The organism is Brachybacterium sp. SW0106-09, from assembly GCF_001293905.1.
Taxonomy (GTDB): Bacteria; Actinomycetota; Actinomycetes; order Actinomycetales; family Dermabacteraceae; genus Brachybacterium; species Brachybacterium conglomeratum.
Map to the genome: position 1 here is coordinate 1 of NZ_BCAK01000055.1, position 56910 is coordinate 56910.

The 56910-nt window shown below is 72.8% G+C and carries 52 protein-coding genes and 1 pseudogene (1 of these 53 only partly in view); 30 read left to right on the forward strand and 23 right to left on the reverse strand.

The window, feature by feature from the left end:
- The 7 genes from Y09_RS14455 to Y09_RS14480 all read right to left on the reverse strand — a co-directional run.
- Positions 1-857: SseB family protein (locus Y09_RS14455; protein ID WP_053918457.1), on the reverse strand; the 857-nt coding region annotated here is incomplete at its 3' end.
- Positions 854-1588 carry a bifunctional 1-(5-phosphoribosyl)-5-((5-phosphoribosylamino)methylideneamino)imidazole-4-carboxamide isomerase/phosphoribosylanthranilate isomerase PriA gene (priA, locus tag Y09_RS14460; protein WP_053918460.1) on the reverse strand — a complete coding sequence of 245 codons (735 nt, stop codon included), beginning with the start codon at positions 1586-1588 and terminating at the stop codon, positions 854-856. The genes Y09_RS14455 and priA, both read right to left, overlap by 4 nt.
- A 70-nt stretch (positions 1589-1658) precedes the next feature.
- Positions 1659-1817: a hypothetical protein gene (locus tag Y09_RS17695; RefSeq protein WP_010550150.1), complete on the reverse strand. Its 159-nt coding sequence runs from the start codon at positions 1815-1817 to the stop codon at positions 1659-1661.
- On the reverse strand, positions 1814-2461 hold the full coding sequence (gene hisH, locus Y09_RS14465; protein ID WP_053918655.1) for an imidazole glycerol phosphate synthase subunit HisH: 648 nt from the start codon (positions 2459-2461) through the stop codon (positions 1814-1816). Before hisH ends, Y09_RS17695 begins: the two co-directional genes overlap by 4 nt.
- Positions 2462-2544: 83 nt before the next feature.
- Positions 2545-3150, reverse strand: a complete 606-nt coding sequence (locus tag Y09_RS14470; protein WP_053918462.1) for a hypothetical protein — start codon at positions 3148-3150, stop codon at positions 2545-2547.
- A complete protein-coding gene (gene hisB / locus Y09_RS14475; protein WP_053918464.1) occupies positions 3147-3764 on the reverse strand; it encodes an imidazoleglycerol-phosphate dehydratase HisB in 618 nt (205 codons plus the stop codon). Before hisB ends, Y09_RS14470 begins: the two co-directional genes overlap by 4 nt.
- Positions 3761-4894 (reverse strand): histidinol-phosphate transaminase, encoded by a 1134-nt coding sequence (locus Y09_RS14480; protein WP_010550154.1) that lies wholly within the window; start codon positions 4892-4894, stop codon positions 3761-3763. The genes hisB and Y09_RS14480 overlap by 4 nt, the downstream gene beginning before the upstream one ends.
- Before the next feature lie 172 nt (positions 4895-5066).
- Between Y09_RS14480 and Y09_RS14485 the strand changes: the two genes are divergently transcribed.
- A complete protein-coding gene (locus tag Y09_RS14485; RefSeq protein WP_053918657.1) occupies positions 5067-5510 on the forward strand; it encodes a DUF3054 domain-containing protein in 444 nt (147 codons plus the stop codon).
- Between the two features lie 2 nt (positions 5511-5512).
- On the opposite strand, the gene hisD is transcribed toward Y09_RS14485, so the two are convergent.
- Positions 5513-6850, reverse strand: coding sequence for a histidinol dehydrogenase (gene hisD, locus Y09_RS14490; RefSeq protein WP_053918466.1), 1338 nt, complete (start codon positions 6848-6850; stop codon positions 5513-5515).
- A gap of 102 nt (positions 6851-6952) precedes the next feature.
- Here hisD and zupT point away from each other — a divergent pair, with 102 nt between their 5' ends.
- The 4 genes from zupT (at position 6953) to Y09_RS14510 (ending at position 12442) form a co-directional block, all read left to right on the forward strand.
- A complete protein-coding gene (zupT, locus tag Y09_RS14495) occupies positions 6953-7783 on the forward strand; it encodes a zinc transporter ZupT (RefSeq protein WP_053918468.1) in 831 nt (276 codons plus the stop codon).
- 44 nt (positions 7784-7827) lie between these two features.
- A complete protein-coding gene (locus Y09_RS14500) occupies positions 7828-9015 on the forward strand; it encodes a hypothetical protein (RefSeq protein ID WP_053918470.1) in 1188 nt (395 codons plus the stop codon).
- A 251-nt stretch (positions 9016-9266) separates the two neighbouring features.
- Complete coding sequence (locus tag Y09_RS14505) at positions 9267-11507, forward strand: NADP-dependent isocitrate dehydrogenase (RefSeq protein WP_053918471.1); 2241 nt, start codon at positions 9267-9269, stop codon at positions 11505-11507.
- A gap of 146 nt (positions 11508-11653) precedes the next feature.
- Positions 11654-12442, forward strand: a complete 789-nt coding sequence (locus tag Y09_RS14510; RefSeq protein WP_053918474.1) for an alpha/beta fold hydrolase — start codon at positions 11654-11656, stop codon at positions 12440-12442.
- 10 nt (positions 12443-12452) lie between these two features.
- Here the strand turns inward: Y09_RS14510 and Y09_RS14515 are convergent, their stop codons facing one another.
- From Y09_RS14515 to Y09_RS14540, 6 genes are all read right to left on the reverse strand, one after another.
- Entirely contained in the window at positions 12453-13301 is an 849-nt protein-coding gene (locus Y09_RS14515; RefSeq protein WP_053918478.1) for a sulfite exporter TauE/SafE family protein, read from the reverse strand.
- Between the two features lie 52 nt (positions 13302-13353).
- A complete protein-coding gene (locus tag Y09_RS14520; protein WP_053918480.1) occupies positions 13354-14643 on the reverse strand; it encodes a globin domain-containing protein in 1290 nt (429 codons plus the stop codon).
- Between the two features lie 151 nt (positions 14644-14794).
- The gene (locus Y09_RS14525) at positions 14795-15175 is read right to left on the reverse strand and encodes a DUF488 domain-containing protein (protein ID WP_053918482.1); all 381 of its coding nucleotides are present in this window, start codon (positions 15173-15175) and stop codon (positions 14795-14797) included.
- Positions 15176-15312: 137 nt separating this feature from the next.
- Positions 15313-15810, reverse strand: coding sequence for a thiol peroxidase (gene tpx / locus Y09_RS14530; protein WP_053918484.1), 498 nt, complete (start codon positions 15808-15810; stop codon positions 15313-15315).
- 60 nt (positions 15811-15870) lie between these two features.
- Complete coding sequence (locus tag Y09_RS14535; protein WP_053918486.1) at positions 15871-16779, reverse strand: PPK2 family polyphosphate kinase; 909 nt, start codon at positions 16777-16779, stop codon at positions 15871-15873.
- Between the two features lie 55 nt (positions 16780-16834).
- Entirely contained in the window at positions 16835-17527 is a 693-nt protein-coding gene (locus Y09_RS14540; protein ID WP_053918489.1) for a PepSY domain-containing protein, read from the reverse strand.
- A gap of 620 nt (positions 17528-18147) precedes the next feature.
- On the opposite strand from Y09_RS14540, the gene Y09_RS14545 reads away from it, so the two are divergent.
- The 3 genes from Y09_RS14545 (at position 18148) to Y09_RS14555 (ending at position 22227) form a co-directional block, all read left to right on the forward strand.
- Positions 18148-19020 (forward strand): DUF2382 domain-containing protein, encoded by an 873-nt coding sequence (locus tag Y09_RS14545; RefSeq protein WP_053918492.1) that lies wholly within the window; start codon positions 18148-18150, stop codon positions 19018-19020.
- 191 nt (positions 19021-19211) lie between these two features.
- Positions 19212-21680 carry a phosphoketolase gene (locus Y09_RS14550; RefSeq protein ID WP_053918494.1) on the forward strand — a complete coding sequence of 823 codons (2469 nt, stop codon included), beginning with the start codon at positions 19212-19214 and terminating at the stop codon, positions 21678-21680.
- Positions 21681-21897: 217 nt separating this feature from the next.
- Positions 21898-22227 carry an acylphosphatase gene (locus Y09_RS14555; RefSeq protein WP_053918497.1) on the forward strand — a complete coding sequence of 110 codons (330 nt, stop codon included), beginning with the start codon at positions 21898-21900 and terminating at the stop codon, positions 22225-22227.
- Here Y09_RS14555 and Y09_RS14560 read toward each other — a convergent pair.
- Positions 22217-22867, reverse strand: coding sequence for an SDR family oxidoreductase (locus tag Y09_RS14560; protein WP_053918498.1), 651 nt, complete (start codon positions 22865-22867; stop codon positions 22217-22219). The genes Y09_RS14555 and Y09_RS14560 overlap by 11 nt on opposite strands.
- A 227-nt stretch (positions 22868-23094) precedes the next feature.
- Between Y09_RS14560 and Y09_RS14565 the strand changes: the two genes are divergently transcribed.
- Positions 23095-24159 carry a DUF808 domain-containing protein gene (locus Y09_RS14565; RefSeq protein WP_053918499.1) on the forward strand — a complete coding sequence of 355 codons (1065 nt, stop codon included), beginning with the start codon at positions 23095-23097 and terminating at the stop codon, positions 24157-24159.
- Between the two features lie 161 nt (positions 24160-24320).
- On the forward strand, positions 24321-24452 hold the full coding sequence (locus Y09_RS18150; protein ID WP_255351703.1) for a hypothetical protein: 132 nt from the start codon (positions 24321-24323) through the stop codon (positions 24450-24452).
- A gap of 91 nt (positions 24453-24543) precedes the next feature.
- Here the strand turns inward: Y09_RS18150 and Y09_RS14570 are convergent, their stop codons facing one another.
- Entirely contained in the window at positions 24544-25056 is a 513-nt protein-coding gene (locus tag Y09_RS14570) for a phosphoribosyltransferase (protein ID WP_053918501.1), read from the reverse strand.
- A gap of 167 nt (positions 25057-25223) precedes the next feature.
- Positions 25224-27383 (reverse strand): BCCT family transporter, encoded by a 2160-nt coding sequence (locus Y09_RS14575; RefSeq protein ID WP_053918502.1) that lies wholly within the window; start codon positions 27381-27383, stop codon positions 25224-25226.
- A 177-nt stretch (positions 27384-27560) separates the two neighbouring features.
- On the opposite strand from Y09_RS14575, the gene Y09_RS14580 reads away from it, so the two are divergent.
- The 4 genes from Y09_RS14580 (at position 27561) to Y09_RS14595 (ending at position 32483) form a co-directional block, all read left to right on the forward strand.
- Entirely contained in the window at positions 27561-28322 is a 762-nt protein-coding gene (locus Y09_RS14580; RefSeq protein WP_010550176.1) for a DeoR/GlpR family DNA-binding transcription regulator, read from the forward strand.
- The gene (locus tag Y09_RS14585; protein WP_053918504.1) at positions 28319-29275 is read left to right on the forward strand and encodes a 1-phosphofructokinase family hexose kinase; all 957 of its coding nucleotides are present in this window, start codon (positions 28319-28321) and stop codon (positions 29273-29275) included. Before Y09_RS14580 ends, Y09_RS14585 begins: the two co-directional genes overlap by 4 nt.
- 50 nt (positions 29276-29325) lie before the next feature.
- Positions 29326-31446, forward strand: a complete 2121-nt coding sequence (locus Y09_RS14590; protein ID WP_053918506.1) for a fructose-specific PTS transporter subunit EIIC — start codon at positions 29326-29328, stop codon at positions 31444-31446.
- Between the two features lie 188 nt (positions 31447-31634).
- Positions 31635-32483 (forward strand): TIGR02206 family membrane protein, encoded by an 849-nt coding sequence (locus tag Y09_RS14595; protein WP_053918508.1) that lies wholly within the window; start codon positions 31635-31637, stop codon positions 32481-32483.
- Here Y09_RS14595 and Y09_RS14600 read toward each other — a convergent pair.
- Entirely contained in the window at positions 32417-35656 is a 3240-nt protein-coding gene (locus Y09_RS14600) for a GH92 family glycosyl hydrolase (RefSeq protein ID WP_053918510.1), read from the reverse strand. The two genes, Y09_RS14595 and Y09_RS14600, sit on opposite strands and share 67 nt — an antisense overlap.
- 470 nt (positions 35657-36126) lie before the next feature.
- Between Y09_RS14600 and Y09_RS14605 the strand changes: the two genes are divergently transcribed.
- The gene (locus tag Y09_RS14605; RefSeq protein WP_053918511.1) at positions 36127-36399 is read left to right on the forward strand and encodes a hypothetical protein; all 273 of its coding nucleotides are present in this window, start codon (positions 36127-36129) and stop codon (positions 36397-36399) included.
- Here Y09_RS14605 and Y09_RS14610 read toward each other — a convergent pair.
- Positions 36392-37003 (reverse strand): thymidine kinase, encoded by a 612-nt coding sequence (locus tag Y09_RS14610; protein WP_053918514.1) that lies wholly within the window; start codon positions 37001-37003, stop codon positions 36392-36394. The genes Y09_RS14605 and Y09_RS14610 overlap by 8 nt on opposite strands.
- Positions 37004-37043: 40 nt before the next feature.
- Between Y09_RS14610 and Y09_RS14615 the strand changes: the two genes are divergently transcribed.
- The 6 genes from Y09_RS14615 (at position 37044) to Y09_RS14635 (ending at position 42575) form a co-directional block, all read left to right on the forward strand.
- Positions 37044-37694, forward strand: coding sequence for a mismatch-specific DNA-glycosylase (locus Y09_RS14615; RefSeq protein ID WP_053918516.1), 651 nt, complete (start codon positions 37044-37046; stop codon positions 37692-37694).
- A 131-nt stretch (positions 37695-37825) separates the two neighbouring features.
- Positions 37826-37966 carry a hypothetical protein gene (locus Y09_RS17700; protein ID WP_200716828.1) on the forward strand — a complete coding sequence of 47 codons (141 nt, stop codon included), beginning with the start codon at positions 37826-37828 and terminating at the stop codon, positions 37964-37966.
- Positions 37963-39144: a YeiH family protein gene (locus Y09_RS14620; RefSeq protein ID WP_053918518.1), complete on the forward strand. Its 1182-nt coding sequence runs from the start codon at positions 37963-37965 to the stop codon at positions 39142-39144. Before Y09_RS17700 ends, Y09_RS14620 begins: the two co-directional genes overlap by 4 nt.
- A 173-nt stretch (positions 39145-39317) precedes the next feature.
- Entirely contained in the window at positions 39318-40424 is a 1107-nt protein-coding gene (locus tag Y09_RS14625; RefSeq protein ID WP_053918520.1) for a Vms1/Ankzf1 family peptidyl-tRNA hydrolase, read from the forward strand.
- A gap of 226 nt (positions 40425-40650) precedes the next feature.
- Positions 40651-40977, forward strand: a complete 327-nt coding sequence (locus Y09_RS14630) for a hypothetical protein (protein WP_053918522.1) — start codon at positions 40651-40653, stop codon at positions 40975-40977.
- A 209-nt stretch (positions 40978-41186) separates the two neighbouring features.
- Positions 41187-42575 (forward strand): TerC family protein, encoded by a 1389-nt coding sequence (locus Y09_RS14635; protein ID WP_053918524.1) that lies wholly within the window; start codon positions 41187-41189, stop codon positions 42573-42575.
- A 169-nt stretch (positions 42576-42744) separates the two neighbouring features.
- Here Y09_RS14635 and Y09_RS14640 read toward each other — a convergent pair whose 3' ends face one another.
- Positions 42745-43590 (reverse strand): lysoplasmalogenase, encoded by an 846-nt coding sequence (locus tag Y09_RS14640; RefSeq protein WP_200716829.1) that lies wholly within the window; start codon positions 43588-43590, stop codon positions 42745-42747.
- Between the two features lie 107 nt (positions 43591-43697).
- Between Y09_RS14640 and mphO the strand changes: the two genes are divergently transcribed.
- The 7 genes and pseudogenes from mphO (at position 43698) to rdfA (ending at position 51498) form a co-directional block, all read left to right on the forward strand.
- On the forward strand, positions 43698-44651 hold the full coding sequence (mphO, locus tag Y09_RS14645) for a macrolide 2'-phosphotransferase MphO (RefSeq protein ID WP_053918527.1): 954 nt from the start codon (positions 43698-43700) through the stop codon (positions 44649-44651).
- A gap of 373 nt (positions 44652-45024) precedes the next feature.
- Entirely contained in the window at positions 45025-46026 is a 1002-nt protein-coding gene (locus tag Y09_RS14650; RefSeq protein WP_053918528.1) for a transglycosylase family protein, read from the forward strand.
- A gap of 576 nt (positions 46027-46602) precedes the next feature.
- Positions 46603-46902: pseudogene (locus Y09_RS14655) on the forward strand (MFS transporter); the annotation flags it as partial.
- Positions 46903-47066: 164 nt separating this feature from the next.
- Positions 47067-48239: a Gfo/Idh/MocA family protein gene (locus Y09_RS14660; protein ID WP_053918533.1), complete on the forward strand. Its 1173-nt coding sequence runs from the start codon at positions 47067-47069 to the stop codon at positions 48237-48239.
- A gap of 91 nt (positions 48240-48330) precedes the next feature.
- Complete coding sequence (locus Y09_RS14665) at positions 48331-49179, forward strand: sugar phosphate isomerase/epimerase (RefSeq protein ID WP_053918535.1); 849 nt, start codon at positions 48331-48333, stop codon at positions 49177-49179.
- 431 nt (positions 49180-49610) lie between these two features.
- Positions 49611-50387, forward strand: a complete 777-nt coding sequence (locus tag Y09_RS14670) for a MerR family transcriptional regulator (protein WP_053918537.1) — start codon at positions 49611-49613, stop codon at positions 50385-50387.
- A 304-nt stretch (positions 50388-50691) separates the two neighbouring features.
- Complete coding sequence (gene rdfA, locus Y09_RS14675) at positions 50692-51498, forward strand: rod-determining factor RdfA (protein WP_053918539.1); 807 nt, start codon at positions 50692-50694, stop codon at positions 51496-51498.
- A gap of 287 nt (positions 51499-51785) precedes the next feature.
- Here rdfA and Y09_RS14680 read toward each other — a convergent pair whose 3' ends face one another.
- The 3 genes from Y09_RS14680 to Y09_RS14690 form a co-directional block, all read right to left on the reverse strand.
- The gene (locus Y09_RS14680; RefSeq protein WP_053918541.1) at positions 51786-53351 is read right to left on the reverse strand and encodes a GMC family oxidoreductase; all 1566 of its coding nucleotides are present in this window, start codon (positions 53349-53351) and stop codon (positions 51786-51788) included.
- A complete protein-coding gene (locus Y09_RS14685; protein ID WP_053918543.1) occupies positions 53348-53938 on the reverse strand; it encodes a hypothetical protein in 591 nt (196 codons plus the stop codon). The genes Y09_RS14680 and Y09_RS14685 overlap by 4 nt, the downstream gene beginning before the upstream one ends.
- A gap of 114 nt (positions 53939-54052) precedes the next feature.
- Positions 54053-54844 (reverse strand): IclR family transcriptional regulator, encoded by a 792-nt coding sequence (locus Y09_RS14690; protein WP_053918545.1) that lies wholly within the window; start codon positions 54842-54844, stop codon positions 54053-54055.
- Between the two features lie 123 nt (positions 54845-54967).
- On the opposite strand from Y09_RS14690, the gene Y09_RS14695 reads away from it, so the two are divergent.
- Complete coding sequence (locus Y09_RS14695) at positions 54968-55288, forward strand: putative quinol monooxygenase (protein ID WP_053918546.1); 321 nt, start codon at positions 54968-54970, stop codon at positions 55286-55288.
- A 426-nt stretch (positions 55289-55714) separates the two neighbouring features.
- Positions 55715-56910: the 5' portion of an MDR family MFS transporter gene (locus Y09_RS14700; protein ID WP_234695755.1), read on the forward strand. The gene runs 250 nt beyond the window's last position; 1196 of the gene's 1446 nt are visible here — the first part of the coding sequence; its start codon is at positions 55715-55717; its stop codon lies beyond the right edge, outside the window.

Here is a 56910-nt window from a genome sequence, read left to right on the forward strand (position 1 = left end):
CAGGAGCCGAGCACGAGCCGCATCGAGCTGATCCGCTCGGCGACCAGCTGCGATCCCCCGAGCGCCTGCGTCACCAGCTGGACCACCGCGGAGACCTGCTCCGCGGTCAGGCCCGGGCGCAGCCGCAGGTGGAGGTCCACCTCGGCGCGCTCGCCGGCGCGGGCCGCGAGGCCCAGCACGGCGGGCGAGGCGGAGGTCCCGACCCGCTCGAGCTCCGCGGCGAGCTCGCCGTCCTCATGCGGCGGAATCCACTCGCGCCCCTGCGCGAGCGCCCACAGCACCGAGCGCGGCAGCAGCACGGGGCCGCCCTCGGCCTCGGGCGTCGCGGCGTCCAGCAGCAGCGCAGTGCAGCCCTCCTGGACCGCGGCCTGCGCCGCCTGCGGCGCGACCACGGGCACGGGCCGGGCATCTCCGCGCCAGGCGGAGAGCTGGTGGACCGAGGTGAACAGCGGCAGCACCGTCGTCCCGTCGGGCGCGGTGATCGAGACCATCGCCATGTCGGCGCCGTTGTCGCCGGTGAGGCCGTAGGCGGTGGTGTCCGTCTCGGTCGCGACCGCCATGATCGGCACCAGCACCCGGGAGGTCGTCAGCGCGGCGACGAGCGCGCGCCGGTGCGGGTCCCGGCCCGCCCGGTGCGCCTGCAGCGCCTCGGCGAGGTGCGCCGGGGTCGCGCCGTCGTCGCCGGGGAACGGGCTGACGGTGTAGTCGCGGCCCTCCCAGGAGACGCCCGCGGTGTCGGTCAGCGGGGACTTCTCGCGGAAGTGGGAGGGCAGGGCCCGACGGGCCCGTCCGCCGGGGTCGGCGTCCGGGCCCGTCGGTCCGTGGTCCTCGTTCTGCGAGGTGTTCTCGGAGGTCACGGGCGTCCCGCGACGTCGAGCGCCTCGCCCATCGTGAAGGCCTGCGCGTACAGGGCCTTGCCCACGATCGCGCCCTCGACCCCGACGGGGACCAGCTCGCGCAGCGCGCGCAGGTCGTCGAGGGAGGAGATGCCGCCGGAGGCGACGACCTTCGCGTCGGTACGCTCGCAGACCTGGGCGAGCAGGTCCACGTTCGGGCCCTGGAGCGTGCCGTCCTTGGTGACGTCGGTGACGACGTAGCGCTGGCAGCCGGCGGCGTCGAGGCGCTCGAGGGTCTCCCACAGGTCGCCGCCCTCGCGGGTCCAGCCGCGCGCGGCGAGGGTGGTGCCGCGCACGTCGAGGCCGACGGCGATGCGGTCGCCGTGCTCGGCGATGATGTCGGCCGTCCACTCGGGGTTCTCGAGGGCGGCGGTGCCGAGGTTCACGCGGCGGCAGCCGGTGGCGAGCGCCGCGGCGAGGGACTCGTCGTCGCGGATCCCGCCGGAGAGCTCGACGTTCATGTCCACGGCGGCGACGACCTCGGCGAGCAGGGAGGCGTTGGAGCCGCGGCCGAAGGCGGCGTCGAGGTCGACCAGGTGCAGCCAGCTCGCGCCGCCCTCCTGGAAGGCGAGCGCGGCGTCCAGCGGCGCGCCGTAGCCGGTCTCGGTGCCGGCCTCGCCCTGGACGAGGCGGACGGCCTGGCCTCCCTGCACGTCGACAGCGGGGAGCAGCTCGAGCACGGGAGCGGTCATGGGGGTCCTCCTGGGACTGAGGGGATGGTGCCCGGTCGGGCACAGGGACGGACGGGGTGGGGAGGCGGACTCAGCCGCTCTGGATGCGCCAGAAGGAGATGCCCAGGCACACGAGGCCGAGCACGGCCAGTCCCGCGATCGCCCACCAGGGCTTCTTCGAGCGGTAGAAGGACCAGGCGCCGCCGAGGAGCATGCCGCCGGCGAAGAGCATCAGGAACGCGAGGATCATGCGTCCTGCTCCCGGTCGCGGCGCGGCAGGGTGCCCAGCCAGTTCGCGAGCAGGCGGGCGCCGGCCGCGCCGGACTTCTCGGGATGGAACTGGGTGGCGCTGAGCGCCCCGTTCTCGACGGCGGCGACGAAGCGGTCCTGCTCGTGCTGGGCCCAGGTCACCTGCGGCGCCTTGAGCGGGCCGGTGTCCTCCAGCTCCCAGCTGCGGGCGGCGTAGGAGTGGACGAAGTAGAAGCGCTCCTGCTCGATCCCGGCGAACAGCGCGCTGCCCGCAGCGGGTTCGACGGTGTTCCAGCCCATGTGGGGCACGACCTCGGCCTGGAGGTGGGTGACCTCGCCCGGCCACTGGCCGAGCCCGCGGGTGCGCTCGCCGTGCTCGGTGCCGGCCTCGAACATCGCCTGCAGGCCCACGCAGATGCCGAGCACCGGCAGGCCGCCGGCCAGTCGGCGCTCGATGATCCGGTCGCCGCCGACGGCGAGGATCTGCGCGAGGGTCGCGGAGTAGGCGCCGACCCCGGGGACGACGAGCCCGTCGGCCGCGAGGGCGCGCTCGCGGTCCGCGGTGAGCTCGACCTCCGCCCCCGCGGCCTCGAGGGCGCGGACGACGGAGCGGACGTTGCCGGAGCCGTGGTCGAGGACGACCACGCGCGGGGCGGGACCCGGCGCTCCCGCGGTGGCCGGTGCGTCCGCGGGGCCCGCGGCGGCCGACGACCCGGGCTCGGTCGTGCTCACGGGCGCTTCCTCCCGCCGGAGGAGATCCACTCCAGCGCCTCGGCCCGGGTGAGCGAGGCGGGGCCGAGGCCCTCGCCGAGCTCGTCGAGCGAGGTCGTGCCCAGCAGCAGCTCCTCGACGAGGTCGTCGACGGCGCCGAGCACGATCGCGGGCGAGATGTCCTCGCCGCGCTCGCCGTTCTTGTACCGGGTCGCGGTCATGCGGTCGCCGCGGCGCCAGAACACCACGATGCCGTTGCGCTGCAGGGCGGTGGAGGTGATCGCGGCGAGGTCGTGCGCCGCCGCCTCGGACAGCGGGCCGACGGCGACCGCGCCGGTGGCGGTGTCGAAGGTGCGGGAGTCGGTGGGGATGTCGATCCCGTCGGTGCGCGCCTCGCGGCCCAGCCGGATCACGCCGGCGAGCGCCTTCGCGGTCGCGACGGAGGTGGCGACCACGGCGATCGTGGGGACCTCGTCCTCCTCGGGCGCGGCCGAGGCGTCGGACAGGACGTCCTCGACGGTCAGCGGCGCGTCGTCGAGGGAGAGCCCCTCGGTGAGGCGGGCGAACTCGGCGTCGATGTCCTCGGGCTCGGGCCCGCGGCCGGTGGTGTCGTCGGTGCTCACAGTGCTCCCTTGGTGGACGGCACCCCGAGGACCCTGTCGTCGGGGGCGCAGGCGGCGCGCAGCGCCCGGGCGAGCGCCTTGAACTGCGCCTCGACGGTGTGGTGCGGGTCGCGGCCCTCGATCACCCGGATGTGCAGGCAGATCGCGGCGTGGTGGGCGAGGGACTCGAAGACGTGACGGGTCAGGGAGCCGGTGAAGTGCCCGCCGATGAGGTGGGTGGCCTGGGCCTCGCTCTCCCCGGAGTGGACGCAGTAGGGGCGGCCGGAGAGGTCCACGACGGCCTGGGCGAGCGCCTCGTCCAGCGGGACCAGCGCGTCGCCGAAGCGGGTGATGCCGTGCTTGTCGCCGAGCGCCTCGCGCAGCGCCTGGCCGAGCACGATCGCGGTGTCCTCGACGGTGTGGTGGGCGTCGATGTGGGTATCGCCCGTCGCCCGCACGGTGAGATCGAAGCGGGCGTGGGTGCCCAGCGCCGTGAGCATGTGGTCGAAGAAGGGCACGGAGGTGGAGATGTCCACCTGGCCGGTGCCGTCGATGTCGAGGCTGACCTCGACGGAGGACTCGCGGGTGGTGCGGGAGAGGGTCGCGGTGCGCGACGGGCGGGCGGTCTCGGTCATCGGGGGTCGGCCTCCTCGAGGGCGGTGCGGAATGCGGTGTTGTCCTCAGGGGTGCCCACGCTGACGCGGAGCCAGCCGGCCGGTCCGACGGCGCGGATCAGCACGTCGCGCTCCAGGAGGGCCTGGAACACGTCGTCGCGGCCTCGGAAGGCGCGGAAGAGGACGAAGTTGGCGTCGGACGGCGCGACCTCGTGGCCGCGACCGGCGAGATGGGCGGCGAGCGCGTCGCGCTCGGTGCGCAGCAGCGCGACCTTCCCCAGCAGCTCCTCGCGGTGCGCGAGGGCGGTGCGGGCCACCGCCTGGGTGACGGCGGAGAGGTGGTAGGGCAGGCGCACCACGCGCACGGTGTCGACGATCGCGGGATCGGCGACGAGATAGCCGAGGCGGGCGCCGGCGAGCGCGAAGGCCTTGGACATGGTGCGGGCCACGACGAGGTTCGGGTGCTCGGCCAGGAGGGTGAGGGCGCTGGGCACCCCGTCGCGGCGGAACTCGCCGTAGGCCTCGTCGACCACGAGCAGCCCGCGGGCGGGCTCGAGCGCGCGGGCGGCGGCGCGGGCGACGTCGAGGTCGAGCGCCGTGCCGGTGGGGTTGTTCGGCGAGGTGAGCACCACGATCGAGGGCCGGTGCTCGGCGATCGCGGCGGTGACCGTCTCCGCGGTGAGCGCGAAGTCGGGAGCGGGGCCCCGCTCGGCGGTGACCCAGGCGGTATAGGTGTCGCGCGCGTACTCGGGGTACATCGAGTAGTGCGGCGTGAAGCCGAGCGCCGTGCGGCCGGGGCCGCCGTAGGCGAGCATCAGCTGGTGCATGACCTCGTTGGAGCCGTTCGCCGCCCAGACCGCCTCGGCCGGCGGGGCGGGCACGCCCGACTCCTCGGCGAGGTACTCCCCCAGCTCCCGGCGCAGGTCCAGCGCCTCCCGGTCCGGGTAGCGGTTCAGGCCCGCCGCGGCCTGCGCGGCGGCGGCACCGATCGCGGCGGTGAGCTCCTCCGAGGGGCCGTAGGGGTTCTCGTTCACGTTCAGCGCATGCGCGACCGGTAGCTGCGGCGCGCCGTAGGGGGCGGCGCCGGCGATGCCGTCACGGGGGACGGGCAGGACCGAGGGCTCACGGGTCGGGACGGGCGAGGCGGACATGGCACTCATCGTAGTTGGCGTCGCGGGGGCAGGTCCCCCCGGTCCGCGTCGCGGCCCCGGGGCCGGCGCCGACGTGACGTGGCTCATCGTCATCTCGTCCCGCATCCCCGCGTCGGTCCTCCCGGGGCCCTCCCTCGGTGAGCTCCCCGCCGCGTCCCAGTACCCTGGCGGGATGTTCCGTTCCCTGGGTGCCCTCGTCGGCGACCTGCTGGTCGTCATCCTCTTCGTCGCCGTCGGCTTCTTGCAGCACGGCACGCCCCTGACCACCGAGAACATCTTCCTGGTGGGGTGGCCCTTCGCCGTCGGCGCGCTGCTGGGCCATCTTGCGATCCGCGCCTGGCGCGCCCCGTTCCGGATCTGGCCGCACGGACTCTTCGTGTGGGCGATCACCCTCGCGACAGGGATGGCGGTCCGCACCCTGTTCGGGGCGGGCACCGAGGTGTCCTTCCTCATCGTCACCGCGATCGTGCTGGCGGTCGGGATGCTGGGCTGGCGCGCGATCGCGCTGTGGCTCACCCGGGGAGAGCGTGCCGCGGAGCGCCGCGCCGCCGTCGAGGAGAGCCCGACGGGCTCCGACCGGACGGCCGACGCCGACCGGACTACCGACGCCGGCTGATCTCAGCCCTCGAAGCGGACGTCGATCGCGGTGCCGTGGGCGGGCAGCCCCTCGGCACGGGCGAGCGTGGTCGCCGCCTCGCGCGCTCCGGCGAGCGCGTCGCGGTCGTAGCGGACCACGTGGATGCCGCGCAGGAAGGTCTGCACCCCGAGCCCGCCGGTGAAACGGGAGGTGCCGCCCGTGGGCAGCACGTGGTTGGAGCCCGCGGCGTAGTCGCCGAGGCTGACGGGGCTGTGGGGGCCGACGAAGACGGCGCCGGCGTTGGTGACGCGTGCGGCGACCTCGTCGGCCTCGGCCGTCTGGATCTCGAGGTGCTCGGCGCCGTAGGCGTCCACGACCGCGAGGCCCTGGGCGAGGTCCGCGACGAGCACGGCGCCGCTCTGCGGTCCGCGCAGCGCCTCCTCGATCCGCTCGCGGTGGAGGGCGGCGGGGACCTGCGCGGCGAGCGCCGCCTCGACCGACTCGACCAGTGCCTCGGACGGCGTGACCAGGACGCTCGCGGCCATCGGGTCGTGCTCGGCCTGGGAGATGAGGTCCGCGGCGACAAAGGCGGGATCGGCGGTGTCGTCGGCGAGGATCGCGATCTCGGTGGGGCCGGCCTCGGCGTCGATGCCGACCTTCCCGCGCACGAGGCGCTTGGCGGCGGCGACGTAGACGTTGCCGGGTCCGGTGACGAGGTCCACGCCCTCGAGCCCGTCGCCGTCGCCGAGGTCCTCCGCGCCGTGGGCGAGCAGCGCGATCGCCTGGGCGCCGCCGGCGGCGAGCACCTCGGTGACCCCGAGCAGCGCGCAGGCGGCGAGGATCGTGGGGTGGGGCAGGCCGCCGAACTCCTTCTGCGGCGGGGAGGCGAGCACGACCTGCTCTACGCCGGCGGCCTGGGCGGGCACCACGTTCATCACCACGGAGCTGGGCAGCACGGCGCGGCCGCCCGGCACGTACAGGCCGACGCGGCGCACCGGGACCCAGCGCTGGGTGACGGTGCCTCCGGGCACCACCTCGACGGTCTCGGCGGGACGGACCTGGGCGGCGTCGACCGCGCGCACCCGGGCGATCGACTCCTCGAGCGCGGAGCGGATCTGCGGGTCGAGCTCCGCGAGGGCGCGCTCGAGCTCCACGGCGGGGACCCGCAGGTGCGCGGGACGGATCCCGTCGAAGCGCTCGGAGGCCTCGAGCACCGCCTCGGCGCCGCGGGCGGCGACGTCCTCGACGACGGGGCGCACGGCCTCGGCGGCCGCGGCGACGTCGAGCTCCGCGCGCGGCAGGGCGGCGGTGAGCTGGGCGGCGCTCAGGCTGCGGGCGCGCAGGTCGGTGACGGTGAGGAAGGCGTCGGCGGGGGACATGGGGTCAGTCTAGGAGCGGTCACCCGGGCTCGGCCGTGGTGCCCACCACGGGACGGGCCGAGGGTCCCCGTCGAGGCGCGGACCGCCCAGTAGGGTGCACGGGTGCTCGTCGCCTTCCTCCTCACCCTCGTCGCCGGCGGCGCCACCTCGATCGGCGCCGCTCTCGGCGTGCTCGGCCGCGGGACCGGGCCGAGGTTCCTCGCCGGCGGGCTGGGCCTGTCGGCCGGCGTCATGCTCTACGTCTCCTTCGTCGAGCTGCTGCCCGAGGGCGCCCGGGTGCTCTCCGGCGGCACGGCCCCGACCGGTCGCGGCACGGCGCTGGCGACCCTGTCCTTCTTCGTCGGGATCGCGCTGATCGCCGTACTCGACCGGCTCGTCCCCCGCGCCGTCAGCCCCCACGAGTTCGCCGGCCGGATGGACAGCAGCCACGGACGGGACGAGGTGCGCGAGCCCGAGGAGCAGCTCGAGGACCGGGCGCTGCGCGCCCGGCTGCTGCGCACCGGCGCGATCACCGCCGCGGCCCTGGCCCTGCACAACGTGCCCGAGGGCTTCGCGACCTTCGTCGCCGCGCTGCAGGCCCCCGAGGTCGCGATCCCCGTGGTCGCCGCGATCGCCCTGCACAACATCCCCGAGGGCCTCGCCGTCGCCGTGCCCGTGCGCCGCGCGACCGGCTCACGCAGCAAGGCGTTCTGGCTGGCGACGATGACGGGGCTGGCCGAGCCCGTCGGCGCCGTGATCGGCTACCTGCTGCTCGCCCCCGTGCTCACCGGCGACGCGATGGGTGCGGTCCTGGCCGGCGTGGCCGGGGTGATGGTGTTCGTGTCCCTGGACGAGCTGCTGCCCGCCGCGGAGGAGACCGGGGAGCACCACACGGTCATCTACTCGCTGATCGCCGGCATGGCCGTCATGGCGGTGACCCTGCTGGTGCTGTGACGCTCCGGTAGGTTCTGTGCGGGGACCACGAGGAGGGGGACACGATGACGACGAGGACAGCCAGGCGGCTCGCGCGCCCGGGACGGATCGTCGCCGCGGCCGCAGGGGCGCTCGCGCTCGCCGCCTCCCTCGTCGCCTGCGATGCGCTGCCGGGACCGCTCGGCGGCGAGGACCCCTCGAGCCCGGCGGCGACCGCGGCCCCGATGGCCCCCGAGCAGGTGGCCGGCGCCGAGACCGTCCCGGTGGATCCCGCCTGGCTGTGCGGGCCCGGCACGGCGGAGGATCCCCTGCCCTCCCGCGACGCGGGGACGATGTCCCCCACGAGCGTGCAGGCGGAGGGCAACGAGGTGATGATCACCGGCGACCTCGCCCTCGAGCCGGGCGCCGCCTACGGCGGGCTCGCCCCCGAGGCCGTGATCGTGCCCGCACACCCCGCGGACCGCGGCGCCCCGGCCGAGGGCTATGCCGATGAGCTCGGCGTCGACGGCGCCCCGGCGCCACCGATGGTCGTGCGAGCCCGGGTCGAGACGACCACCGAGGGCCCCGCCCCCTCCACCGTCACCGCCCGGCTCGTGCTCGACACCTGCGACGACGCCCCTCTGCCCGATGGGCAGTACCTGCTGCGCCTGTCCGGCGCGGGCCCGGAGGGCTCCGGCCGCGCCGCGGAGCGCAGCGGCTGGGAGGCGAGCGCCGACGTGCTGCTGGACGTGGTCGACGGCCGCCTGCGGGCCGTTCCCGGCGCGGTCACGGCGGAGGACGGCGAGACCCCTGCGGACCTCTCCTCCCTCGGCTGCGGCCGCGAGCTCGCCCCCGTCGGCGACGGCGCCGGGCTGAGCGTCGCCGCCGCCGACCCCTCCCCCGCGGTTCATGCGGAGGCGGGCGAGGACGAGGCGGGCGCGGGCGCGACCGCTCAGGTCACCGCCGCCTCCGAGGACCACGGCACCCTGCCCCTGATGACCGGGATCGTGGTGACCCGCCTCGGGGACGGTGTCATCGTGGCCGGGGCCCGGAACGCCGGCAGCATCCCGCTGCAGTGGATGGACGGCGAGGGGGTGAGCACCGCGGAGACCGCCTGGACCACGCACGGCACCTGTCACGGCGCCCTCTCCCCCGGCGACTACCGAGCCCACGCCTTCGCCGTCACCGTCGACGCCGCGGGCGCCACCCACGTCGTGCTCTCCGACCCCTGGGACCTCGAGGTGCTCGAGGGCGCCGAGCCAGAGGACGGCTGAGCGCCGCGGCGACTCGCCGCCTCTGCGCCTCGCCGCCGCGGCGGCTCGCCTCCTCGTCGGCCGCTCTGTCGTCCCGTCGGCCGCCCCGTCGATCCACCGGCCGTCCGGGACTGCGCCCCGCACCCCGCTCACGTACCGTGGGGGCGTCCGGATCGACGGCCGGCCCGCGCCCGCCGTCGAAGAATTCTTGACGTCAAGATAGTCTTGGCCCGAGACCCATGACGCATCGACCCGAGGGAGCCCCGCGACACATGGCGCGCATCATCTACACCCACACCGACGAGGCACCGATGCTGGCGACCGCCTCGTTCCTGCCGATCCTCGACGCCTTCTCCGACACCGCCGGGATCGAGGTCACCACCCGTGACATCTCCCTGGCCGGACGCATCGTCGCGGCGTTCTCGGACCTCCTGCCCGAGGAGCAGCGGGAGGCCGACGCGCTCGCCGAGCTGGGCGAGCTCGCGAAGACGCCCGAGGCGAACATCATCAAGCTGCCCAACATCTCCGCCTCCGTGCCGCAGCTGAAGGCCGCGATCGCCGAGCTGCAGGGCCAGGGCATCGCCCTGCCCGAGTACCCCGACAACCCCGAGACCGACGAGGAGAAGGGCGCCCGCGCCCGCTACGACTCCGTCAAGGGCTCTGCCGTGAACCCCGTCCTGCGCGAGGGCAACTCCGACCGCCGCGCCCCCGCTGCGGTGAAGAACTTCGCCAAGAAGCACCCCCACCGCATGGGCGAGTGGAGCAAGGACTCCAGGACCTCGGTCGCGACGATGGGCGCGGACGACTTCCGCTCCAACGAGCAGTCCGTGGTGATGGACGCCGAGGACACCCTCTCGATCGTGCACGTCGCCGCCGACGGCACGGAGACCGTGCTCAAGCCGTCCGTGCCGGTGCTGGCCGGCGAGGTCGTCGACTCCACCGTCATGCGGGTCGCGGCGCTGGAGACCTTCCTGCGCGAGCAGATCGCCGCGGCGAAGGAGCAGGGCGTGCTCTTCTCCCTGCACCTCAAGGCCACGATGATGAAGGTCTCCGACCCGATCCTCTTCGGCCACGCGGTCCGCGCCTTCTTCCCCACCCTGTTCACCCAGTACGGCGACGTGCTCGCCGAGGCGGGCCTGTCCCCGAACAACGGGCTCGGCGGCCTGCTCGCCGGGATCGACAAGCTCGACGAGTCGGTGCGCGAGGGCGCCCGCGCCGCGATCGACCAGGACCTCGCCGCCGGTCCCGACCTCGCGATGGTGAACTCCCACAAGGGCATCACCAATCTCCACGTCCCCTCCGACGTCATCATCGACGCCTCCATGCCGGCGATGATCCGCACCTCGGGCCACATGTGGAACAAGGACGACGCCGAGCAGGACACCCTCGCGGTGATCCCGGACTCCTCCTACGCGGGCGTCTACTCCGCGACCATCGAGGACTGCCAGAGCAACGGCGCCTTCGACCCCACCACCATGGGCACCGTCCCCAACGTCGGCCTCATGGCGCAGAAGGCCGAGGAGTACGGCTCCCACGACAAGACCTTCGAGATCGCGGCCGACGGGCGCGTCGAGGTGCGCGACTCCTCCGGTGCGGCGCTGATGACCCACGAGGTCGCCACCGGCGACGTGTTCCGCGCCTGCCAGGCCAAGGACGCGCCGATCCGCGACTGGGTGCAGCTCGCCGTGCGCCGCTCGCGCCAGTCCGGGATGCCGGCCGTGTTCTGGCTGGACGAGACCCGCGCCCACGACCGCAATCTCATCGCGAAGGTCGAGAAGTACCTGGCGGACCCGATCGATGGGAAGAGCACGGAGGACCTCGACATCCGCATCCTCTCCCCGATCGAGGCGACGAAGCACACCCTGGCCCGCGTCCGCGCCGGCGAGGACACCATCTCCGTCACCGGCAACGTGCTGCGCGACTACCTCACCGACCTCTTCCCCATCATGGAGCTCGGCACGAGCGCCAAGATGCTCTCGGTGGTGCCGCTGATGAACGGCGGCGGCCTGTTCGAGACCGGTGCCGGCGGCTCCGCGCCCAAGCACGTCCAGCAGCTCATCGAGGAGGACTACCTGCGCTGGGACTCTCTCGGCGAGTTCCTGGCACTGGCCGAGTCGCTGCGCCACCTCTCCCGCACCGCGGACAACGCCCGCGCCGCGGTGCTGGCCGACGCGCTGGACCGTGCGACCGAGACCCTGCTGAACGAGGGGAAGTCCCCGCAGCGCAGGCTCGGCTCGATCGACAACCGCGGCAGCCACTTCTACCTCGCGATGTACTGGGCGCAGGAGCTGGCGAAGCAGACCGAGGACGCGGAGCTCGCCGCCGCCTTCGGCCCCATCGCGAAGGAGCTCACCGACGGCGAGGAGACCATCGCCGCCGAGCTGCTCGCGGTGCAGGGCGAGCCCGCGGACATCGGCGGCTACTACCGTCCCGACCCGGAGAAGACCGCCGCGGTGATGCGCCCGTCGGCGACCTTCAACCGCATCCTCGAGGAGATCTCCGCGGCGCTGTGACCGCGGCGCGCTCGTGACAGGGGCCGGGGCCGATCACCGTGCGGTGATCCGCCCCGGCCCTTCCTCGTGCCGAGCCCGCTGCGCCGAAGTCCCCCGGCGCTCCGTATCCTGGTCCGGCCAGCTCCTGCGTCCGAAGGACTCGCGCCGTGCCCGTCATCCCCTCCCCCGTCGACGGCGTCGACCTGCGCTATGACATCTCCGGGGACGGGCCGCCGCTGGTGCTGCTGCACGGCTCGGTGCTCTCCCGCGCGATCTGGCGGGGCCTCGGCTATCTCGAACCGCTCACTGCCGAGCACACCGTGCTCCGGGTGGACCTGCGCGGCCACGGCAGCTCCGGGAAGCCCCACGACCCCGCGGCGTACACGCAGGAGGTCTTCGTGCAGGACCTGCTCGCCCTGCTCGACGCGGAGGGGATCGGCCGCGCGGCGCTGATGGGCTACTCGCTCGGCGCACGCATCGCGCTGAGCACGACGCTGGCGCATCCTGGCCTGGTCACGCGCCTGGTGAGCCTCGGCGGCTCGGCCTCCGCGCAGCGGGGCGCGGTGGACTCGGTGTTCTTCCCGGGCGTGATCGACGCGGTCCGCGAGCAGGGCATGGAGTCGTTCTGCGCCGGGCAGGGGCTGGGGCCGGAGGTCTCCTCGCGCCGTGACCGCGCCACCCGCACCGCCTTCCTCGCTGCGGACCACGAGGCGGTCGCGGCGCTGCTCGCGGCGACCGACGCCACCGCCGCCGTGCCGGACGAGGCGCTCGCCTCCTGCACCGTCCCGACGCTGTGGATGGCCGGCGATGCGGACCATCCCCGCCACGAGGAGTCCGCGCGGGCCGCTTCGCTGATGCCGGATGCGGAGTTCGTCTCGCTGCCCGGCCGGGACCACGGCGGCACCCTGTTCCCCCCGGGCGAGGTGCTCGAGCGGGTGCTGCCCTTCCTGCGCTGAGACCGGAGGCTCAGAGCACCTCGCGCAGCAGCGCCGCCAGCGCGACCACCACGATCACGCCGCGCAGCGCCCACTCGGGCAGGCGCTTGGCCAGGTGCGCACCGAAGAAGCCGCCCAGCAGCGAGCCCACCGCGATCGCGGCGCTCGCGGCCCACACCACCTGCGCGTCGACCACGAAGAAGGCGATCACGTAGATCAGCGCCGCGGCGAGGTTCACGCACAGGCTCAGCAGGTTCTTGACGCTGTTGACCGAGCCCATCGGACGCCCGGTGAAGACGCCGAGGATCCCCAGGTACAGCACCCCCTGCGCGGCGGTGAAGTAGCCACCGTAGACGGAGGCCGCACCGATCGAGCCGACCAGCGCCGGGGAGCGCAGCGGGCTGCGCTCGGAGCCGTCCGCCGACGCGCCCGCATCGGTCGCCCCCTCGGCCCCCGCCCCGTCGGCCGCGGCGCGGTGCTCGGCCCGCTTCTCCGAGCGGGAGCGCAGCGCGGTGGTCAGCGGCTTCTGCAGGACGACGAGGGCGAGGGCGACGACGATCAGCACGGGCACGACCACGTCGAGCGCCTCGGCAGGGGAGGTCAGCAGCAGCAGCGCGCCCGCGCTCGCGCCGAGCAGAGCGGTGAGCACCAGCGGCGTGAGATGGCGTCGCTCCTCGGAGATCTCGCGGCGATAGCCGAGCACGGAGCCGACGGTGGAGAAGAACATCCCCACCGTGTTCGTGCGGACCGCGACGCCGGGCGGGAGGCCCAGCGCCATCAGCACCGGGAGGGTGAGGAGGGAGCCGGATCCCACCGCCGCGTTGATGGCGCCGGCGACCACGCCCATGACGAGCAGGACGAGAAGGGAGAGGGGTTCCACGAGGGACGACCCTAGTCCTCCTCCGCCGTCCGCGACGGGCGGTCCACGTTGCTCAGGCGCCCGGGAGCAGCCAGTCGTTCGGGGAGAACAGCTCCACGTGCATCCGCTCCTCCTCCGCCCCGGCCGCGAGCAGCTGCGCGCGGGCGCCGCGCAGGAAGCCGCTGCCGCCGCACAGGTAGATCTCCGCGCCCCCGGGCAGGTGCTCGTCCGTGATCGTCATCCGGCCCGCATGCGCCGAGAGGCGGGGGTCCGTCCGGCCCGCGAGGGGGTCCTCGCCGAGCTCGCCGGAGAACCACAGCCGGGCGCGGGAGCCGCTGTGCTCGGGCAGGGAGGCGACGGTGTCCAGCAGCTCGGGCAGGTGCGCGGCGTCGGCCGCGTCGCCGTCGGCGTGCAGCACGACCACCTCGCGCTCGCTGTCGACCGCGGCGAGTTGGCGCAGCATCCCCAGCATCGGGGTGATCCCGATGCCCGCCGAGACCAGCACGAGGGGCGAGGTCGCCTGCGCGTCCAGGACCAGGTCGCCGGCGGGGAGGGTCACCTGCAGCTCGTCCCCCTCGTGGAGGGTGCGGTGGAGGTGCGAGGAGACCTCGCCGGCCGGGTCCCCGTCCTCGCGCCGCACCGAGATCCGCCAGCGTCCCCGGCCGGGGGCGTCGGAGAGCGAGTACTGGCGCAGCTGCCTCGCCCCGTCGGCCAGGCGCACGCCGACGCTGATGTACTGGCCGGGCAGGAAGTCGGCGAGCGGCTCGTCCCCCTCGGGGGCGGCCAGCTCGAAGCTCGCCACGCTCGAGCTCTCCTCGATCCGGCGGATGACGCGGGCGGTGCGGAACACGTCGCCCGGGGTCACCTGCGCCTCGGCGTACAGGCCGTTCTCGAAGGCGATGAGCGTGCGGGCCATGTGCCAGTAGACGGCGTCCCACGCGGCGGCCACGTCCCCGGTGATCACGTCGGCGCCGAGGACCTCGACGATCGCGGCCATCAGGTGCTCGTGGACGATCTCGTACTGGTCCTCGGTGATGCCGAGGGAGACGTGCTTGTGCCCGATCCGGGACAGCAGCGCGGCGGGGCTCGGCCCGTCCGGGGCGACCAGCAGGGTCGCATAGGTCGCGACGGAGGCGGCGAGCGCTTTCTGCTGGGCGCCCTGGGCCTGGTTGCCGCGGTTGAAGGTGTCGCGCAGCAGCTCGGGGTGCGCGGCGAACATCCGCCCGTAGAACACCGGGGCGATCTCCTCGACGTGCTCCCCGACGAGCGGGAGGGTGTCCCGCACGATCTGCTCGTGAGCAGGCTCGAGGCGCTCCTCGATGTCGAGCTGCGGGTGGAGGATCGAGGCGGTCGCCACGGACATGGCAGGTCCTTCCTGGACGGGGACGGGGCTGTCGGCCGTCTGCCGTCGACGGCCTGCTCGTCCACGTTAGCGGCGCGTTGACAGGAAGCGCCCGGACCTTCGTCCCCGTCGACGGCGGCGGGTTCAGCCGACGGGGACGGGACCATCGACCTCAGCCGGCGAGCTCCTGCAGCACCTCCTGCAGCACCTGGGCGTGGTTGTGCTCGACGTCCTTCGCGGCGAACAGCAGCACGAGGGTGCCCGCCCCGTCCTCCTCCGCCCGGTCCAGCAGCGCCTGGGCGGCCTCGCCCTCCTCCAGCTCGCGGCGATAGCGGGCGGAGAACTCCTCGAAGTCGAGCTCCCCGCCGTGGAAGGCCTTGCGGAGCTCGGAGCTCGGGGCGACGTCCTTGTCCCACTCGTCGTGGACGAGGCGCTCCTTCTTCACCCCGCGCGGCCACAGCCGGTCCACCAGGACGCGGCGCTCGCCGTCGGCGGGGCCGTCGTCGTCCAGCAGGTCGTGGACGCGCTCGAGGGAGATCGTGAGGGCGGACATGGCGGGCTCCTTCCGTCAGGCGGCCCCCGGGATCGATGGGGCGGCCGGTGCGCAGGGGCCGGGGTGCGCGGGGCCGGGGAGCACAGGACCCGGCGCGCGACGAGGAGTCGCGGCCGGGTCCGGCGGGGCGGGCGGTCTCAGGCGAGCACGGTCGCGGCGGCGTCGTAGTCGGGCTCCTCGGAGACCTCGGCGACCTGCTCGGTGTACAGGACCGTGCCGTCGGCGTCGGCGACGACGACCGCGCGCGAGAGCAGACCCGCGAGCGGGCCGTCGTCCATGGTCACGCCGAAGTCCTCGCCGAAGCTGGAGCGGAAGGCGGAGCCGGTGACGACGTTCTCGATGCCCTCGGCGCCGCAGAAGCGTGCCTGCGCGAAGGGCAGGTCCTTCGAGACGCAGACGACGACGGTGTTCTCGAAGCCGGCGGCGAGCTCGTTGAACTTCCGCACGGACATGGCACAGGTGCCGGTGTCCAGGGACGGGAAGATGTTCAGCACGACGCGCTTGCCGGCGAGGTCCGCGCCGGAGACGGCGCCGAGGTCCTGTCCCACGAGCTCGAAGGCCGGCAGGGTCGAGCCCTTCGCGGGCAGCTCGCCGACGGTGGTGACGGGGTCGTTCTTGAAGGTGATGGAAGCCATGCCTCCATCATCGGCCTGGGAGCGCGCGGACACAAGCCGAGGTCACGGGCCCGGACGCGCTCAGTCCGAGGCGTCCTGCCCCATCGTGCCGCGCAGGCGGTCGATCTCCGCGAGGACGTCGAAGTCCGCGGTCGGCCACTGCGGGTCGATGTCCGTCAGCGCGTCGATCAGCAGCTGCTGAACGGCGATCCGCGCGTACCACTTGCGGTCGGCGGGGATCACGTGCCAGGGCGCACCGACGGTGGAGGTGGCGCGCAGCGCCTTGGTGTACGCGTCCATGTAGTCGTCCCAGTGCTGGCGCTCGTCGACGTCGCCGGGGTTGTACTTCCAGTGCTTGTCCGGGCGCTCGAGCCGCTCCATCAGCCTCGATCCCTGCTCCTCGTAGGAGACGTGGAGCATGACCTTCACGACCGTGGTGCCGGCCGCGGCGAGCTCCCGCTCGAAGGCGTTGATCGCCGTGTACCGCGAGCGGATCTCCTTCGAGTCCGCCCAGCCGTGGACGCGGTGGATCAGCACGTCCTCGTAGTGGGAGCGGTCGAAGACGCCGATCGTGCCCGGGGCGGGGGCGTGGGGGCGGATCCGCCAGAGGAAGTCGTGCTTCCTCTCCTCGTCGGTCGGGGCCTTGAACGCGGTGATCTCCACGCCCTGCGGGTCCACGCTGCCCACGACGTGGCGCATGATCCCGCCCTTGCCGGAGGTGTCCATCCCCTGCACGATCAGCAGCACCGAGCGGCCCTCGCCGCCTCCGTGGTGGGCGGCGTAGAGACGCTCCTGGAGCTCGTCGAGCTCGGCATCCCGGGCCAGGAGGAACTCCTTGCCCTCGACCTTCTTGCCGGAGAAGCCGGGGGTGGCGCGCGGGTCGAGGTCATGCACGTCGCCCTTCCAGTCGTTCGCGATCCGGAACCCGCGGGGCGCCTTCTCCGCGGGTCCGTCGGCCTTCTTCTTCGAGGACTTCTTCGAGTTCGCCATAGGCAGGAGGGTAACGGGCAGGGCGCGCCGCGGGGAGCCGTTCGACGGCGGGTCGTCAGTCGTCGACGCGGACCTCGCCCGTCTCGACGTCCACCTCGACCTCCACGTCGTCGCCGCCGCTGCGGTCGATGTCGATCGTGTAGTGGATGCGGCCGTCGTCGGAGGAGAGGTCCCAGCCGGAGACCCGGCCCTGCTCCTGCCCGAGCGCGATCTCGATCGCCTCGGCGTAGGGCATCGGGGAGGTCACGTCGACGGCCGGGTCCTGGTCGTCGTCATCGTCCTGGTCATGCTCGGTGACCTCGCCGCTGGTCGCGTCGATGTCGAGGTCGTGCTGGCGGCCGCCGTCGACGATCTCGAGCTCCCACTCCCACACGTCGTCGTCGTGGTCGATCTCGATCTGCACCAGCTCGCCGCCGCCGGCCGCGCCGAGGCCGATCTCGACGGCCTTCTCCGCGGTGATCGGCAGCTGCTCGGTGGCGAGGTCGGCGTCCTCGGGCAGCGCCGCGGCGCCGGCCCCCGGGGCCTCTCCCCCGTCGGCGCCCGTCGCGCCGTCGTCGGAGGCGCCGTCGTCGCTCGCGCCGTCGGAGGCGGCGCTCCCGCTCTCCTCCTCGGAGGCGCCGGGGCCCTCGACGGCGGACGCCTCGTCGCTGCCGGAGTCGCCGCCGCAACCGGCTGCGAGGCCGATCACGAGCACGCCGAGGGCGGCGGCGCGAGCAGTGCTGCGGGAACGCGTGGTCGTGGACGTCATGGGGACCTCAGCTTTCTCCATGGGCGCACCGCGGGTCGCTGCGGCGGCCCCTGGACGATCGGGCTCCTTCAGATTAGGCCGGGCCCTGCCGGTCCGCGTCGGCCTGAGAACACTCTCATCGTGCTCTCATCCCGGCGCCGCTCTCCGTGAGCGACGCAGCGGCACCGGAGGACGACGGACCGGGAGACCGGAGCGGCTCCGCGACCGCGACCGACCGACCGTGCGGTCCCTGCAGATCCGGCGCGGCGGCGACGGCCGTCGCCGCACCCCTGCGCCGGCACGTCGGCCACGCCCGCAACCGCTTGCCGACCGTCTGCGCACGAGCCGGAAGATCACGGTCAGGTCACGACGATCGGTTCCGTGACCAGTACTTCCCTCCGTCGATCCGAGGATCCCCGCGATGAGGGGACTGTCGTCTCCGGGCCGGACCGCTCGGTGCCGCCGCGCACGGTCCCGGGACATCGCCGGGAGTCCGTCGCCCCGCGCCGGCCATCGCCCGATCCGGCCGAGGTGCACTAGCGTCGAGCACAGCCCCGGCACAGGACGCACGCCGTCCCTCGGACGTCTCCGGCCCTGTCCGGGCAGCAGGAATCTTGAACGTTGGCACGAAGGAGGATCTGATGACTTTCCGAGGCACCATCGAGGAACTGCAGAACGCCGTGGTCCTGGACCGGAACGGCGACAAGGTGGGAAAGGTCGGCCAGGTGTACCTGGACAACGACACCCAGCAGCCGTCATGGGTGACGGTGAACACCGGCTTCTTCGGGACGAACGAGAGCTTCATCCCGCTCGACCAGGCGCACTACGCGGACGGGACCATCACGGTCCCCCACGAGAAGTCCTTCATCAAGGACGCCCCGAACCTCGAGGAGCACGGCGAGCTGGCTCGCGAGCAGGAGGGCGAGCTGTACCGCTACTACGGGCTGGACGGCGCTGCGGGAGCGACCGGTGGCGAGACCGACCGGGCCGCGCGCGGCACCGCCGGGCCCGGACCGGACGCCACCGACCGTCGCGACGCGGACGCCCGCGCTGCGGCGGGCCCCGGCCCCGTCAACGGTCCTGGCCCGAGCGATCGCACCGCGCGCAACGGCGGTGATGAGGGCGGCGACGTCACGCTCCACGAGGAGCAGGCGCACGTCGGCACCGAGCGGGTGCAGACCGGCAAGGCGCGCCTGCGCAAGCACGTCGTGACCGACACCGAGCGCGTCGAGGTCCCGGTGCAGCGTGAGGAGGTCGTCCTCGAGCGCGAGCCCGCCGACGGCCGCTCCGGCGGCACCCTCTCGGAGGAGGAGGTCGAGGTCACCCTCACCGAGGAGCGTCCGGTCGTGGAGAAGGAGACCGTCGCCACGGAGAACGTGCGCCTGGGCAAGCGGTCCGTGCAGGACGAGGAGACGGTCCAGACCGACGTCTCCCGGGAGGAGATCGAGGTCGACGGCGCGGACGGCCGTCGTGATCCGCGCACGGATGACGAGAACCGCGGGCGGGGCCTCTGAGGCTCCGGACGACCCCGTGACCGCGGCATGAGCGACGGGCGCGCCACCCTCGGGGTGTCGCGCCCGTCGCCGTCGTCGCAGGGCCCGCAGCGGCAGGACCTCCGACCTTCCCCCGCCGAGGAGAAGGGCATACCGTCGAGGTGCTGGCGCGATCAGCCGACATCACTGCACGCCGGACCTGAGGAGATCTCGTGACCGTCATCCCGACCTGGCCGAACCGACCGTCCACCGCACCCGGCACGGAGGAGCTCGCCGCTCTGCACGCCTGGTGGCGCGCCGCGAACTACCTCTCCGTCGGCCAGATCTATCTCAAGGACAACCCGCTGCTGCGCAAGCCCCTGCAGCGCGAGCACGTCAAGCCGCGACTGCTCGGGCACTGGGGCACCACCCCGGGCCTGACCTTCCTCTACGCCCACGCGAACCGGGCCATCGTCCAGCGCGGGCTGAACGCCATGTACATCACCGGTCCCGGGCACGGCGGCCCCGGCCTGGTCGCCGCGTCCTATCTCGAGGGCACCTACTCCGAGGTGTACCACGCGGTCGGCGAGGACGAGGAGGGGATGAAGCGCCTGTTCACGCAGTTCTCCTTCCCCGGCGGGATCCCCTCGCACGTCGCCCCGGAGACGCCCGGCTCGATCCACGAGGGCGGGGAGCTCGGCTACGCCCTCTCCCACGCCTACGGCGCCATGTTCGACAGCCCCGACCAGATCGCATTCACCGTGGTCGGCGACGGCGAGGCGGAGACCGGGCCGCTGGCCACCTCCTGGCACTCCAACAAGTTCCTCAATCCCCAGCAGGACGGGGTGGTGCTGCCGATCCTGCACCTGAACGGGTACAAGATCGCGAACCCGACGGTCCTGGCCCGCATCGGGGACGACGAGCTCGAGGCGCTGATGCGCGGCTACGGACACGAGCCGCTCCTCTTCACCGGCGGCTTCGACGACGAGGACCCGCTCGAGACCCACCGCCGCTTCGCCGAGGTGCTCGATACGGCCCTCGACAGGATCGCGGAGATCAAGGCCCGGGCCGCGGAGGATGCCGAGGCCGGCCGCGAGACCGAGCGCCCCGCCTGGCCGATGATCGTGCTGCGCACCCCGAAGGGCTGGACCGGCCCGAAGGAGATCGACGGCCAGCAGACCGAGGGCTCCTGGCGCTCGCACCAGGTGCCGCTGGCCAGCGCCCGGGACACCGACGAGCACCTCGCCGAGCTCGACGCCTGGCTGCGCTCCTACCGCCCCGAGGAGCTCTTCGACGAGGACGGGAAGCTGGTCCCCGACGTCGCCTCCGCCGCTCCGACCGGCACGCTGCGGATGTCCGCGAACCCGTCGACCAACGGCGGCGCCGTGCTCACCCCGCTGCGCCTGCCCGACTTCCGCGACTACGCCGTGGACGTGCCCGCGCCCGGCGGCTCCGTCTCCGAGGCGACGCGGGTGCTCGGCACCTGGCTGCGGGACGTGGTGCGCGAGAACCCCTCGACCTTCCGCATCTTCGGGCCCGACGAGACCGCCTCGAACCGGCTCCAGGCCGTCTACGAGGCCACTGACAAGCAGTGGAACGCGGAGCTCGAGGAGCACGACCGCTCCGAGCACCTCGCCCGGGCCGGCCGCGTCATGGAGATGCTCTCGGAGCACCAGTGCCAGGGCTGGCTCGAGGGCTACCTGCTCACCGGCCGGCACGGCATCTTCTCCTCCTACGAGGCATTCGTCCACATCGTCGACTCGATGGTCAACCAGCACGCGAAGTGGCTGAAGGTGACGAACGAGCTCGAGTGGCGCCGACCGATCGCCTCGCTGAACTACCTGCTGAGCTCGCACGTGTGGCGCCAGGACCACAACGGCTTCTCCCACCAGGACCCCGGGTTCATCGACCACATGGTCAACAAGAAGGCCGAGATCGTGCGGGTCTACCTGCCGCCGGACGCGAACACGCTGCTGTCCACCTACGACCACTGCCTGCGCTCGAAACAGTACGTCAACGTGGTCGTGGCAGGGAAGCAGCCGAACCCGAACTGGCTGTCGATGGACGAGGCGGTCGAGCACTGCGCGCGGGGACTCGGCATCTGGGACTGGGCTGGGACCGAGCAGCTCGGCGAGGAGCCGGAGGTGGTGCTCGCCGCAGCCGGCGACATCCCCACCATCGAGGTGCTCGCCGCGGCGAAGATCCTCCGTGAGGAGATCCCCGACCTGCGGGTCCGGGTGGTCAACGTGGTGGACCTGATGCGGCTGCAGGACGGGTCCGAGCACCCGCACGGGCTCTCGCAGAAGGACTTCGACGGGTACTTCGGGGAGGACGTCCCGGTGGTGTTCGCCTATCACGGCTATCCATGGCTGATCCACCGCCTCGCCTACCGCCACGACCGGCATTCGCGCATCCATGTGCGTGGCTACAAGGAGGAGGGCACCACCACCACGCCCTTCGACATGCTGATGCTCAACGACACGGACCGCTACCACCTGGTGATGGACGTGATCGACCGCGTCGACGGTCTGGGAACGCGATTCGCCGGACTGCGCCAGCGCATGGTCGATGCCAGGCTCCGCGCCCGGGCCCACGCCTACGAGCACGGCGAGGACGTCCCGGACATCACCGCCTGGCAGTGGGGCGACGGCGGCGATGCGGTCTCGAACGAGCTGGAGGACACCGGCGGCGACAACGAGTGACCCCGTCCCGTCCCGGCCCGCGGGCCGGGACGAGGCCCGGCACCGGTGTCGAGTCGGGCTCAGGTGCGGGGCGTTCGGGGTCGGGGACGTGGGGCGGCGCCTGAGGGCCCGCCGAGCGCGAGGCGTACCCGGCGACGGGGCGGTTCCCGGCCCGTACTCTTGTCGCAGCGGGCGTTGCGACGCACCAGCGAGGCGAGGAGAGCGGGAGGCGAGGGCGATGAGCGAGCCGGAGCAGGACCGGGATCAGGGCGCCGACGCGGACGTCGACGGCGGGGAGCGGATCCGCCGGATCGTGCGCGTGCACGGAAGCGTCCAGGGCGTCGGCTTCCGGATGGACGCCGCCAGGGAGGCGGCGCGACTCGGCGCTGCCGGGACCGTGCGCAACCTGTGGGACGGCACCGTCGAGGCGGACGTCGAAGGCACTACGGAGGTGGTCGAGGCCATGCTCGACCACCTCCGGCAGGGGCCTTCCAGCGCCCGCGTCGACGGGATCGACGTGCGCCGCGAGACGCCGCGCGGCCAGACGGGCTTCCGGATCAGCGGCTGAGGGAGGCGAAGGCCTCGCCGATCTCCTGCTCGCCGTCGTTGAAGGTCACGAACTTCCCGACGGATCCGGGCTCAGCGAGCGCAGCGACGATCGTGCGCGCGACGTTGCCGCGCGAGACCGTGCCGGACTCCGAGGCGGCGGTGTCGATGCGACCGGTCGGCTCCTCGAGGGTGAGGCCAGAGGGACCGAGGATCGTCCAGTCCAGTCCCGTGCCGCGCAGATACTCGTCGGCCCGGGCCTTCGCCTCGGCGTAGGTGTGGAAGGAGCTGTCCTCGGGAACGCCGTGGTCGAGCGAGGCGCCGAAGTAGCTGACCATCACATAGCGGGTGGCGCCGACGCGCTCGGCGGCGTCCATCGAGGCGACCGCCGCGTCGTGGTCGACCGCACGGGTGCGCTCGGGGTCCCCGCCGCCGGCGCCTGCGGTCCACACCACGGCGTCCTTCCCGCGCAGGAGCTCGTCCCAGCCCCTCTCGTCGAGGGTCTCGATGTCAGCGAGCACAGCCCTCGCGCCCGTCGCCTCGACGTCGCCTGCGTGCTCGGGGTTGCGGATCACGGAGTGCACCGTGTGACCGGCCTCGACCAGCAGCGGGGCCGCGAGCAGCGCGACCTTCCCATGTCCTCCGATGAGTGCGATATCCATGCCCTCCACTCTGTCACCGGCGCGGCGGCGCGTCGAGGGGAGGTCGCGGATGTTCGCCGTGAGGGGAAGACAGGACGATCTCGTGCCGAGAAGCTGACCGGAGCCGAGCCGTGGGCTTGACCGGACCCGTGGCCTGATCATGGTCCCTGCGGAGCGATCCACAGCTCCTTCACCGTTATCCTGAGCCCGGTCGCATCCGCGGCCGTCTCCTCGGAAGAAGGACTCCCATGGCCGGTGGACTCGCCGCCCTGCTCGACGACGTCGCCGCGCTCGCGCGCCTCGCGGCGGCCAGCGCGGACGATGTCGCCGCGGCCTCCGCCAAGGCAAGCTCCAAGGCGATCGGCGTCGTGATCGACGACGCCGCGGTGACGCCGCAGTACGTCCAGGGGATCAAGCCCAACCGGGAGCTGCCGATCATCTGGCGGATCACCAAGGGCTCGCTGCGCAACAAGCTCGTCTTCATCCTGCCGGTCCTGCTGCTGCTGAGCGTGTTCGCGCCCTGGCTGCTCACACCGATCCTCATGCTCGGCGGCCTGTACCTCAGCTTCGAGGGCGCCGAGAAGGTCTGGGAGCTGGTGCGCGGAAAGCCCAAGGAGGCGCCTGCGAGCACCAAGGGCGCCGGGGCGGAGGACAAACTCGTCTCGGGCGCCGTGCGCACCGACCTGATCCTCTCGGCCGAGATCATGGTGATCTCGATGAACTCGGTGGACACCGACAACCTGTGGATGCGCGCCGCGGTGCTCGTGGTGATCGCGCTCGGCATCACCGCGCTGGTCTACGGCGCCGTGGGCCTGCTGGTGAAGATGGACGACATCGGCCTGGCGATGTCCATGGACGAGGACACCTCCGAGGGGAAGAAGCGCTTCGGCCGCGGCCTGGTCGGCGCGATGCCGCGAGTCATGGACGTGATCAGCTACATCGGCATGATCGCGATGCTGTGGGTGGGCGGCCACATCCTGCTGGTCGGCACCCATGAGCTCGGGCTCGCCCAGCCCTACGGCCTGGTGCACCACCTCGAGGGCCTGGTCGCGGGGGTCGCCGGCGTCGGCGCGCTGCTCGCCTGGCTGGTCAACACCTTCTTCTCCTTCGTGTTCGGCCTGCTCATCGGCGGGATCGTCGCCGTGATCGTGCACTTCCTGCCCTTCGGCCACCACGGCGGCGGCGAGGGGCACGGCGAGGGCGAGGAGCACGCCACGGCCGACGGACGCGGCACCGCCGACGCGCACGATGCAGGAGCCGGCAGCGATCAGGAGCCCGCCGGCGACTCGACGGAGCCGCCGGCCGCCCGCTGAGTCCGTGCCCGGCGAGGCGCCCGAGCAGCCGACGGTCGTCTCGGCCCGCTCCGCCGCCGACGGCGTGCAGGCGCGATGGCACCTCCATCGCGCTGTGGCACCTGCCCGACGAGGAGATCGGGGAGGCGCAGCTCGCCGACGGACGCCGCCTCGTCGCCGTGGTGCGGGCCGAGCGCGCCGCGGGCGAGATCGTGCACGAGGGCGCCGACGGGAGCGGGTTCTACGCCGTGACGGCCTATGACCGCACCTGGCAGCAGCGCGAGCCGTCGGCGTCGGTGTCCGTCCGCCGCTGAGCCCGCTCCGACTCCGCTCCGTCGCGGGCGCGCCCGCGACGGGACCAGGTCACCCAAGGAGCAGGTCGCGGGGGGACCTGGTCGCGGCGGGTCAGCCCACCGACGGGGTGACGGGCGGCTCGGCCGACCAGGGGAAGACGATCCACTCGTCGGTGCGGCGCCAGACGAAGTCCGGGTCCACGACCGAACGGGGCTTGCCGTAGATGACGGCGCTGCGGGCGTCGGCGCCCATCTCGCGCATCAGGTCGAGCACGAGCGCGAGGGTGCGGCCGGAGTCGGCGACGTCGTCGACGACCAGCAGGCGCTTGCCCTTGATCGACTCGGTGTCGAGCATGGGGGCGAGCAGCACCGGATCGGGAAGGGTCTCGTGCACGTCGGTGTAGAACTCGACGTTGATCGCGTCGGAGAGCTTCACGCCGAGCGCGTAGGAGAGCGCCCCGGCCGGGAGCAGACCGCCACGGGCCACGGCGATGATGATCTCCGGCTCGAAGTCGGAGTCGGCGATCGTCTGGGCCAGCTCGCGCGAGGCGGTGCCGAACAGCTCCCAGGTCAGCACCTCCTTCTCTACGAGGTCGGAGGAATCGGCGTGGTAGGCCTGGGTCATCGGGTCACAGCTCCTGTGGATGGGCGGCGCGGAGTGCTCCGATGGTAGCGGCCCGCCCGCCCCGCGCCTCCCTCGCGGCGGCGCGGGGATGGCCGATGCCTCAGTCCCGCCCCGCGCACCGGGCGCGCCCCGCGCCGCGGGCCCCACGCTGCCGACGGTCCGGCGCCTCAGGCCCGCCCGGCGCCTCCGCCCGGTCGCCGTGCGGGCCCGTCGCCGTCCTCGGGAGCCTCCTCCAGCGAGCTCTCCGCGGAGTCGTCCCCCTCGGCATCGTCCGCCCCGGGATCCGCGGCGTCGTCCGCCCCGGGGCCCGCGCCCTCGTCCTCGTCGGGCAGCGGGTTCCCGTCGGCGTCGAGGTAGACGCCCCGCTCGTAGTCGTAGTCGATCGGGTTGCCGTCCTCGTCGGTGCGCGCGTACCACTCGGTGACCTCGGGCGCGGTGGAGTCGAACTCGCCGCCGGTGGCGTACTCGCTGTCCGGGGCGGTCGGCTCGATCGCGAGGGCGAAATGATCGCCGTACTCCGCCACGCCCGCCTTGACCGCGTTCTCGACCGCGGCCTCCTGGTAGTGCTCACGGATGGCCATGGGGTCGTTGCGCAGCTCCTTGACCAGCGCGACCGCCATCAGCACCAGCACCACGGCGAAGGGCAGGGCCGAGACGACGATGAGGTTCTGCAGGCCCTGCAGGGCGTTCTGCCCGCCGAACAGCAGGATCACCACGGCGATGCCCGCCATGCACAGCGCCCAGAACGCGGTGATGAGGCGGTTCGGGGCGGGGTTGCCCTTCTGGGACAGCTGCGAGTTCACCAGCGAGGCGGAGTCGGCGGAGGTGATGAAGAAGATCGCGAGCATCACGATCACCACGGCGGAGATGATGCCGGCGCCGGGCAGCTGGTCCACGACCGCGAAGAAGATCTCCTCCGGGGCGGGGAGCGACTCGATCGTCCCGTCGGGCGCGATCGCACGATCGGGGTCGGCGATGCCGACAGTGTTCCCGGCGGCGTCGAGCTCGCTGGCACGGCGCTGCAGCCAGATCGCGGTGCCGCCGAGGACGGCGAAGGCGAGCACGATGATCGAGGAGGGGATCAGCAGCACGCCGAGCACGAACTGTCGGATGGTGCGGCCGCGGGAGATCTTCGCGGTGAACACGCCCACGAAGGGCGCCCAACTCACCCACCAGGCCCAGTAGAAGGTGGTCCAGCTCGAGAGGAAGGTCTGCATGTCCTCGCCCTCGGACATGTTCGCCCCGAGCATGTCGGGCAGAGTGCCGAAGTACTCGGTGATCGCGCCGGGGATGATGTTCATGAGGAACACGGTGGGGCCGACGACGAAGATGAACACGGCCAGCACGAGAGCGAGCGCCATGTTGATGTTCGAGAGCCAGCGGATGCCGCGGGCGACCCCGGAGACCGCCGAGGCGATCGTGCCGAGGGTCAGCACGCCGATGATCACCATGGCGAGCGCCGTGCCCGTGGGCGGCAGCCCGCCGACGATCTCCACGCCCCGGGCGATCTGGAGGGCGCCGATGCCGAGGGAGGCGGCGGTACCGAAGAGGGTCGCGATGATCGCGAGCGCGTCGATGACGCGGCTGGCGGGCGAGGAGGAGTCCCCGCCCCAGAGTCCGGCGACGATCGCGCTCATCAGCGGCACCCGTCCGCGGCGGAAGGAGATGTAGGCCACCGCGAGGCCGACGATCGCGTAGATCGCCCAGGCGTTGATCCCCCAGTGCAGCGCGGACTGCGCGATCGCGCCCTTCATCGCGGCGATCGAGCCGGCGTCGTAGGGGGCGCCGGGGCGCGGGGAGAGGTAGTAGGTCAGCGGCTCGAAGGGGCCGAAGAAGATGATGCCGATGCCGATGCCGGCACCGAAGAGCATCGCCGCCCAGGAGGCGGTGCCGTACTCGGGCTTCTCCCCGTCCAGGCCGAGCGGGATCCTGCCGTAGCGGGACAGGGCGATCACCAGCAGCAGGATCACCATGCCGATGGCGAGGACGTTGAAGACCCAGCCGAGGTTGTGCATCACCCAGGTCAGCGCCGCGCCGGAGATGTCGAAGACCTGCTGCGGGGCGAGCACGCCCCAGGCGACGAAGCCGATGATCACGGCGCCCACCACGCCGACGATGACCTTGTCGATCCCGTAGCGGACCTTCTGGTCCTCCACGGAGACGCCCGGCACCAGCGCCGGATGGATGCTGTGGGGGTAGTTCACCTCGCCGAGGAAGCGCTTGGCCTGGTCGCGCCTGGTGAAGAGGCGCACCCGGCGCTCGGCGGCGTACTCGTCCGCGGCCTTCGCGGTCTGGCTCGCGCGCGGCGTCTGGTCCGGCGGGGTCATCGTTCCTCCTGGGCATGGACGGCGCCCCCACTCTAGGGCGCGGACCCCGGAGACCCGCCCTGCGCCACTGGGCCACAGGTTCCCAACTGATCCCACTGTTGTTTTCTGTGGTTCTCGGGTACTCTGCTCTCACACCACGGCGCACGCGCCGCCCGCCCTCCGACGAAGCAGGTGCCCATGTACGCCCGTGAACGCCAGCGCCGCATTCTCGAACTGCTCGAGGGCCGCGGGCGCGTGACCGTCACCGCTCTCTCCGCCGAGTTCGCGGTCACCACCGAGACGGTGCGCCGCGACCTCGACCAGCTCGCGGGAGAGCGCCGGCTCGTGCGGGTCCACGGCGGCGCCGTGCCGCCCAGCACCACGGAGGTCGAGCCCGATCTCGACGCGCGCCGCATCACGAACGTCGAGGCCAAGCGCCGCATCGCCCGTGTCGCGGCGCGTCTGCTGCCCGAGGACCCCCGCGCCGCGGTGATGCTCGACGCCGGCAGCACCGTCGGCGAGCTGGTCGCCCACCTCAGCGGCCGCCGCGGCCCCGTCATCACCCACGCCCCGGCGATCGCGCAGGGCGCGCTGGCCCACACCGACCTCGAGGTGCACGTGCTGCCCGGGCGGGTGCGGCCCACCACCCAGGCCGCGGTCGGCGCGGCGACCGTCGAGGCGGTCCGCGCCCTGCACCCCGGGCTCGTCGTGCTCGGCTGCAACGGCCTGGACGGCACCGGCTTCACCACCCCGGACCCCGACGAGGCGGCGGTGAAGGCGGCGATGGTCCGCGGCGCGGCGCGACGGGTGATGCTCGCGGACTCCTCGAAGGCCGGCGCCCGCCACCTGGTCACCTTCGCGACCACGGAGGAGATCGACACCCTCGTGACCGACGAGGACCTGCCCGCCGAGCTCGCCGCAGAGCTCGAGGACGCCGGGATCGAGGTGCTGAGGGCATGATCCTCACCTTCACCGCGAACCCGTCCCTGGACCGGACGGTCGAGCTGCCCGGCCCGCTCACCCCCGGCGGGGTGCATCGCCTCGGCGCCGACCGCACCCAGCCCGGCGGCAAGGGCATCAACGTCGCCCTCGGCGTGCACCGCGCGGGGCTGCCGGTCACCGCCGTGCTCCCCGCCGGGCCCACGGACCCGCTGCTCGCGCTGCTCGAGGCCGAGGGCCTCCCCCATCGCCCGAGCCCGGTCGCGGGCCGGGTGCGCACGAACCTCACCGTGCTCTCCGCCCCGCGGGTGACCACCAAGCTCAACGAGCCCGGTGCCGAGCTCACCGCCGCGGAGATCCAGGACCTCGAGCGGCTGCTCCTGGAGAGCACCTCCCCCGGGGACAGCGTCATGCTCTCGGGCTCGCTCGCCCCCGGCCTGCCGATCGACGAGTACGTGCGCCTGGTGGTCGCGCTGCGGGAGCGCGGCGCACGGGTGGGCGTGGACACCTCCGACGCACCGCTCGCGGCGCTCGCCGCCGCGCTGGACAGCGCCGCCCCCGACTTCCTCAAGCCCAACGCCGAGGAGCTCGGCCAGATCCTCGGCACCGACGGCGCTGCCCTCGAGGCCGAGGCCGCCGACGGGCACATCGAGCCGGTGGCCAAGGCCGCCCTGGACCTCCACCGGCGGGGCGTCGGCGCGGTGCTGGTGACCCTCGGCGGCGCCGGCGGTCTCCTCGCGGCCGAGGGCGCGGCCTGGTACAGCCCCTCTGCTCCCGTCGAGGTCGTCTCGACCGTCGGCGCCGGAGACTCCGCGACCGCCGGCTATCTCATCGCTCGTGCGCTCGAGGAGGAGCCTCCGCTGCGCCTCGCACGCTCCCTCGCCTACGGCACGGCCGCCGTGGGCCTGCCCGGCACCACCATCCCCCGTCCCGATCAGGTCCGGATCGACGCCTCCCGCGTCGTCCGCCTCTGACCCCCTGCCCCGTCCGCCCCCGCGGGCGGGATCGTTCGAAGGAGAACCCGATGTCCGCTGCGCTGATGACCCCCGAGCTGGTGAGGCTCGACGTCGCCCCACCCGGGGACAAGCACGCCGTGATCGGCATGATGGCCGATCTCGTCGCGGCGACAGGCCGCGCCGAGCGCGACGGCCTCGAGGCCGGGCTGCTGAAGCGCGAGGAGTCCTTCGCGACCGGCATGCCGGGCGGCTTCGCGATCCCCCATTGCCGCACCGAGGCCGTGCGCGAGGCGGCGCTGGGCCTGGTGCGCCTGAGCGAGCCGGTCGACTTCGGCGCCCCCGACGGTCCGGCGGACCTGATCATCGCGATCACCGCCCCTGCCGGCACCGACGACCAGCACCTGAAACTCCTCGCCCAGCTCTCCCGTGCGCTGATCCGCCCCGAGTTCCTCGCCGCCCTGCGCGGCGCGAGCACGCCCGAGGAGGTCTCCGAGCTCGTCATGGGCGTGGTCGCCCCCGAGGAGGCCGGGACCGACGCGCAGGCCGCCGGCGCTGCGACGTCCGAGGAGCCCGCCGACGGAGCAGTCGGAACGGGCACCGCCTCGACCGCCGCGCCACCGTCCGGCTCCGCCCCGGCGAGCGCCGCCTCGTCGAGCACCGCCCCGCCGGACGAGGCGTCGGCGGACGCCCCGGTGCTGCTGGCCATCACCTCCTGCCCCACCGGGATCGCCCACACCTACATGGCCGCCGAGTCCCTCGAGAACGCCGCGAAGGAGAAGGGCGTCCGGCTGCACGTGGAGACCCAGGGCTCCGGCGGCATCACCCCGTTCACCGAGGAGCAGATCGCCGCCGCGAGCGCGCTGATCATCGCGGCGGACGTCAACATCTCCGGCCGCGAGCGCTTCGCCGGGCTGCCGCTCGTGGAGCATCCCGTCAAGCGCGCGATCTCCCACGGACCGCAGATGATCGACGAGGCCGTCGCCGCGGCCGCGAACCCGTCGGCCGCGCGGGTCACCGCCGCCTCCGCCTCGAACGAGTCGGCGCAGGGCGGCGCCAGCCAGTCCTGGCCGCGCCGCATCCAGGGCGCCGTGATGACCGGCGTGTCCTACATGATCCCCTTCGTCGCCGCGGGCGGCCTGCTGATGGCGCTCGGCTTCCTTATCGCCGGCTTCGACGTCGCCTTCGTCGCCCAGGACGTCGCGACCACCAGCTCGCTCTCCTCCCTCCCCGGGCACGTCGACTACGAGGGGCCGACGGGCGCCGCGGCGACCGAGCGGGCCGGTCTGGCGCTCTACCTCGGCGCCGTGCTGTTCACGCTCGGGAACCTCGGCATGGGCTTCCTGGTCGCGGCCCTGTCGGGCTACATCGCCTTCGGCCTCGCCGGGCGCCCCGGCATCGCGCCCGGCTTCATCGGCGGCGCGGTGTCCGTGGCGGTCGGCGCCGGCTTCCTGGGCGGGCTGATCACGGGCCTGCTCGCGGGCCTGGTCGCGCTGTGGTTCACCACTCTGAAGCCGCCGCGGTGGCTCGCCGGACTGATGCCTGTGGTGATCATCCCGCTGGTGACGACCTTCGTGGTCGGCGGGCTGATGCTGCTCTTCCTCGGCCGCCCGCTCGCCTCCCTGATGACCGCCCTGCAGGACGGTCTGACCGGGATGTCCGGCTCCTCCGCGGTGCTGCTGGGCGTGATCATCGGGCTCATGATGTGCCTCGACCTGGGCGGCCCGGTGAACAAGGCCGCCTATCTCTTCGCGACCGCCGGCCTCTCCCAGGGCACCGAGGCGTCCTTCCAGATCATGGCCGCGGTGATGGCCGCGGGCATGGTGCCGCCGCTGGCGATGGCGCTGTCCACCGTGGTGCGCCGCCGCCTCTACTCCCCCGTGGAGCGGGAGAACGGCGCGACCGCCTGGCTGCTCGGCGCGGCGTTCATCTCCGAGGGTGCGATCCCCTTCGCGGCCGCGGACCCGCTGCGCGTGATCCCCTCGATGATGACCGGCGGCGCTGTCACCGGCGCGCTGATCATGGCCTTCGGCGTGGGCTCGCAGGCACCGCACGGCGGGATCTTCGTCGCCTTCGCGATCAGCCCGGTGTGGGGTTTCGTGCTCGCGATCCTCGCCGGCACGCTGGTCGCCGCCGCGCTCGTGACCGCGGCGAAGGAGCTCGGAGCACGACGCCGGTCCGTCACCGCGTGAGCGGGCCCGTCGACCCCGCCACCGCCTGAGCGGGCCCGTCGACCCCGTCGGCCGGGCGTGTCCCGCCGGCCCGGCCGACCCGCCCGCCGCAGCACGGAAGCGCCCCGCCCCGGCGGGGCGCTTCCGTATGCTCGGACCGCGCGCCCCGACGACGGGGCGGGGCCGAGCGACCGCGAGGAGAGCCGACGATGCATCTGGAGCGACCCGGCCCGGACCCCGACGACGCCCTCCTCGCCGCCCCCGCGATCGGGCACATGCCCGCCTACGGCGCAGCGCACCTCGCGCTTCTCGTCCTCGCCGCGATCGTCCTCGTGCGGTGGGCGCGCCGCACCGAGCCCGCGGCGACGGACCGCGCGCTGCGCCTGGCGGGCTGGGCGCTGCTGGCGAACTCCGCGGCCTGGACGGCGTGGGGGTTCACTCCCTGGGCCTGGAACCTCGAGGAGTCCCTGCCGCTGCACTACTCCGACGCGCTGCGGTTCCTCGTCCCGATCGCCCTGATCACGCAGGCGCGCTGGGCGGTGGTGGTGACCTGGTTCTGGGGGCTGACGCTGAACATGCAGTCGGTGATCACCCCGGACCTGAACTACTTCGTGTGGGTGCCGCTGGAGTTCGCGGAGTACTGGATCGCGCACGGCGCCGGGGTGCTCGCCCCGGTGGTGCTGGTGTGGGGACTCGGCTACCGGCCCACCTGGCGCGGGTACGGGATCGCCTACGCGGCGACGCTGCTGTGGGCGGGGGTCGCCGTCACCGGCAACACCCTCACCGGCGCGAACTACGGCTACCTGAACCGGGCGCCCGCCGGGCCGAGCATCCTGGACCTGCTGGGGCCATGGCCGCAGTACCTGCTGGTCGAGGCGGTGCTGATCGCCGCGGTGTGGGCGGCGATGACCCTGCCGTGGGTGCTCATCGACCGCCGCGCGGGCACCCCGCTCTCGGGGCGCGGAGGGCTCGTGCGGCGGCCGGTGCCCGCTCAGGCGAGCAGCTCGAGCTCCGCCAGCCGCAGCGGGCCCTCGGAGGTCGTCACCACCAGGCGGTGATGCAGGCACGGCCGCGGGGAGGCGATCTCGAAGGGGCGGGTCTGGCGTCGCCACTCGAAGCGCTGCGCGGAGCGGGCGTCGAGCACCTCCCAGCTCTCTCCGTCGTCCGAGCCCTCCAGCCGCCACGCGATCGGGTCCCCGCCCATCTCCGCGGAGGAGGTGAGGGTGAGGAAGCGGGCCTGCATCGGCTCGCCGAGCTCGGGCAGGTCGAGCACGGCGCTCGCCGCCTCCAGCACGAGCTCGGTGCGGGCGTCGTCGTCGATCAGCGGCTGCGAGGGGTCCGCGGCGAAGAGGTCCCACAGCGGCTGCGGCCGCTGCCCCGGCGCGGTCGGCGAGGGCGGGACGGTGCCCCAGTCCCCGGGCTCCGCGCCGAGCTCGATCTCGATCTCGCCGCGGAGGTCCGCGTGGTCGATCCACGAGTCCGCGTGCTCCGCGCCGCGCACCCGCATCCCGGTGATGCAGACGTCCTCGGCGCCGGCCGGCGCCCCGCCCGCGCCGTGCGCGGTGAGGGTGAAGCCCTCCCGGCCCAGCGGCCGCACCCGCACCGTCTCGAACAGCGGCGCGACCAGGTGATAGCGGCCCGTGCCGAGCTGCAGCGGGTACAGCCCCAGCGCCGTCAGCAGCCACCAGGCGCTCATCTCGCCGTTGTCCTCGTCGCCGGGATACCCCTGCCCGATCTGCTCACCGACGAACAGGCGCCGCTGCACCTCGCGGACGATCCGGGAGGCCTCCTCCGGCGCGCCCACGTGGTGGAACAGGAAGGGGATGTGGTGGGCGGGCTGGTTGGAGAACCCGAACTGGCCCATCCGCACCGCCCGCGCCTCGACCATCTCGTGGATGGTGGTGTCGTAGGTGCCGCGACGGTCGGCGCGCTCGGGCGTGTCCAGGTACTGCTCGAGCCGGCCGCGCAGCATGTCGCGGCCACCGTGCAGGGCGGCGAGGCCCTCGGGGTCGTGCGGGGCGTGGAAGGCGAAGGTCCAGCCGTTGGTCTCGGTGAAGTCCCCTCCCCACTCCAGCGGGTCGAACTCCGCGGCCGGGACGGCGAAGGCCCCGTCGGAGCGTCGGCCGCGGAAGAACTCCGTCGTCCGGTCGAACAGCAGGGCGTAGTTCGCGCTGCGCGCGGCGAGATAGGCGGACTCGCCGCGCAGCCGCTCGGCGCGGAGCCGGTCCCCCTCGGCCTCGGCCCGCTCGGCGAGCAGCGCCGCCTGCGCGGCGATTCCGGCGTCGTTGATGTGCGCCTCGAGGCTCCAGGAGACGATCTCCCCCGCCTCGGCGTCGGCGGCGACGTAGCCGCGGAACACGGCGGTCTCCCCGCCCTTGCGGCCCACCTCGGGCTGCGGCGGGGCGACGGTCGCATTGCGCAGCGCGGCCTCGTAGGTCGCCTGCGGATCGGGCAGCGGCACGCCCTTGACCTGCAGGTCCGCGAAGGCGATGTCGCTGCTGGTGCCGGTCATGCAGTCGGCGTACCCGGGTGAGGACCAGCGGGCGATCCAGCCGCCCTCGCGGTGCTGCTGCACGAAGCCGTCGGCGAGCTCCGCGGCGAGCTCGGGGTAGAGCAGGGCGTAGGCGGGCCAGGCGGTGCGATAGGTGTCCCAGAAGCCGTGGTCGACGTACATCCGCCCCGGCACCGTCTCGGCGTTGGTGCGGGTGTCGGTCGCCGCGCCGCGCACGGGCAGCACGGGGCTCGCGTGGACGGGCTCGACCACCTCGGCGGTGCCGCGGTTCTCCCAGTGGGAGGACGGGTAGAGGTTCAGGCGGTAGAGGTTGCCGTACAGGGTTCGGCGCTGCGGGGCGGTCGCGTCGGGCGCCTCGAGCACCTGCAGGCGGCGGGTCCACAGGGCGTGGGCCTCCTCGCGGACCTGCTCCAGGGTGCGTCCGGCGAGCTCGAGCGCGAAGGTGCGCTGGGCCTGGTCCTGACCGAGCAGGCTCGTGACCAGGCGGACCGTGACGGTGCGGGTGCCGGGCGCGAAGCTGAGCACACTGCCCCCGCTGTCGCCCTCCGCGCGCCCGACGCGCACGGGGGCGGGCTGCACCTCGGCGAGCACGAACATGCGCGTCGCCCCGTCGGCCCGGTCGTACCCCTCCTGGGGCGAGGAGTCGATCCAGCCCTGGACCCGACCGTCGAAGACGGCGCCGGCGGCGTCGAGACGGCTGTGCGCGTCCACGCCCTCGAGGAGGAGGTGGCCGGGCCCGGAGTCCTCCGGCAGGGAGATCTCGCAGACGGCGCCGTGGTCGGTGGGCGCGAGCCGCATCCCGATCCCGCCCTCGAGGGCGACGGCGTAGAGGTCGGGGCGGGCGGTCTCGTCCTCGTGGGTGAAGGCGCGCTCGCGCGCGGCGGGGCTCGCGTCCGGGCTCTCGCCCAGCAGCGGCATCATCACCAGCTGGTGGCGGTCGCCCATCCAGGGGCTCGGCTGGTGGGTGAGGGACAGGCCCTGGAGACGGGTGCGATGGTGCTGGTAGATCCAGCGGCGGGTGCGGGCGTCGGTCGCGGGGGTGAACTTCGCGAAGCCGTTGGGCAGGGCGGTGATCGGCAGGGTGTTCCCGCGCGAGAACTCGAAGGCCGAGCGGGTGCCGCGCCGGGTGTCGACCCAGGCGACGGGGTCCTCGAGCGGCGGGTCCGCGGGGGGCACGGCGAGGGAGGGGCCGTCGATCCAGCCGTGCAGCGGGACGGGCGGCGCGGCCTCGCCGGGCTCGGACTCGAGGTCCTCGAGGAGATCGGCCTCGTGGTCCTCGGGCACGTCGACCTCGACCAGCACCTCCTCGATCCGGCGGCCGACGAGCGCCTCGAGCCCCACCTGGACGTCGTTCCACTGGTCGGCGTAGAGGATCCTCGCCTCGCCGAGCCCGCGGGCGGTGGCGAGGGAGCCGTGCTGGTCGCGGGGCTCGTGCTGCGAGAGGCGGGAGCCGTCGTCGAGGACGAGGTCGAGTGCGACATGGGTCGCGCCCCAGCTCAGCTCCTCGTCCAGGACCGGGTGCACGAACCAGCGCAGCACCTCGCCGGGCGCGATGGTGCGGCCGACGATCCCTGCCGCTCCGGCCTCGGCGGGCAGCGACTGCTCGGCGCGCTCCCCCGCCTCGGCCGAGTAGCGCACGGCGGTCGCAGGACGGGGCTCGCCGCCCGGGCGGGCGGGGCGCGGGGAGCCGACGGGTGCCTGGTCCGGGGTGAGGATCATCGTGCCAGCGTAGCGAGGCGGGGAGGCTGGACGGGTGAGGCGTGCGCGGACGGGACGCCGGGAGCGGACACGGGGCGGACGGGAGCGGACGGGGAGTGCTCCCCATCGCGGGGCGGCGGGCGGTGTGGGATGCTCCGATCCGGAGGCGCCCCGTCTTGGAGCTCCTCCGCCTCAGCACCTCACCGTCCGCAGTCCTCCGCCTCGGCAGCCCGCCGCGGCCCCTCATCCCCCGGGAGACGTCATGGTCCACGCCCAGCCCGTCCAGGGAGGTCCGCCGCCCGCCCGCGGCGGTCGTCCGAAGCGGCCGATGTGGCACTGGCTGCTGCTGGCCGGCGTCGCCGCGGTGGGTCTGCTCGTCGTCGGCGCGATGGCGGTGCTCATCGCCGTGCAGCTGCTGACGCGGGGGGAACCCGCAGTCCACGCTCGAGGACTTCTACAGCGCGCTCGAGACCACGGACTGCGAACTGTTCATGGACTCCACCACCGAGGGTTTCCGCACCGGCTCCGGTCTGACCAGCTGCGAGGTGTTCGAGCAGGAGCTCGGCGCGGTCAGCGCCGTGGACTACGAGGTCGAGGACCGCATCAACCGTCAGGGCTATGCGGTGTTCGAGGTGACCGAGACGTACACGGTCGACGGGCAGCAGGTCGAGGTGCCGCTGCGCTACTACGTGCGGCGCATCGACGGGCAGTGGGACCTCGACGGCATCGAGCTGCTCGAGCAGGGCGCCGAGCCGCTCACCTGAGCCGGCGCGGCTCCCGCGCGGCGGGATCGCGGTGGGCGCGGCAGCGCGCCCGGTAGGACTCCCCGCCGCCCACCTGCGCGGCGGTCGCGCGCCGGGCATCGGCCCCGTCGTCGACCAGACGGATGTGGAAGGCCGCATCGGCCCCGCACACCGTGCACACCGCGGTGAGCTTCACGACCTCCTCGGCCCGCGCCATCAGCTCCGGCAGCGGGGAGAAGGGCGCACCGTCGTAGGTGAGGCACAGCCCGGCGACGGCGACGTCGATCCCGGCCTCGAGCAGCTGCTCGAGCACCGGCACGAGGGCGGGACCGAAGAACTGCGCCTCGTCGAGGGCGAGCAGCTCGACCCGGCCCTCGGCGCCCTCGGGCGCGTCCCACAGCCCTCGCAGCATCTCCGGGTCCTCGAGCATCCGGGCGGGCGTGCTGCGGCCCAGATGGGTGCTGAGCCGGTCCGCGCCGCCTCGGTCGTCGAGGCTGTGCCCGACCACCTCGACGCGCCGACCCGCCAGGCGCGCCCGGTGCACGCGACGCAGCAGCTCCTCGGTCTTGCCCGCGAACATCGGGCCCGCGATCACCTGCAGTCGTCCTGCCTCCGTGGGGCGCATGGGAGCACAGTACGACCGCCGGCCGACATACAGTGCAGGGATGAGCACCCGTCGCCCCTCCCCGCTCGGCGGCCGACGTCCCGCCAGGGACGAGCTGGCCGACTTCGCGACCACCGATCCCGACGCGATCGACGACGTGCTGCCGGACCCGCGCCGGGGCGAGGAGCTGCGCCTGCTGATCGTCGGCATCAACCCGGGGCTGTGGACCGCGGCCGTGAACGCCCCCTTCGCCCGGCCCGGGAACCGCTTCTGGCCCTCCCTGCACCGCGCCGGCCTCACCTCCCGCCTCGTGGACGCCTCCCGGGGCCTGGACCCCGAGGACGAGCAGGACCTCCGCGCCCGCGGCATCGGGATCACGAACCTGATCGGCCGTGCGACCGTGCGCGCCGACGAGCTGGGCCGCGAGGAGCTGCGCGCGTCCGGCCGCCGCCTCGTCGAGCGGCTCGAGACGCTGCGTCCCCGCACGGTCGCGATCGCCGGGATCACCGCCTTCCGCACCGCCTACGCCCTGCCCCGCGCCCGGCTCGGACGGCAGGACCCCGCCGAGGTCGAGGGCTGGCCGTCCGGGATCGACCTCCACGTCGTCCCCCAGCCCTCCGGCCTGAACGCCCACGCGACGATCGCCTCCCTCGCCGAGGACTGGCGCGTCGTGGCGGCCGCCGCGGGTGTCCGCCACATGGACGAGAGCTGACGGGCGCCTGACGGGACGAGGTCGCGGAGCGAACGTGCTTGTCGCACGCCGGGCCGCCCCGAGCCGATGTCCTACAGTGCCTCCAGGCCCCGGTGCGTGCGCCGGAACATCCCGAGACTGGAGGAGGAACGGTGAGCAGCACCGAGCGCCCCGACCACCCCGATGACCACAAGCGGTTCTCCCTCGGCGAGGACTGGATCGCGACGCTCGTGGGGCTCGTCCTGTTCGGCGCCTGCATGGCCGGGCTGATCTCCCCGGAGCTGATCCCGTGAGCGCGACGGAGCGGACCGCCGACGGCGCCGCGGCCGAGGTCGCCGCCCCCTCCCCCGCCCCGGCTCCGCGCGCCGCGCTCGGCTGGACCGTCGCGGGCCTCGTGATCGTGGTGGCCCTGGCCTGGCTGGTCTCGGTGCTCACCGATGCGGTCCCCGAGCTCACCGAGGGCACCGCCGTCGGGAAGGTCGCGAAGTCGATCGAGTACCCGGTCTACGCGATCGCGCTCGGCTTCCTGGGCAACGCGGTGCTGTCCCTGACCGGGGTGCGCCGCCGCATGGCCGCGGCCTTCCGCACCGAGCTGTTCATCAAGGTGGGCCTGGTGCTGCTGGGCGCGACGGTGAACTTCGCGATCGTAGTGCGCGCGGCGGGCCCCGCCGTGCTCCAGGCGATCCTGCTGATCACCGCCGTCTTCGCCTTCACCTGGTGGTTCGCCGGACTGCTGGGCCTGGACGACAGGCTGCGGGCGCTGCTGGCCACCGCCCTGTCGATCTGCGGGGTCTCCGCCGCCGTCGCGGCCGCCGGCGCCGTGGAGGCGAAGAAGGAGCAGCTCGCCTACACCGCTACCCTCGTGATCGTCTTCGCGGTGCCCTCGATCTTCCTGCTCCCCTGGCTCGCGGACCTGATGGGGCTGTCCCCCGCGGTCACCGGCGCCTGGATCGGCGGCAACATCGACACCACCGCCGCGGTGACGGCCGCCGGCGCGGTCGCCGGCGAGCAGCCGCTGCAGATCGCCTCGATCGTGAAGGTCACCCAGAACGCGCTGCTGGGCATCGTCGCCGTGCTGCTGACGCTGTACTTCTCCTTCAGGGTCGCCCCCGCAGCCGGCCGGGCCGTCGCCGGCTCCGGCACGCGCCGCGTGGGAGATCGCCGCTCGCTGGCGATGCTCTGGGAGCGGTTCCCGAAGTTCGTGCTCGGCTTCCTGCTCGCCTCGGTCGTGGCGACGGTGCTCGCGGAGTCGGTACCGGAGGCGGTGCTCGAGCCGCGGCTGGATGCCGCCAAGGAGCTGCAGACCTGGGCGCTGACCCTCGCCTTTGTCTCGATCGGCCTCGAGTTCAACGCCTCGAGCATCAGGGAGTCCGGCTGGAGGCCGATCGTCGTGTTCGCGGCGGCGACCGTCGTGAACCTCGCCGTCGGCCTGGGCCTGGCGCTGCTGCTCTTCCGCGGCTTCACCTTCTGAGCGCCCCGCGGGCCGGGAGCCGGAGCGGGCCTCACGCAGAGCGGCGCTTCCTCGGCCCGATCCCGCTTGCGATGCCGGACCCCGCGTGCCAGGGTTGAACGGACCCAGGCGGGGCGAAGAGGCCGAGCTGGGAGCACGGTCGTCCCCGCACGTCGAGCACCTGGAGGTCCACTGTGAAACTGCCCTGGCTCACGCCCGTCCTCGAAGCGGACGGCCCCGTCGTCTCGGTCCACCTCGACACCACCCGGACCGACCCCCATGCCGCCGGCGAGCTCGAGGCCCGCTGGGGGCGGATGCGCTCCACCCTCGCGGCCGACGGCGCCCCGCAGGGGCTGCTCGCGCAGATCGAGGAGACGGTGCTCAGCCCCTCCACCCTCGGCGGACGTCAGGGCCGCTCCGTCTTCGCGACCGACGACGGGATCCTGGTGGACCGGGTGCTTCCGGCGCCCCCGCTGCAGGAGTCGGCCCACCGGGGCGAGTTCCCGCAGCTGCTGCCGCTGCTGCAGCTGATCCCCTTCGCCGTGCGCCAGCTTCTGGTGGTCGTGGACCGGGCCGGCGCCGACCTGCACCTGCGAGCGCCGGAGAACCCGTCGATCGCCCACGGCCCGAACGGTCTGGGAGAGGACGCGAGGGTCGAGGGCGGACACGACGTCCTCCACAAGGCGAGCGTCGGAGGCGGTCCCCAGCACGGCTGGCGGGCCGACAACTTCGAGGCCCGCGTCGAGGACTCCTGGGAGCGCAACGCCGACGCGGTCGCCGACGCCGTCGAGCGCGCGCTGCGCGAGCACCGTGTGGACATGGTGATGCTCAGCGGGGACGTGCGCGCGATGGGACTGCTGCGCGAGGCGCTGGGCCGTGAGACCCGCGAGCGGCTCCTGGAGGTCCCCGGCGGCAGCCGCGGTGCCGCGCTGGACCGCGGGCCCTTCCGCGAGGCGCTCACCCGCACCACCGAGGAGTTCATCGCCGGGAGGCAGCGGGACCTCGAGGGCCGCTTCCGCGAGAGCCAGGCGCGCGACGGCGCCTCGGTGGGCGGCGCGACCGAGGTCGCCCAGGCGATCGGCCGCGGCCAGGTCGAGGAGCTGGTGTTCGTCACCGGCGCCGAGCCCGCCGGGATCGAGGAGCTGCTGCGCACGGCCCTGGCCACCGACGCCTCGGTCTCCGCCCTGCAGGAGGACGCGCTCGGGATCCCCGAGGGCGTCGGCGCGCTGCTCCGCTGGAAGGACGAGGCCACCCCGTCCAACAGCATCGGCTCGATGTCCGGGGACCGCGCCCGCGAGTGAGCGTCGTCGGCCGACGGGGGCTGCCGTCCCCGTCGGCCGACCCCGCCTCCGGCAGCGACGGCCCGGGCCGTCCGGTCCCCGGTTCCCGGTTCCCGGTCCCGACCGATCGGCCCCCGGCCTCGACTTCGGCCCGGCCCGCGCGCCAGCATGGAGATGCCGGTCACGTCCGGCACGACGGCACCCCGTCCGGGGGTCGTGGACGCACGACGGAGAAGGAGGAGCAGTCATGCCCGAGGCATGGAGCGCGAAGCGCGAGCGTCAGTACCAGCACATCAAGGACAGCCAGCTCGACAAGGGCGTCTCCGAGGACGAGGCCGAGGAGATCGCCGCCCGCACCGTGAACAAGACGCGAGCCCAGGAGGGCGAGTCCGAGGAGGCCAGCCGGACCTCTCTCGAGGACAAGTCCCCGTCCGAGCGGGGCGGTGAGCGCTCGCACAGCAGCGCGAAGGGACGCACGAAGGAGCAGCTCTACCAGGACGCCCGCCGACAGGGCGTCGAGGGCCGCTCGACCATGGACAAGGACGAGCTGGAGGACGCGGTCGACGACCGCTGACGGCTGCTCGCGCGCTGAGAGGCGCGTCCCACACCCCGCCCAGGCGCGCATGACCCGCGTGTAGGCTCGGCGACGGCAACGGGGGAGTATCCGCCACGCTGCGCACGTCAACACGGGGACCGCCGAACGGGCCCCCGGGCGCAGCGGCCTGTCAGACGTCACGACAGGTGGAGAGACCCGGGATAGTCTCACGACCCGGAAAGTCCTCCATGACCGTCTCCCCCCTGATCTGGGCCGTCACCATCATCGTGGTGCTCGGGCTCCTCGCCTTCGACTACATCTTCCATGTGCGCAAGGCGCACATCCCCACCCTGCGCGAAGCGGCCGTGTGGTCCGCGCTCTACGTCGGCATCGCCCTCGCCTTCGGCGTGCTCGTCCTCGTCTTCGGCGGCGTCGACATGGGCACCGAGTACTTCGCCGGGTACGTCACCGAAAAGGCCCTCTCGGTCGACAACCTCTTCGTCTTCCTGATCATCATCGCCGGCTTCTCCGTGCCGCGCGAGGACCAGCAGAAGGTGCTGCTGTTCGGCATCACCTTCGCGATCATCGCGCGCTCGGGCATGATCGCCCTCGGCGCCGCCGCGATCGACAACTTCTCCTGGGCCTTCTACCTCTTCGGCGCGATCCTGCTCTACACGGCGATCAAGATGATCGTGGACGAGCTGAAGGAGGACTCCCACGGGGACTCCGAGGGCGTCTTCGTCCGCCTGGTGAAGAAGGTCCTGCCCGCGACCGACGAGTACGACGGCGACAAGCTCTTCACCATCGAGAACGGCAAGCGCGTCCTCACCCCGATGCTGCTGGTCATGATCGCGATCGGCGCGACCGACATCCTCTTCGCGCTCGACTCGATCCCGGCGATCTTCGGCCTCACCCAGAACACCTACATCGTGTTCACCGCGACCGTTTTCTCCCTGCTGGGGCTGCGACAGCTGTACTTCCTCATCGACGGGCTGCTCGACCGCCTGGTCTACCTCTCCTACGGCCTGTCGATCATCCTCGCCTTCATCGGCGTGAAGCTCGTCGTGCACGCTCTGCACGAGAACGAGCTGGGCTTCATCAACGGCGGCGAGGCCGTGCACGCGATCCCGGAGATCACCACCGCCTTCTCGCTCAGCGTGATCATCGGCGTCCTCACCGTCACGGTCCTCGCCTCGCTGCTGTCCCCGAAGGGACGAGCGCAGGCCGCGGTGAACAACGCCCACCACGAGGCCCGCGCCTATCTCGAGATGACCTACCGCTCCTTCGAGGAGCAGCGGGACGCGATGTACGAGAAGATGCTCGCCCACGAGAAGATCGTCGACGGCCTGCCCGCGAAGTACGAGGACATCGTCGTGGCCGAGCACAGCGTGCGCGAGCTCCTCGCCGACGCCCACCGCGTGCACGAGGCGCGGCTCGCCTTCAACGAGCGGGGCGAGCGCTCCGACGAGCAGCCGGACGGCCTGCTGGTCACCCACCCCGACGGCACCGTCGCGACCGATCCCGGCGGCACGGTGATCACCCTCGCCGAGGAGAAGGAGCTGCGGGAGACCAAGGAGGCCAAGCGCCGCGCCCGCGAGCAGGCGCGCGCCGAGCACGCCGAGGCGCGCCGGGGCTGACCGGGGGCCCGCCCGGCCGGGCGCCCCGCCGTGCCGCCCCCGGCCGGCCAGCCCACCGGGCAGCTTCCGACAGCCGGGCGCCCCATCGGGCAGCCTCCGCCAGCCGGGCAGCCCCAGCGGGCCGGCATCCCCCGGCTCGCCGCCCGTCGGCCCTCAGGACCCTGGTCGGTCACGGGCGCTGGGCGTCACGATGCGGCGATATCGCCGCATCGTGACGCCCAGCGCCATCTCTCGGCCGTCGTCCAGCCCGCTCGCGGCACCCGAGCACGCCGAGCACGAGCAGCACCTGCGCCGCGACATAGGTCGCCATCACCCACACCTCGTGCGCCGGGAGCGTGAGCACGTCGAAGGTGTTCAGGGCGATGAGGGAGTCGGAGACCACGAACACCGCTCCCCCGATCCCGCCGCGCACTCCGAGCCCCGTGGCCAGAACCGCCATCGCGCAGATCGCCGCGGCATAGACCACCAGCGCGGGCAGCAGCACCCCGGCCGACGGCGTGCACAGCCCCACGATCAGCGCGGCGGCGCCGAGATAGGGGAGCACCGCCGCGCGGCCGGCGAGGGCGCGCCCCGTCCCGTCGCCGCGGTTCCGAGCTTCCCGACCCTCTGCACCCCGGGATCCCGCGCTCCGGGCCGCGGACCTGCCCGGCGATCGCGCCGCGAGCAGCGACCCTCCCCGCAGCGGCCACAGCGCGAGCGCGTAGACGATCTGGGCGAGCAGGAAGCTGGTGAGCATGGCGAGGAACTGCGCCTGACCGTCGAGGAACCGAGGGAGGGTGTCCCCCGCCCACGAGAGCACGAGCCCCAGCGCGAAGAGCCGGACGAGCCGGCCGCGCGGGGGCTCCGTCCCGGCCAGCAGCGCACCGAGCAGCAGCGGCATGAGCAGGGGCTGGGTGACCTCGGCGACGGGCCCGCCGCCGCGCAGCTGCGCCCCGAGATGCACCGCCGTGACCAGGGCGAGCGCGAGAAGCGCTGCCCGGGCCAAGGCGCCGACGCCTCCTCGCATCCCGCGCATGGCCCGAGCCTACGCGGGCAGGCATCGCGGCCGGCGAGCACCGGACGGACGCACCGTCGGCCGGGAAACCGGATGACGTCGTGCGCGCGACCAGGCAGACTGCCGGGATGACCGAGACCACCCCCTCCAGCCCGTCGTCGGCCACGGCCGACGCCGGGACTCCCCCGCCCGCCGACCTCGAGCAGCTCCTCGCCCTCGCCGCCGATCACGGGCTCGACCTCCTCGGCGACTCCCTGCGCACCGAGGAGATCGGCCTCGACTTCCGCGTCGCCTTCGCCCGGTCACGGGACGGACAGGACTGGGTGCTGCGGATCCCCCGCCGTGCCGACGTGCTGTCCCGCGCCGCCGTCGAGGGCCGTCTGCTCGCCCACATCGCCCCGCACCTGGACGTCGCGATCCCCGACTGGCGGATCGCCACGGAGCGCCTGATCGCCTATCCCCTCCTGCCCGGCACCCCGGGACTGACCGTCAGCGCCGACGGCACGGTCGAATGGCACGTGGACATGGCATCGACCGAGTACGCCCGCACCCTCGGCACCTTCCTCGCCCAGCTCCACACCGTGGACCCCGAGGAGGCCGCCGCCACCGGGATCCCGTCCCGCACCCCGTCGGAGGTGCGCGGTGCATGGCGCGAGGACCTCACCCGGGTCGCGGAGGCCTTCCCCATCGCGCCGGCGCTGCGGGAGCGGTGGGAGGCGTGGCTGGCGGAGGACTCCTACTGGCCGGACCGCAGCGTGCTCACCCACGGTGAGGTGTACCCCGGCCACACCCTCGTCGAGGGCGAGCGGCTCAGCGCGGTGCTCGACTGGACCACGGCGTCCGTCGGCGATCCGGCGCGGGACCTCATGTTCCACCGCTCGAGCGCACCCCCGGAAGCCTTCGCGGCGACGCTCGCCGCCTACGAGGCCGGCGGCGGCACTGTCCACCCACGGCTCGGCGAGCACGCCGAGGAGATGTTCTCCGCCTCCCCGCTCGCGTACGGGCTCTATGCGCTGACGACCGGCGCGGAGGAGCACCGCTCCGCGGCGGCCGCCGCGCTCGACCCGCCGGACGCGGGCTGAGGCCGACGGAGGCGGCCGGCAGCACCGGGCGCCGGGGCGAGCGGACCGGGCCCGCCGCCGCGATCCCGACGGGCCGCGCGCCGTCGGCCGACCGCGCGGTGGACGGGCGCTGTGAAGGGCGCCACAGGACGCGGCTTGACTCACACCGTGCCACCCCGAACAGGAAGCTCACCGCGTCACCGCAGGTCAGCAGCGCGCAAAACGCTCCTCGGCGAGTCATGCCCTCGAACCGGAAGAGTAAAACCCCGGTCAGTTCCGGGCCCGGGTCCTTGCCGCGAGGGGGCGGCGAGCCTCTACGGTGGCTGACGTCCGAAGAGGTCGAGCCGCGCCCGCCCGGGGCCGCCGACCGCCCACGACCTGAGAGGACGTCCCCTTGTCCAAGCACAGCACCCACGCCCAGCGCACTTCCCGCGCTGCCACCCTCCGCCGCGGCCTCAGCCGCTCGGCCGTCGCCGTCGCCGGTGGCGCCGTCGTCGCCTCCGGCATGATCGCCGCCACCACCACCTCCGCCTCGGCCGCCACCGGCTGGGACGAGGTCGCCGCCTGCGAGTCCGGCGGAAACTGGTCCATCAACACCGGCAACGGCTACTACGGCGGCCTGCAGTTCTCCCAGCAGACCTGGGAGGGCTTCGGCGGCACCGAGTACGCCTCGACCGCCGACCAGGCCTCGAAGAGCCAGCAGATCGCGGTCGCCGAGCGCGTCCTGGCCGTGCAGGGCAAGGGCGCGTGGCCCACCTGCGGCGTCTCGATCAACGGCGGCTCCGACACCTCGGGCGCCCCCGCGGCCGAGGAGCAGGAGGAGGCCCCCGAGCAGGAGCAGCAGGCCCCGGCCGAGGAGCAGGAGCAGGAGCAGCAGCAGGCTCCCGAGCCCCGCGAGTCCGACCAGCAGGCGAACCGCTCCACCGAGCGCGAGAGCACCGAGCCCCAGGGCGACTGGAGCTGCGACGGTGACGGCATCGCCGACAACTGCGACGAGAACGGCTTCACCAAGGAGACCGAGAAGAAGCAGGAGGAGCCGAAGCAGCAGGAGGCCCCGGCCGAAGAGGCCGCCCCGGCCCCGCAGGCGTCCAAGGGCGAGCCCGGCTCCAAGGCCACCGGCGACCTCTCCGTCGCCGGCACCCTCGAGGTCGACGGCAAGATGGGCCCGAAGACCATCACCGCCCTCCAGGACTGGCTGGGCGTCGAGCAGACCGGCGAGCTGGACGAGGAGACCACCCTCGCCCTGCAGGCCTGGGCCAAGACCTCGCAGGACGGCGTGATCGGCGAGGACACCGTCGCGGGCCTCCAGCACGAGGTCGGCGCCACCCAGAACGGCTCCGACGAGATCGACGGGGACACCGTCGAGGTCCTGCAGGCCTTCCTGAACCTCTACTGATCCCCTCAGCGGCCGCGCCCCCGACGGGGCGATGACCGCCTGCGGCTCCGCCGCACCCTCCCGGACGGCCGGGTCTCCCCTCGTGGGAGGCCCGGCCGTCCGTCGTTCCCGTGTCAGCGCCTCCGGGACTCCTGGGGACGCCTCGGCGAGCGGCGCCGAGCGCACCGCCTCTCGGCGGACCTGAAGCGACTGCCGGCCGCCACCGGCAACCGTTGACAACCGAACGAACAGCCCCGGCCCGCGCCCCGCCATACGACCGACGTCTTCAGGTGGCGACGAGAGCATCGATGCTGGTGAGCCTTCCATTACTCATGAGGCAATAGGTTCGAGTCCATTCGGCAGCACTGCAACCTCCGGCAACATCGCCCTCTCCTCGGATCTCCTGACCAGACTCTCCTCACTCCGCCTCACCGGTCCCACGGAGCGCATCGCGATCAGAGCGGCCCGCGGCCCCGCGCGCTCCGCGCTCGCGGCTCAAAGATGAACCCGGAGGAGCTTCGACGATGAGCACCGCTGCAGCGACACCCCGGCAGATGAAGGACATCAGGCCGTTCAGCTGGCACCTGCGAGCGCAACGACGCGACCGTGTACGGCATGTACTCCTGGTCCCGCAAGCTCGGCCAGGCGATCGCCGGCGGTCTCGTCGGCTGGGCGCTCGGCTGGATCGGCTACCAGTTCGGCGGCGTGGAGCAGAGCCAGTCCGTGCTCGACGGCATCTACACCCTCGGCAACCTCGTCCCCGCCCTGCTGCTGATGGTCTCGCTGCTGGCCCTCGTCTTCTGGTACCCGCTGACCAAGAAGCGGGTCGACGAGAACGTCGCGATCCTCGAGGAGCGTCACGCGGCGGCCGCCGCCTCGGCCTCCGAGCAGGCCTGATCCCCGTGCATCGGCGGCCCCGGTCACGGGTCTGCCGACGCATATAGGCTCGATGAAGAGGGAGAGCGCGTTCCTCCTCCCCTCCCTCCCCTCGCTCCTCGGTCCCACCAGATCCATCCGCGTCCCCTCCCGGGAGCGTGGCACCACCACAGAACGGAGACACCATGTCGGAGAAGAACGTCCGCCTCGGCATCATCGGATTCGGCGCCCAGGGCGGCATGTACGCCGGCCTCCTGGCCGACGGGAAGATCGCGGGCATGACGCTCGGCGCCATCGCCGACACCGATCCCGCGAAGAAGGACGCCGCCGCCGAGAAGCACGCCGGCACCCCCTTCTACGACGACTACGTCGCGATGCTGGACTCCGGGGATGTCGACGCCGTGGTCACCACTGTGCCGCACTACCTCCACCCCGAGATGACGATCACCGCGATCGGCAAGGGCATCCACACCCTCACCGAGAAGCCCGCGGGCGTCTACACCAAGCAGGTCGAGGAGATGAACGCCTTCGCGGCCGAGCATCCCGAGACCACCTTCGCCATCATGTTCAACCAGCGCACCAACCCGGTCTACACCGACCTCAAGGCGCTGATCGAGTCCGGCGAGCTCGGCGCGCTGCGCCACACCTCCTGGATCATCACGTCGTGGTGGCGCCCGCAGGGCTACTACGACCAGTCCGAGTGGCGCGCGACCTGGGGCGGCGAGGGCGGCGGCGTCCTCGTCAACCAGGCTCCCCACCAGCTGGACCTGTGGCAGTGGCTCGCCGGCGCCCCGAAGAAGGTCTTCGCGAAGCTCGCCTTCGGCTTCCAGCGCGACATCGCCACCGAGGACGAGGTCAACGCGCTCGTCGACTTCGGCGAGGGCGTCACCGGCCACTTCATGACCTCGACCAACGACATCATCGGCACCGACCGCCTCGAGCTGCTCTTCGACAAGGGCAAGGTCGTCGTCGACAAGTCGAACAAGGTCACCGTCTACCGCCTGTCGGAGGACGAGCGCAGCCTCAGCGACAAGATGACCATGCAGGACGTGGCCAAGCTGTTCCGCGGCGAGATGGATCCCTCCTCGCTGTACACCGTCGAGGAGAAGACCTACGAGTCGGCCTGGGGCCAGCAGCACATCGACGTCCTGACCAACTTCGCCGCGCACGTCAACGACGGCACCCCGCTGATCGCCGACGGCGCCGAGGGCATCAACGGCGTGCGCCTGGCCTCCGGCATGCAGCTGTCGGCCTGGACCGGCCGCGAGATCGACCTCGTGGACTACCCGGCCGAGGAGTACCTCTCCGAGCTCAACAAGCGCATCGAGGAGGAGGGGAAGTTCTCCACCCGCTCCTGAGCGCTCTCCCTGCGGCCCGGCGCCGACCTCCCGTCGACCCGGGCCGCGCCCGCACCACCACCGCCACCGCACTCTTCGAAGGAGAACACCCATGCCCGTCCTCGGACTCCAGCTCATGATGCTCAAGGACCAGATCACCGAGAAGGGGATGTACGAGGTCCTGCGCCAGGTGCGCGAGCTCGACATCGACGCCGTCGAGGTCTCCCAGGTGGAGATGACCGACGAGCTCATCGACGACCTCGTGCGCGGCAAGGCTGACTTCGGCGTCGAGACCGCCGCGATGAGCGTCTCGATCGCCCCGGGCGGCAACGGCTTCGCTCTCGAGACCGAGTTCGACCGCGCCGTCGAGGCGTGCGAGAAGACCGGAGCGCGCTTCCTGCGCATCGGCATGATGCCGTTCTCGGCGATGACCTCGAAGAAGGCGGCCGAGGACTGGGCGGCCTCCGTCGAGCCCTACGCGGCACGTCTCGCGGAGAAGGGCATCACGCTCTGCTACCACAACCACCACGTGGACCTCATCCAGTTCGACGGCGAGCGGATCTTCGACATCGTGCGCCGCGTCGCCCCCTCGCTGCTGTTCGAGGTGGACCTGCACTGGGTCCAGCGCGGCGGCATGGCTCCGCTGGACATGCTCGAGGCCTACACCGGCGCCTGCAAGCTCATCCACGTCAAGGACTTCCGCGTCGCGCCCATGCCCGAGGACGCCGTGAAGCGCTTCGACGCCGGCGAGATGGACATGAAGGAGTTCTACGGGACCTTCCTCTCCCTCGGACAGTTCGCCGAGGTGGGCCAGGGAAACATGAACTGGCCCGCGCTGCTGCCCGCGGCGGAGAAGGCCGGCGCCGAGTACTTCCTCATCGAGCAGGACGACACCTACGGCCGCGATCCGATCGACTGCATCCGCGAGTCCCGCGAGTACCTGAGGTCCATCGGCTACTGAGCGACGGTCGCCCGCCGGGCGACTCGTCGCTCCGGCCTGACGCGCACGCCCCGGACCCAGCTGAATGACGTGGGCCCGCCTTCACAATCGGGACTCAGGCGGCACGCCGCGGCGATGAGCTCCTTGGCGTGCCACTTGGGTCCCCTTTCTTCAGACGCCTCCCCCACGACGCCCGCCGTCCGTGCCCCGCACGGTCCGGCGGGCGTCGTCGTCCCCGCGGGGCTCGCCCCGGCCCTCTCGCACGGCCCGGGTTCCGCCGTCGACCCGGGTCCCTCCCCCGGCCCAGGTCCCTCCCCCGGCCCAGGTCCACCTCTTCGCCCGGTCCGCGTCGCGGCCCCGGCGAAGATTCTTCTTCCGCCCCCTTGCACTTGACGCGACGTCAAGGGGAATGATCGTGATCGCACCGAAGGAGACCGTCGAGAGGAGGAGCCATGGAGTCGCCACGGCACCCGGCCCGGGAGTGGTCGATCCAGGAGATCGTCCGCAGCACCGGCGTCACCAGCCGCACCCTGCGCCATTACCAGCAGGTGGGGCTGCTCGCCCCGAGCCGCACCGGTCACGGCGGGCAGAGGTTCTACGACGGCGCGGCCCTGCTGAGTCTGCAGCGGATCCTCGTCCTGCGCGAGCTGGGGCTCGGGCTGCCCGAGATCGGCCGCGTGCTCGACGAGCAGGTCGAGACGGTCTCCGCGCTGCGGGCGCATGCCGCGCAGCTCGAGCGGGAGCAGGAGCGCCTGTCCCGCATCGTCGCCTCGGTGCAGTCCACGATCCGGATTCTCGAGACAGGAGGAGAGCTCATGACGGACACGATGTTCGACGGATTCGACCACACGCAGCACCGCGAGGAGGTCGAGGAGAGGTGGGGCGAGCAGGCCTACGCCGATTCCGACCTGTGGTGGCGCTCGTTGAGCAACGCCGAGAAGGAGGGCTTCCGCGAGGAGGTCGACGCCCTGGTCGCCGGCTTCGCCGACACCTCGGCGCGCGAGCTGCCCGCGGAGCACGAGGAGGTCCAGGCCCTGACGGCCCGGCTGTACACCTGGATCAGCGCGGGCTGGGGCGGGAAGCGGCCCGGTGCCGAGGCCTTCGTCGGCATCGGCGACATGTACGTCGCCGATCCCCGCTTCGGGGCGACCTTCACGGTCGACGGCCGGCCCTTCGCCGAGCACGTCCGCGACGCGATGACGGTCTACGCACTCGAGCACCTCGAGTGATGACCCGCCCGCAGGGGTCCGGACGCCGAGAGGCGTCCGGGCCACTGTCGCGTCGCGCGGCGCCCGGCGACGGGCGGGCTCGTCCCGTGTCGGCGCACCGCGCAGCGGGAGCGCGTCCTCGTGCCCCGACCGTCGGACAGCGCGCTCCCCCGGGGCACAGCACCTCGCACACGACCCACACCGTTACCATTTCGTGATTCGTCCCACGCCGTCGGCGCTGTGACCGGCTTCCTGGGCGGTTCCGGAACGCGGCACCAGGGTTCGGGGCGTACCGTCGCCCGGGCCAACGATCCCAGGAGGCACAGTGAAGGTCCGAAGCACCTCAGCCCTGCGGCGCACCCTCGCCGCGCTCACGCTCACCGCCGCGCTCGGCCTGACCGCCGCGTGCAGCGGCGGGCAGGACGATCCCTCGCAGGCCTCCGACGGCGGCGGGCAGGCGGCACCGGCCGCCTCCGACGGTGGCGGCGCGGCCGGCGACCCGCAGGCCCAGCAGCCCCAGGAGGCCGACGTCTCCGACGTGCCAGAGATCGTCGCGACCGTCAACGGCACGGAGATCACCAAGGACGACTTCGTCCAGACCTACCAGTCCCAGTACCAGCAGATGGCGATGCAGCAGCAGGCCGGCGGGCAGGCGCCCGATGAGGAGCAGCTGAAGACCCAGGTCGCCGAGCAGCTCGTGAACAACGAGCTGCTGCGCCAGGGGGCCGAGGACGCGGGCATCAAGGCCACCGACAAGGACATCGACACGACCCTCGACGAGATCGCGAAGCAGAGCGGTCTGGGCTCGGGTGACGAGGTGGTCAGCGCCCTCGAGCAGCAGGGCATCTCCGCGGAGCAGGTCCGCCAGGACGCCGCCTCGCAGTTCGCGATCACGACCTACATCGAGCAGGAGGCCGACATCGCCGAGCCGAGCGACGAGGAGCTGAAGGCCCAGTACGACGCGATGGTCGAGCAGCAGTCCGCCGCCGGCGGCTCCGCCGAGGAGGTCCCCTCCTTCGAGGAGATGAAGGACCAGCTCGCCCAACAGGCCACCATGCAGCAGCAGAACGAGGCCGCCACCGAGATCGCCGGGAAGCTGCGCGAGTCAGGGGACGTCACGATCAACGTCTGACCCCTCGCCGGGCCGACCGTCCCCGGCGCCGCCCGCACTCCCGGCGGACCGGCGCAGGCCCCGTCCCGCGGTCCGGGCCCCTGCGCCGCACCGCACCCCACTGGGCCGGCCGATCGCCGGCCCGGCGGCGGCACGAACAGCGAGTGGCAGATCTCGGCCGGTATTCATGACTGATACCGGCCGAGATCTGCCACTCGGTCTCTCTGAGGGGCGCGGCGGGACGAGGAGCACGGCGGGGCAGCCCCACCTCGCTCCTCGTCCCGCCCGGCCCCTGCCCCTGCTCCGTATCAGACGGTGCCGGCGCGGAGCGACTCGGCGATGTGCTCGGCCTGACGGATCGCGAGCGCCACGATCGTCAGCGTCGGGTTCGCCGCGGCGCCGGTGGTGAACTGCGAGCCGTCCGAGACGAACAGGTTCGGCACGTCGTGCGCCCGACCGAAGCGGTCCACGACCCCGTCCTCCGGCCGCTCGCTCATGCGGCACGTGCCCAGGTTGTGGGTCGAGGGGTACGGCGGGGTGCGGTGCGTGCCCACCGCGCCGACGGCCTCGTACAGCGCCTCGGCCCTGCCGTAGGCGTGCTCGCGCATGGAGAGGTCGTTGGGATGGTCGTCGAAGTGGACGCTCGCGACCGGCAGTCCGTGCTGGTCCGTGACGGTGGGGTCGAGCGTGACGGCGTTGGACTCCTGGGGCATGTCCTCCCCCACCAGCCAGCAGCCGGCGGTGTTCTCGTAGGCGTCCAGCAGACGCGTGAAGCTCGGCCCCCAGGAGCCGGGCTCGGCGAAGGTCGCCAGGAAGGCGGGCCCGAGAGAGATGGTCTGGATGTAGTAGCCGCCCGCGAAACCGCGGGAGGGATCGTGCACCGACTCGTCGCTGATGTTCCCGGCCATCGTCTCGCCGCGGTACATGTGCACCGGCTTGTCGAACTGCGCGTACACGCTGCCGGTCATGTGGCGCATGTAGTTGCGGCCCACGAGGCCGGAGGAGTTCGCGAGCCCGTCGGGGAACAGCGACGAGGAGCTCAGGTGCAGAAGGCGCGGCGTCTCGATCGCGTTGCCGGCGACGCACACGAGCTTCGCGGCCTGGCGGTGCAGGTTCCCCTCGGCGTCGAGGTAGAGCACCGCGTCGGCCCGTCCCGTCCGGTCGTGAAGGATCTGCGCGACGTGGGAGTCGGGCCGCAGGTCGAGCTTCCCCGTGGCGAGGGCGAGAGGGATCTCGCGCACCATCGTCGACCACTTCGCGCCGCTCTTGTCGCCCTGGAAGTTGAAGCCGTCCTGGACCGAGGCGGGACGGCCGTCATAGGGCTCGGCGTTGGTGCCGTAGGGGCCGGTGGCGTAGTGGCGGTAGCCGAGCTTCTCGGCGCCGGCGGCGAGGACCTTGTAGTTGTTGTTCGCCGGCAGAGGCGGTCGGCCTCCGCGGTGGGTGGAGCCGATCGCGTCCTCGGCGCGGGTGTAGTACGGCTCGAGCTCCTCGTAGGTCAGCGGCCAGTCCATCAGGCTCGCGCCGTCGACTCGGCCGTAGGTGCTGCGGGTGCGGAACTCGTGCGGTTTGAAGCGCGGGGTCGCCCCGGACCAGTGGGTGGTGGTGCCGCCGACGGCCTTGACGATCCAGGCCGGCAGGTTCGGGAAGTCCTTCGCGATGCGCCAGCTGCCGGAGGTGGTGCGGGTGTCGGCCCACGCCATCTGGTCGAAGGCGGCCCATTCGAGGTTCATGTAGTCCTCGCCGCGCAGGTACGGGCCGGCCTCGAGCAGCACGCACTCGATGCCCGCCCTGGTCAGCTCGTAGGCGAGGGTGCCACCGCCGGCGCCCGAGCCGATGATGACGACGGCCTCGGTGGAGTGATCGATCGTGCTCATGCCTGCCCCTTCGTCCCGCGGCCGGTGCGTCCGGCGCGTGCCCTGCTCTGTCCTGCCGGGACGGCGGCGCCCCGGACGCTCTTCGTGGTCGCCCCGCGGGGGAGATCGGAGACGACCTCCACCAGCGGCTCCCCGTCGTACTCCTCGATCCGCGGATCCGGCAGCCAGTCCAGATCGTCGAATCCGCGGTGGAGGTAGCCGCCCTTCTCGAAGGAGGGGCCCTCGTAGCCGATCACCTCCCAGACCTCCTCGTCCTCGTAGAGGCTGACCACCACGGTCTGCCGCACGAAGCCGAAGAAGGTCGTGTGCTGGATGCGCAGCAGCAGCGGCAGCGCCTCCTCGGGGCTGAGCTCGGTGAAGCGGCCGTCCGCGAGGGCCTCGAGGGAGTCGAGGCCGTGGGCGAGCTTGACCCGCATCCACGCGCTCTCCTCCGCCGCGCAGCGGACGGTGTCCGCGGCCCGCCGGTAGGCCGAGTCCGGCACGCGCTCGTGCGGGAACGCGGCTTTGATCAGGGCGGTGAGCGTCGCCTCCGCCTCGTCGGTCCCTTCGATCTCGTTCACGGCCTCGTCGCCGTCCGGTGCGCTCATGGCGTCTCCTTCCCACTGCATCTTCGTCAGTGACCTGAGGCACACGATAGGCAGGGGCTGCGGCGAGCGCACAGCGCCGTTATCACCGGGCGAGAACGCCGACGGGTGCCGCGGTCAGTGGGCCTGCGCGCCCAGACGATAGGCGCGCCCGGCGCGGGAGGCACAGGCCCGCACCCGGTCCTCGACATGGCGGAGACGCCCCTCGTAGGCGGCGACCGGGGCGGAGACCGCGACGGTGCCCAGCAGCATCCCGTCGTCGGCCTTGATCGTCGCGGCGAGGCAGCTGGAGCCGGGCACGAACTCCTGGTGCTCCCAGGCGATGCCGCGCTCGGCGATCTCGGCGAGCTGACGGCGCAGCTCCCCCGGGTCGACGAGGGTGCGGTCGGTGTGGGCACGCAGCGACCCTGCCAGGTACTCCTCCTGCTCGCCGGGAGCGAGGGAGGCGAGCCCCGCCTTCCCGAAGGCGGTCGCGTGCGGGCTCTCGTGGAAGCCGAAGCCGAGCGGGGACAGCCGCGGAGCCTGCGGCGAGTCGGAGACGTGCACGACGACGAAGTCGGTGCCGCGGTGGATCGCGAGATAGGCGGCCATGCCCAGGTCACGATGCATGGCGTGGACCTCCTCGCGCACGGAGCGCGGGATGCCGAGATCGTCATGGAGGCCGACGGCCAGTCGGTGCAGCTTGTAGCCCAGTGCGAAGCGCTTCTCCGCGCGCAGGTGCACGAGGTACTCGGAGCGGATCAGCTCCTGCGCGATCCGATACACCGTGGGCAGCGGGATCGAGGTCGCCTCGGAGATCCTGCGCGCGGTGCTGCTGCCGTGCTCCGCCACCGCCTCCAGCACCGCGATCGCCCGGGCGACCTGGCCGCCCTGGTCCTGGGCCGCTCGGCCTGTGTCGTTCGAGGTCATCGTCGTCCTCCTTCCGGCGACCATTGTGCCCGAGCTCTGCTTCTTGCCCTGCGAGAATCGAGGTTCCCTGCGCGTGCCGGATCCGGCAGGCTGGTCCCGTCACCTCTCAGAAAGGACCCGACGATGATCCTCATCAACGTGAAGTTCCCTGTGAAGCCCGAGTTCGCCGACCGCTGGCCCGAGATCGCGAGCGAGTTCACCGAGAACACGCTCGCCGAGCCGGGCAACCTGTGGTTCGAGTGGTCGCGCAGCGTCAAGGAGCCCAGCACCTACGTGCTCATCGAGGCGTTCACCGACGAGGGCGCCGGCCCGCACGTGGACTCCCCGCACTTCAAGAAGATGCAGGAGGAGTTCCCGCAGTACCTCACGGCGACGCCGCAGATCATCTCCCACCAGATCGACAGCGACGGCTGGGGCCCGATGGGCGAGATCACCGTCGACTGACGGCAGCGGGAGCTGCCGGCGGAGCGGCAGGCCCTGCCCTTCGGGCAGGCTCGCCCGTCGCCACGACGGCCCGACGCGGGGGCGTCCACCGAGCGGTGGGCGCCCCCGCCGCGTCGTCCTGCCGAATGCTCCCGCCCGTCACCCCTCACCCCCGGTCATCGCCCAGCCGGGCCGCTTCACACGCTCCTGGCGGGGCGGGACGCGATGTCACTCGAATCGCCTCCACGTCGGTCCTCCGGCCGCGGCGGCCACCGCTCCAGCGAGCGATGAGCGTGGCCGGATGAGGCATGCACCTCCCTCCCCTGACCTTGCACTCAGTGCAACTTTCGACCTACTGTGCTGGAGGCGGCCGCGACCGCCGACCGCGTCGAGCGGGGACGAGCAGAGAGGGGCCAGGTGGCGATCCAGACGAGAGAGGTGCCCGCCGTGAGCGGCGAGACGAACAGCAGGACGGCAGGCTCCGGGGGCCCGGCCCCGCTGCAGGTGAACCCGAACATCGTGATGGCGGTGCTGCTCGCCGGCGCCTTCGTCATCATCCTGAACCAGACGCTGCTGAACACGGCGCTGCCGGCGTTCATGGCGGACTTCGGCATCACCGCGAATGCAGCCCAGTGGGTGACCACGCTGTTCATGCTGGTCAACGGGATCATGATCCCCGCGACGGCGTTCCTGATCCAGAAGTTCTCCACCCGCACGATGTTCTTCGCGGCGATGGGGATCTTCGCGCTGGGCACGCTCATCTGCGCGGTCGCGCCGGTGTACGCGGTGCTCCTGGCGGGCCGCGTGGTGCAGGCCGCCAGCGGCGGCATGATCATGCCGCTGATGCAGACGATCCTCTTCGCGATCTTCCCGATCCACCGCCGCGGCACGGCGATGGGCACCTTCGGCCTCGTGATCTCCTTCGCCCCGGCGATCGGCCCGACCCTGTCGGGCTTCATCGTGGACCACTGGTCCTGGCGGGTGCTGTTCGTGATGATGCTGCCGATCACGCTCGGCGCGCTGGTCTTCGCCCATCTGACGCTGCGCAACGTCACCGAGCAGACGGATCCCCGTCTCGACATGCCCTCCCTGATCCTGTCGACCTTCGGCTTCGGCGGCCTGCTGTTCGGCTTCTCCACGGCGGGCACCTCCGGCTGGGCGAGCGCGCAGGTGATCGCGCCGCTGGCCGTCGGCGTGGTCGCGCTGGCGTGGTTCGTGCGGCGCCAGCTGCGGATCGAGGAGCCGCTGCTGCAGCTGCGGATCCTGCGCAACCCGATGTTCACCCTCGGCACCGTGCTGGGCATGCTGGTGTTCATGGCGATGATCGGCGGCATGCTGATGATCCCGCTGTTCATGCAGAACATGAGCGACTTCTCCGCGATGGAGTCGGGGATGGTGCTGCTGCCGGGCGCGGTCATCATGGGCGTCATGTCCCCGGTGACGGGCCGGATCTTCGACCGCTTCGGCGCCCGGGTGCTCGCGATCGTCGGCTTCGCGCTGCTGGCGTCGATGAGCCTGCTGCTGGCACGGCTCACCCCGGAGACCTCCTTCGCCTACATCGCGATCGTCAACGCGGTGCGGATGCTGGGCACCGCGATGGTGATCATGCCGGTCACCACGGCGGCGCTGAACCAGCTGCCGCA

Coding starts and splice junctions, on each gene's coding strand:
- priA (WP_053918460.1), bottom strand. CDS start 1,588: ATGACCGCTCCCGTGCTCGAGCTGCTCCCCGCTGTCGACGTGCAGGGA.
- Y09_RS14540 (WP_053918489.1), bottom strand. CDS start 17,527: ATGACGTCCACGACCACGCGTTCCCGCAGCACTGCTCGCGCCGCCGCC.
- Y09_RS14660 (WP_053918533.1), top strand. CDS start 47,067: ATGTCGGAGAAGAACGTCCGCCTCGGCATCATCGGATTCGGCGCCCAG.
- Y09_RS14485 (WP_053918657.1), top strand. CDS start 5,067: ATGTTCCGTTCCCTGGGTGCCCTCGTCGGCGACCTGCTGGTCGTCATC.
- Y09_RS14605 (WP_053918511.1), top strand. CDS start 36,127: ATGGACTCCACCACCGAGGGTTTCCGCACCGGCTCCGGTCTGACCAGC.
- Y09_RS14610 (WP_053918514.1), bottom strand. CDS start 37,003: ATGCGCCCCACGGAGGCAGGACGACTGCAGGTGATCGCGGGCCCGATG.
- Y09_RS17695 (WP_010550150.1), bottom strand. CDS start 1,817: ATGATCCTCGCGTTCCTGATGCTCTTCGCCGGCGGCATGCTCCTCGGC.
- Y09_RS14525 (WP_053918482.1), bottom strand. CDS start 15,175: ATGTCCGCCCTCACGATCTCCCTCGAGCGCGTCCACGACCTGCTGGAC.
- Y09_RS14680 (WP_053918541.1), bottom strand. CDS start 53,351: ATGAGCACGATCGATCACTCCACCGAGGCCGTCGTCATCATCGGCTCG.
- Y09_RS14600 (WP_053918510.1), bottom strand. CDS start 35,656: ATGATCCTCACCCCGGACCAGGCACCCGTCGGCTCCCCGCGCCCCGCC.
- Y09_RS14630 (WP_053918522.1), top strand. CDS start 40,651: ATGCCCGAGGCATGGAGCGCGAAGCGCGAGCGTCAGTACCAGCACATC.
- Y09_RS14565 (WP_053918499.1), top strand. CDS start 23,095: ATGGCCGGTGGACTCGCCGCCCTGCTCGACGACGTCGCCGCGCTCGCG.
- mphO (WP_053918527.1), top strand. CDS start 43,698: ATGACCGAGACCACCCCCTCCAGCCCGTCGTCGGCCACGGCCGACGCC.
- Y09_RS14580 (WP_010550176.1), top strand. CDS start 27,561: ATGTACGCCCGTGAACGCCAGCGCCGCATTCTCGAACTGCTCGAGGGC.
- Y09_RS14535 (WP_053918486.1), bottom strand. CDS start 16,779: ATGGCGAACTCGAAGAAGTCCTCGAAGAAGAAGGCCGACGGACCCGCG.
- Y09_RS14575 (WP_053918502.1), bottom strand. CDS start 27,383: ATGACCCCGCCGGACCAGACGCCGCGCGCGAGCCAGACCGCGAAGGCC.
- Y09_RS14695 (WP_053918546.1), top strand. CDS start 54,968: ATGATCCTCATCAACGTGAAGTTCCCTGTGAAGCCCGAGTTCGCCGAC.
- Y09_RS14480 (WP_010550154.1), bottom strand. CDS start 4,894: ATGTCCGCCTCGCCCGTCCCGACCCGTGAGCCCTCGGTCCTGCCCGTC.
- hisB (WP_053918464.1), bottom strand. CDS start 3,764: ATGACCGAGACCGCCCGCCCGTCGCGCACCGCGACCCTCTCCCGCACC.
- Y09_RS14595 (WP_053918508.1), top strand. CDS start 31,635: ATGCATCTGGAGCGACCCGGCCCGGACCCCGACGACGCCCTCCTCGCC.
- Y09_RS14520 (WP_053918480.1), bottom strand. CDS start 14,643: ATGTCCGTGGCGACCGCCTCGATCCTCCACCCGCAGCTCGACATCGAG.
- Y09_RS14500 (WP_053918470.1), top strand. CDS start 7,828: ATGACGACGAGGACAGCCAGGCGGCTCGCGCGCCCGGGACGGATCGTC.
- Y09_RS14545 (WP_053918492.1), top strand. CDS start 18,148: ATGACTTTCCGAGGCACCATCGAGGAACTGCAGAACGCCGTGGTCCTG.
- Y09_RS14585 (WP_053918504.1), top strand. CDS start 28,319: ATGATCCTCACCTTCACCGCGAACCCGTCCCTGGACCGGACGGTCGAG.
- Y09_RS14670 (WP_053918537.1), top strand. CDS start 49,611: ATGGAGTCGCCACGGCACCCGGCCCGGGAGTGGTCGATCCAGGAGATC.
- Y09_RS14570 (WP_053918501.1), bottom strand. CDS start 25,056: ATGACCCAGGCCTACCACGCCGATTCCTCCGACCTCGTAGAGAAGGAG.
- Y09_RS14590 (WP_053918506.1), top strand. CDS start 29,326: ATGTCCGCTGCGCTGATGACCCCCGAGCTGGTGAGGCTCGACGTCGCC.
- Y09_RS14640 (WP_200716829.1), bottom strand. CDS start 43,590: ATGCGCGGGATGCGAGGAGGCGTCGGCGCCTTGGCCCGGGCAGCGCTT.
- Y09_RS14635 (WP_053918524.1), top strand. CDS start 41,187: ATGACCGTCTCCCCCCTGATCTGGGCCGTCACCATCATCGTGGTGCTC.
- tpx (WP_053918484.1), bottom strand. CDS start 15,810: ATGGCTTCCATCACCTTCAAGAACGACCCCGTCACCACCGTCGGCGAG.
- Y09_RS14560 (WP_053918498.1), bottom strand. CDS start 22,867: ATGGATATCGCACTCATCGGAGGACATGGGAAGGTCGCGCTGCTCGCG.
- Y09_RS14685 (WP_053918543.1), bottom strand. CDS start 53,938: ATGAGCGCACCGGACGGCGACGAGGCCGTGAACGAGATCGAAGGGACC.
- Y09_RS14555 (WP_053918497.1), top strand. CDS start 21,898: ATGAGCGAGCCGGAGCAGGACCGGGATCAGGGCGCCGACGCGGACGTC.
- Y09_RS14615 (WP_053918516.1), top strand. CDS start 37,044: ATGAGCACCCGTCGCCCCTCCCCGCTCGGCGGCCGACGTCCCGCCAGG.
- Y09_RS14690 (WP_053918545.1), bottom strand. CDS start 54,844: ATGACCTCGAACGACACAGGCCGAGCGGCCCAGGACCAGGGCGGCCAG.
- Y09_RS14505 (WP_053918471.1), top strand. CDS start 9,267: ATGGCGCGCATCATCTACACCCACACCGACGAGGCACCGATGCTGGCG.
- Y09_RS14665 (WP_053918535.1), top strand. CDS start 48,331: ATGCCCGTCCTCGGACTCCAGCTCATGATGCTCAAGGACCAGATCACC.
- hisD (WP_053918466.1), bottom strand. CDS start 6,850: ATGTCCCCCGCCGACGCCTTCCTCACCGTCACCGACCTGCGCGCCCGC.